This window comes from Streptomyces sp. NPDC002057 (assembly GCF_040296665.1).
In the GTDB taxonomy this organism is placed as follows: domain Bacteria; phylum Actinomycetota; class Actinomycetes; order Streptomycetales; family Streptomycetaceae; genus Streptomyces.
In genome coordinates this window covers 1-57,121 of sequence record NZ_JBEOXR010000053.1, presented here as the reverse complement: position 1 = coordinate 57,121, position 57,121 = coordinate 1, and the positions used below count along the sequence as shown (strand labels likewise).

Here is a 57,121-nt window from a genome sequence, read left to right as displayed (position 1 = left end):
GGCCCTCGCTGTCCAGGATGAGCGCGCCACTGGCGCAGCCGCCCTGGCGCGGGACGAGGTGCCGTCAGTCAGCTTGGCGGGTTTGACTGTGCCGGCTTCCGGGGCGGCCGGGCCGTGGGATTGTACGAGGTCGGCGATCAACCCGCCCAGATCGCCTCGCTCAATCTGCCGTCGCGCCGCCCTCTCCAGATACGCGGACACGCCTCGCTTGCGGCACGGGGCCCTGGATGCCGTCCCGCCGTGCCTCAGGCATCGCCCGTCGCACCCGTCGCACCCGTTACGCACATTGATCTCGCGCCCGTTTTGCGTCTCGCGCACTCTTGACCTGTGGTTTTCTTTACCCTGCTTTGCCTAGGCCTGGTTCTTGTGACCCAGCATGTCGAGTGCGTCGCGATCCTTGAGCTTGCTGAGAAGGGCCGGAGTTCGACCAGGACTCGATCGGCTGCCTACGCCGTGCCCTGGCCGACGCCCGTACCGGCGGCACCGGACTCGTCCGGCTGGACCTGTCCGAAGTTGCCTTCGCGCACTCCTCCCTCCTCCACGCAACGCTCATGGCCCGCGCCGGCGCCGGACGCCTCGTCCTCGTCGGACGCCTGCCCCGCCAGATCCGCTCCCTCCTCGAACACACCGGCACGCGGGCCCTCTTTGACCGCACGCCCGACGCTTGCCCCGCAATGTGATCGTGGCCTGAGAGAGCCGGGTATCGGGGCGTGGACGAGACAGCTCCGGCGGGTGGCGTGCGTGCGGTGCGCGGAGGCTTGCCCTTCGAGTCGCGTCCGGGAGCGGCTGGGGAGGCCGGCGCTGCCCTGCTGGGCTTGTTCGGGTGTGTGTCAGCAGGTGTAGGTGATGCCGTCGCGGGCGGTGTTCCAGTTACAGGTGGTGATGCTGCCGGTGGCGGTGTTGTTGTCGCGGCTGCCGGGCCTCTTCAGGCGCAGGTCGGGGTTCTTGGCGGTGCTGGTGTTGAGCAGGACGTGGCGGGCGTAGCCGCGGTAGATGTGGTGGGCGCCGGTGCGGTCGCGGTAGTGGCGGCCGCTGCCGGTGTGGACGTATGCCTTGGCTCCGGCCGGCAGGTTGTAGGAGGTCAGGGCGCGTCCGTAGGTGTTCGTGGTGATGCTGGGGATGAAGCCGCCCAGGTTGACGGTCCGGCGGGTGAGGTTCTTGATGATGAAGTACTTGCCGTTGACGTTCAGCTGTGTCCCACTGCGGGTGTCGTCTCCGGCGGCGTTCGGCCGCACGTGCGTGATCATCAGAGCACCGGTGGTGGAAGCGGCCTGGCTCGGAGTGGCCATAGCCATGAGAGCGAGTACGACGGACGAGAGAGTGGTGGTGCGTACGGTACGGCTCGCAGAAGGGGCCCTTTCGGGTAGCGGGTCATGCGGGAACGGTCTAGACGGCCGCGGTCTGTGTAGTGGGCAGGGCTGGGAAGCGCGATCGCACAGGCCGCCACTCGTGAGATCACCCCATGGCTCCGTCGCCGGGACCGGGCTGGGCGCGTCGCACGGGATGATGCGCACACTCCAGGGGACGAGGCTGCCCGCGATCCCGGTTCGCCCGCGGCCGATGTACCGCCCATACGAGTGAGCGGCCGGGCATCCTGCGCAGACTGCCGCGGCGCCGTGGCGTTGCCCGGCTCCGACTGGGCTCACTTCTGCCCTGTCGGCTCATCAGAAACCGCTCGGGAGCGCAGCCGGCCCGTACGGTCGTTACGGACACCTCACAGGACGGGTGCCACTCGGCGGTGTGCTGGTCCCGTCACTTCCCGAGGGCGACAGGACCAGCGCACCCTGGGCCATTCGGTCCAGGTCCCTGGCGGCTCACGGGTCACGCGGACCGGGGCTCCGTTGCCGCCGTCCCGTCGCGCTGGCGTCTGGCGGCGTCCAGGAGCTGTCCCCACGACCGGACAGTGGGCCGGCGCTTTAACAGCGCGAGGCGCTCGCGTTCGGTCATCCCGCCCCACACGCCGTACTCGACCCGCCCGTCCAACGCGTACGCCAGAGACTCGGCCTTCACCGGACAACCGCCACACAGCGTCTTCGCCCGGTTCTGCGCCGCGCCCTCGACGAACAGATCATTCGCGTCCACCGCCCGGCACAGCGCCGACCCCATCCAGCGATCGTCCAAGCTTTCCAGTGCGTCCCATGCGCGCACCGCCCCCGAATCCGGCAGCCCTGACCGTGCAGGGACGTTATGGCGGCATGTGCCACGGGTCTACAGCGCGTACCGCTCTTGGTTCTGACCGCGCTTCCGTGATGGCTACGCCTGGAGGGGGACGGAGGCCGTCGAGACTTCTACGGACATCCCAAAGCCGATGCCACCCAGCCTTCGGAGGGCGCTGCATCTTGGGCTGTGCCGTTCACCAGCCACGAACCGTTCCACTCGACGTTCCACACCTGGCCAGAGGCGTTCTCGAACTCAACGAAGCTTCCCGGTGCGCCTTCGAGGAGCCTGAGTTCCCGCAGCAGCACGTCGTGTGTGGTGAACCCACGCGACGGGCCCACGCTGCCTCCCTCGGTCCGCGTGTTCTCGTAACGCATCCGCAAGTACGGAACCGGGGACCGGGAGATGATCGTCGGCCGCAGCATCCGCTTGAACCGCAGAAGGGCCTCATCCGGGCTTTCGTCCCCGCGGAACTCGCACTGGCACGCCGGGAAGACCGCTGAAACGACCTCGTTCAGGGCCTCGTTCCGCCCACGGTGGTAGCCGTGCACGGATGGTGCAGCCGCTGCCACCGCGTCGAACCGGTAGGTCCCAAAGGAGAAGCCAGCGGCAATCGTGAAAGGTCGGGAGTCCGGTCCGCGCCCGAGCCGATGCTGCCTCGCAAATTCAAGAACAGCCTTGGTCAGCCCCTCGTCGTGGACGTCCAGCGAGTTCATCTGGTAGGCCCACCGCCCGTCAGTGTCCATGGCGAGGGAGAACATGAAACGCGACATGGGCGACCATCGCCAGGCCATGGGCAGGCCAGGCACCTCCTCGGCACTCCCGAGTTCCGTGAAAGCCTGTTCGATGTTCATGCCCGTCATCTTCCCCTCCCGGCCAGGTGCATGACCGGGCGGGGAGGAGCATGCCGGCTGCTGCCGCTGTTTGGCGACGCCTATGGCCATGACTCAAGAAGAATGCGGGCTCCGAGCAGGGCGAACGAACCACGACCGTACATCTGCCGCTTGATCGTTTTGATTCTGTCGACGTGTCCCTCCACGATGCCTGAGCTGTAGGGTAGGGCGAGGCTGGCGGTGACGGCGTGAAGGTCTTGTTTGGGTGAACATCCGCGTAGACGAGGACTTGTACGTCCCCCTCGCCGGGAGTGCGGCGGAGTCGGCATGGGCCGGTGGTCGGGAACAGGCCGGAGATGCGGTGGGCGGCTTCGAGTGCGGCCCTCTCGTGGCCTCGGATCTCGATCGTGACCGTGCTCTCGTTGCTCATGAACGGGCAACCCCTGCGCCGTATGACTGGTTCCGCGCACGGCACAGGTCCACCCCATTGAGTGCCCGTCGCCGACAGGCTCGCAGTTTCGCCACGAGCATCCCGAAACACGCCACCCCTGCGCCCGCTGCGCCACGAATGCGTCGGCGCCATGCTTCCGAAGCCGACGGGCCCCAGCACTGCACCCGGGACCACGGCCCGTGCCCCCGACAGCGCGAAGTACGCGGAGACGGGCCGGCGGTCGGGACTTGCAAATCAGGGGCTACGAGGTCTTCCGCTTCGGCCGCGACGAACTAAAGAACGCGACCGCGGCCCGGGTGCTCCTGAAGCAGTTCCTGCCGGCCCCGTTCCAACGCTTCAACGGCAGCGCCGGAACAGACTGACCCTTGCTCCTCGCCCCGCCGGGCACTCACGGGCGTGTGCGCTGCGAGCCTGCTCGTGATGTCGGATGACGCCCGCCCCGTACGGGCCGGCCACCGCCCTGGGTTCGTCGAGGATGCCTCCTCCGACGCACAGCCGACCAGACGTGGACCGTGTGGACAGAAGGCATCAGGGGCCGTGCTCGCCGCTGCACTCCTGCGGCCATCTCGGCAGGCCTGAGATGCGTGGCCGGGGGCTGTTTCGGCGAGGGGCCGGCTGTCCTCTCGTGCTCTCCCTCATCGTACCCCGTGGCCGGCAAGTGGTCCACCGCCGCCGTGCGTGACCGATGGTGGCGATGGTTCAGACGGTGGCTGGTCGTGTCGGGCGACATGGGAATGTCAGTGCTCGGCGACATCTGGCGTGTCAGCGTGAGCCGAGGCTTTGGGCATGGGCCCAGGTTCCCGATGATCTCCTGGATATTGCGAAGATTGACGCTATGACCATCCCGCTCTCCGTCGACCGGATTTTCGGCGACCGTTCCTTCGCCGAGATCGGTGACCCTGTACTGGCCACCGCCGACAAGCGGCGTGGCCTGCTAGCCGTGGCGGGCAGGTACGAGTTCGGCGGCACCGCAGCCGTCGGTGTGTACGGCACGAGTGACCTGGCCTGCTACGCCCTCGTCCGCTCGCCTTACCCAGTGCACGCTATGGCTTTCCACCCCACGCTTCCGCTGCTCGCGGTCGGCACCGGCCGCTACGACGGCGGCTATTTCTTCGAAGGCCAGCTGCTCCTGTTGCACCTGGAGACGGGCACGGCCACATCGCTCATCGAGCACGCGCTGGGTCGCCAGGTCCTGGAGTTGGAATGGCTCGACGAACAGGCATTGCGGGTGGTGATGGCGCCGCCTGACGACTGGGAGGATGAGACCGCACGCGTCGAGGGTCATGTCGCCGTGGTACGCAGACCGGACTGGACCGCTGTGCCTGCCAAGTCTCTCACCGGTCGTGACCTGGCCGGCCCGAGAGTGCCGGCGCCGCGTCCTGATGGCAGCGGAGTTGCCCATCAAATGGTCGCGGAGCTGAGCGCTGGCTGGGAATCGCGCCGCAATGTTCGCGCGGTCGAGGCACTTTCGGACGGCCGGATCCTGGCCACGCTCGACGGGGTGCAGCTGGAATCTTGGCTGCCCTCGGGAGAGCGAGCCTGGATGGTTCCGGACGAGGAGGGTGGGCGCGAGATCGTTGTCGCTACGGACGAAGGATCCGCGTGGGTCGGGCTCATACGTCGCCCCGGCATGCGCGAATCCGTTCCGCAGTCCGTCGTCCGGCTCTCCCTCGCTGACGGGAAACAACTCGACAGCATCGTCCCGTCGTCGTTCGTCTCGCTGGTGCGCTGTGCAAACGGTCGGTCGGCCTTGTCACCGGACGGACGCAACGGTGCTCGCAGCCGATTTCCCATACGGGGTGGAAGCCGCATCTACTTCCAGTCGACCCTCCAGCCTCCGGGCGCACGGAACCCCCACAAGGGAGAGCGCTGGCTCATGGCCATGGACCTGCAAGGGCCCGAGACCGCACGACCGGTCGAACCTCTCGAACCCTCCGCCCAGTGGATGTTCCCGTACTCCTGGGAGCCCCGCGAGACACACTTGGGTGGTCCCGGCATCGAGGCCGCGGACGGAACCCTGGTCCACGCCGGGACCGTGTACCACGGCCAAGGGCTTCAGCCCGGCGGGTCGTTCGTCGTCCGGCGAGAGACGACCGATGGGCGTCCGCGGTGGGTGTTCCGTACCGACCGGAAAGCCACCGCACTGGATGCCGACGCGGCTACCGTCTACGTCGGGTACGACGATGGAGAGGTGGTCGCACTAGACCTGGACGACGGCGCCGTGCGCTGGCGGCAGTACCTCACCGTGGGCGCGGTCTCCGCCGTACCGACCGCCCTCACCGTCACAGCCAACTGCCGGTTGCTCATCGGCACCAGCGACGGCCGCATCCTCGAATGCTCGGCCGCGTAGCGACCTACGTCCACAACGCAGCTGGCGTCGAACTGGCGAAGCGATCACGCCTGTACCAACCCCCGCCTCGGCGGACCGTACGCCCTGCGCCGGATCGCCCCTGCGCACTGCACCCTCGCCCCACGCATGGATGTCCTCACCTACGACCAGATGAACGCGATCCACCCCGGCAACCGCACCGCGACCTGGCGGAACCAAGACGGATCGCACCGCCGGCCCCTCCACCTGATGTCCTCAGCGACCTCGACGCGAAGATCCTCTACGAGCCCTGGCACGACGGCCCCGTTACCTCCAGGGGACTGCCGTCTCGCGCTCTCCCTCACCGTCCCCCTGGGGCCGGGAAGTGGTCCACCGCCGCCGACGTGTGCGGCAGGAAGGAACGGTGCTGGTGCCGGTTCAGGCGGGGGTGGTCGTCGCTTCTTTGTGGGGTGTGTGGGTGTCTGGGACAGGCAGGGTGGGGTGTGGTGGTGTCGGTTCGGGGGGTGTGGTGCGGGTCAACAGAAACGGGGCCGTGCGCGTGCCCGTGTGCCCGGCCATGCCCGTGGGACTGTCTGCCGTGGGCCACTGTCCGGTGTCGCCGCGACTGTTTCCCCGGCCCACGGGCGCACCGCTTCAGCAAACGAAATTGGCAGCCAGTTAGTACGTACTGGAACAGTACGGGCTGACTGAACCGCAGGACCCTACCGATACGACGGGCCCTTCGGGCGTTATCCAGGAGCAGTCATCCATGGGAATCGAGGACCCTTCCAGCGGCACCCGCCGACGTGAACGCCTCACCTCCGCACCACGCACACGACGGGTGAACCTGACGTTCAACGACGCGGAACTCAAGGCCGTCCAACTGGCAGCGGCACGCCCCGGGAGCCAGCTGGTGAGCGCCGACGTGGTAGGCGCCGGGCGGCCCGGTTCGGGAGACTAGGTGGCAGGATGATGCGGTGTCCGACTCTCTGCATGAACTGTGGCTGCGTGGACTCACTTTCAATCCGGCGGCGCCCTCCGACGCACTGATACGCCTGATGGATCAAGCGGCCGGTGAGGCCGGCCCGCTGATGTGCGAGGGCCGCGACCTACCCGACGCCGTCATCGACGCGGCCCTGCGCCATCCGATCAAAGCCGTCCGCAGCGCGCTCGCCCGCAACCTGTACGTCGACCCGGCGCGGCTCGCCCCCCTGGCGACGGACCCGTCGGGACTCGTCCGCGCTTGGCTCGCCGACGGCCCCCGGTCCCGGCCCCGATGGGTCCGGCCGCTGCCGGACGACATTCTCGTGACTCTGCTGACCGCGCAGGATGGGGGAGAGGACGGCAGACTCACCGCAGGTGAGATCATCGAGGTGCTCGAATCGTCCCGGCAGATCCCGCTGTCCTTCCGCCATTCCCTGGCCGACCGCGAGCACCCCGAACTCCGTATACGGGCCCACCTGGAGTTGGGGGTCGCTCACCCCGGCACAGCGGGCGGCGCTGCTCGACGATCCAGACCCCGCAGTCCGTGAAGCGGCGAAAGACCACAGCTGGGTGCTGGATCCGGAACAAGTGGAGGCCCGACCGCCGTCCTACGAGCCGCGCGGCAAGCCCTTCGTGTCCGGCATGTGCGCCCTGTCCCCCGCGCTCGTCGAGCAGTGCTTCGCTGAGGGCACGGTGCGCCCCCTCGCCCGAAACCGACACGCCCCGGCCTACGCCGTCGCCCGGCTCGCCCGCCATCCCGAGGCGGGGGTCCGCGCGCTGGTCACCCCCCGGCCCGACCTGGGGCCGGACCTGGTCGCGGAGCTGAGGGAAGACCCTGACGAGAACGTGCGGGGGCGGGCACGCCTCCACCCCTTCTCCCGCACTTGGGTCGAGTACGACATGATCCACAGGATCATCGCCCACGGCCCGGACTGCACCTGCCCGATCACCGAGCCCGCCCTGCGGCCGTCACCCGGCTGGTTCGCTGCCTGCGCGGCGTCCGAGGAACCGGTGCTCCGCCGGGCTGCGGCGAGCTGGCCCGGCCTGCCCGCAGAACTCGTCGCGACACTCGCGCAGGACGACGACGAGGACGTACGGATCCGGTTGGCCTGCCACCACCCCCTGGCCCCACCACACCTTCTCCTGGACGTCTTCGTCACCCGCCCGGCCCACCGCCCACACCTACTGACCCTGCCTGCGTTCCCCCGCACCGGCATGACCCACCTCATCGGCCACCCGGATCCGCAGGTACGCGCCCTGGCCGCAGCCGATCCCGCGCTGCCCAACCCGCCGGTGGAAGACCCCGACAATTCGGTGCGTCGGGCAGCCGCAGCCAACCCGAGCCTGTCACCGCAGGCACTGGAGGCCCTCCTCGCCGACCCCCGCACCGCAGAGGGCGCCGCAGCCAACCCATCCCTGCCGGTCGCCCGCACGCACGCACTCAGGTGAGGCGACCACGATCGGTGTCGGCGCGGTCGTGGACGGAGCGGGCGACCCGGGCGCCCTGGAGAACGGGCGCGTCGAGTACGCCTACGGGGACCAGACCGCCACGGACGCGGTCACCGACTGGCTTCCGGCACGGATGTAGCGGTTGCACGGGACCTGGCGGGTCGTCGTGCCCGGCGACGCCCCCCGCGGGCACGTTTGTCCACCTGCGCGTCACGCTCACCGACGGCAGGCCGCGTCGGTCGGCCAGACGATGGTCCACGCCCAAGAAGTGCGCTGAGAAACGTTGTGGGGCCGCCCCTTTCGGGACGGCCCCACGGCGTGCGGGCAGCGGATCAGGCGCCGACGGGCACCCGCTCCGATGCGGCGGCCGGCTGTTCTGCCAAGACGCGCTGCTGGTGATACGTACGCAGCCGCAGCGTGCACCAGATGCCGACAGCGGAAATCACCATCAGCGCGGCGGCAGGCGGCCAGTACGCGCCACCCGCAAGCGACGACAGCCACACGGCGGTGACCGGGGCGAAGCCCGCGAAGACGAGGTTGCAGACCTGGTACGACAGCGAGATGCCGGTGTAGCGGACGTGAGGGGCGAATCCGTCGGCGAGGATCGCCGCCATCGGCCCGTAGAGCGCGGACATCACGAACCGCATGGCGAGCATCGTCAGATAGATCAGCACCACGCTGCCGGTGTCCATGACCATGAACTGCGGTATCGACAGGAGCACCACGCCCATGAGGCCGCCGACGACGACCTTGTGCGCGCCGATCCGGTCGCCGAGCAGGGCCAGGAACGGGGTGACGAGGAGTTCCAGGAACGCGGCGAGGGTGAGGCCGTTGAGCAGCATCGACTCGGACAGGTGCTGGTCGTCGGTGCCGTACGCGAGCAGGTAGCTGGTCACGACGTAGTAGCCGCCGGTCGCGGTGGCGAGTGCGAAGACACCGACCAGGACGGTCTTCCAGTCCTTGCGCAGCACCTCCGCGACGGGGAGCTTGCTGACCGCACCCTTCTTCCCCTGCCCGCCCTTCTGCTGCTCGTTCTTCATCTGTTCGGCGTGGATCTCGGCCATCACCGGAGAGTCCTCCAGCTTGGCGCGGACCACCAGGCCGATCACGACGAGGACGGCGGAGGCGAGGAACGGCACGCGCCAGCCCCAGCTGTCGAACGCCTCGTCGCCGAACAGGTTCATCAGGCTGAACATGCCGGTCGACAGGAGCGCGCCGACGGACGAACCGAGCTGGGCGAAGGAGCCGAAGAAGGTGGCCTTGCCCTTGGGAGCGTTCTCGACGGCGATGAGCACGGCGCCGCCCCACTCGCCGCCGATCGCGATGCCCTGGATCAAACGCAGCACGATCAGCAGGATGGGGGAGAGGACCCCGACCTGCTCGTACGTGGGCAGCAGACCGATCGCGAACGAGGCGACTCCCATCATCAACAGGGTGATGACGAGGGTCTTCTTTCGGCCGACCCGGTCACCGATGTGACCGAAGACGATGCCGCCGAGCGGGCGCAGCAGGAAGCCGACGGCGAAGGTGGCGAAGGCCGAGATGGTCCGCAGCGACGCCGGCATGTCGGCGGGAAAGAAGACGTCGTCGAACACGATGGCCGCCGCGGTGGCGAAGGCGTAGAAGTCGTACCACTCGATGGACGTTCCGGACAGTGCGGCGAGGGCCGTTCTGTACGGACTCTGCGGTGAGCGCGGGGTGGTGCGGTCCGACACGGGGACCTCCGGCGGATGAGTGCGGTCGGGGACGGTGACTGCTGCGGTGGGGGAGAGGGAACCGGGTGGCTCCCGGGCCCGGCGGCCGGGCCTCGGACGGGTTCGTCCGGCCGCCGGGGCGGTGGTTCAGCGACCGGCGGCGGCCCAGGCGCGGGTTCCGCCCACCCAGGTCTCGCGCACGCGGATACCGGTGAGCCTGTCGGCAGGCACGGTCAGCGGGTCGACATCCAGGACACAGAAGTCGGCGAGCATACCGGGTGCGAGGGCGCCGACCGCGTGCTCACGGTGCAGGGCGGCCGCCGCCGCACCGGTGTGGGCGTGCAGACCGGCCTCGACGGGCAGGCGCAGCGACTCGTCGCCGAGGACCGTGCCCAGCACGGTGCGGCGGGTCGCGGCGGCGGCCACGGCCTCCAGCGGGGCGGGCGGGGCAACCGGGGCGTCCGAGGAGAAGACGACCGGGACACCGGCCTGCGGGCAGCGGCCCGCGGGGTTGTAGCGGTTGCCCAACTCACCGATGGCGGTCAAGGTGCCGTCGCCGGTACGCAGGTGGTGCTGCGGCTGCATGACGGGGACGACGCCGAGCTCGCCCATGCGGTCGATCTGCTCGTCCGTCGGCAGACCGGAGTGTTCGATGCGGTGGCGCATGTCGTCGCGCGGCCGGTCGGCCTGGGCCTTCTCGATCGCGTCGAGCACCATGCCGATGGCGTACGGGGACTGGGCGTGCGTCGCGGTCTGGAGACCTGCGGCGTGGGTGCGACGGACGATCTCCGAGTACTCCTCGACCGAGTGGTAGAGCTGACCGTGGTGGCAGCAGTCGGCGGCGTACCCCTCGGGGAAGTACGCGGTCCAGCCGCCGAGGGTGCCGTCGGCGTAGAACTTCACGCCCTGGATGCGGAACAGGTCGTCGCCGAAGCCGCGCACCGCACCCAGCTCGAGTGCGGTGTCGAGCAGCGCGGACGTCAGGTAGGCGGAGACACGTATGCGGAGGCTGCCGTCGTCGTGGGCGCGCAGATACGTCTCCATCTCGCGGCGCGAGACCTGGGCGTCGCCGATCGTGGTGACGCCGGCGGCGAGGAAGACCTCCTGGGCGCGCATCAGGTGGTCGGCCATGATGTCGTCGGGCTCGGAGAGGTGGAAGTTCGGTCCGTGGTTGCCGATCTTCACCCCTGCCGGACCGGTGAGCATGTCGCAGGCCGCGTCCCACAGCTGGCCGTCGGGCTCCCCGTTCTCGAAGTGGCCGATGCTGCCGCCCTCGGGAGAGGGGGTGCCGGCGGTGATGCCGCAGGTCCGCAGGGTGTGGGAGTTGACGACGCCGCCGTGGCCGGAGGCGTTCATGACGTAGACCTCGCGGTCGCCGGCGACGCGGTCCAGGTCGTGGCAGTTCGGGTGGCGACCCTCGGCCAGGCGCCGGTGCTCATACCCGAAACCACGGATCGGGACGCCGGACGGCAGGTCACGGGAGGCCTCCCGCAACACCTCGACCAGCGTGTCGATGTCGCCGACGCGCTCGGGTCGCACGTCGACCCAGGCAAGGGCCTGTCCGTACATCACCGGGTGGCAGTGCGCGTCGATGAAGCCGGGGTGGACCAGGCCGCCGTCCAGCACGAGTTCCGTATCGGCCCGGCCTCCAAGCGCCGCGCAGGCGTCCTCGGCGGTGCCGACGTGCACGATGCGGTCACCGCGAACGGCGAGAGCCTCGGCGCGGACCGTGGTGCCCGGGACGGCGACGGCGGCGCCGGTGACGAGCAGGGTGCGCTCGGGAGATGAGGACGGACGGGGCATGGCAGGCCTGCTTTCGACCGAGAGATACGGGGATGCGTCGACAGACGATTCGACTCGGTGAACCATAGATAGCGAACGCCTGGTTTGCCAGAGGGTCACGAGAGGAATTTTTGTAAAGTTGAATTGCCTGCCGACTTACGTATCGACTGTCTCGGTCCGGATTGGATGCCTGCGCGGGCGTTCAGGCCGTGCGCGGCCCCATGTTGTACTGCTCCTTCACCAGCTCCAGGTGCAGCCAGCTCTCCACCTCACGTACCTGTGACAGCTCCCGCATCTCCTCCAAGGTGGCGCGCACGGCGGCGAACGACTCCGCCGTGATCGTGCCGACCAGCTCCGCGCGACCCAGGCATGTCGACAGGAACGTCACCCGTGGGATCGCGGCCACCTGCTCGGCGACCCGGGCCGCCGTCCCTGTCACCCGCAGGCTGAACCCGCACAGATAGCCCATGCCCAGCACGTCGGGCCGCACCAGTGCGACCACCTTTGCCACGCCGCCCTCCAGGAGGCGCAGGGTGCGCGAGCGGGCCGCGCCGGCCGAGAGGCCGACCCGCCCCGCCAGCTCGGCGAACGGCAGCCGCCCGTCCTCCTCCAGCTCGGCCAGAATTCGTGCGTCCATCGCGTCCTGGAGTGCGACGGTCGGCTCCTCGGCCAGCAGGTAAGGATCCTTCACGTGTCGCGTCGCCACCAGCGGGTCCACCGTGCGCACGCCCTTCAGGGCCCTGATGCGCTCGATGGTCCGCTCCAGTTGTCCGAAGTCCGCCGTGCGCAGCTCCGCCATGACCGACCGCCGGCCGCTGGTCAATGTCACGAAGGGGGCCTCGGGGAGTTCGGCGATCTCGCGCGCCACCGGGGCGGCGGCGCCGTCGGTGTCGATCGACAGGTGTGCGGAAGCGGTGAGACGGTGCACTGCCGGATGTGCAATGGCCACGATGCGGACGGCCCCCGACTCCTGGAGCCGCTGTACCCGCATCCGGGTCGCCGGACGGGAGAGTCCCACCTGCTGGGCCAGCGTCTCGTACGTCAGCCGGCCGTCGCCCTGTAGTCCGCGCACGATCGCCAGGTCGGTCTCGTCGAGATCCACGGCAGGTCCCCTCGGTGGTGGGTGAGTCGGCCCGGCCGTCTGCCGGCCGGGGTCTGCGCTCATTGTCGGACAGGCCGCCGCGGGCCCGGACGGCGGCTTGGGTGGTGGGGTGGTTGGAGCTCTGGACAACCATCTCATCCGGGGTAGACAGCTTGTGCAACCGAAACGTAAGTTTCATGCCCATGTGGCAATCGAATCATTCATGGAGGTTGGGTGTGACACGACCCGTGGCCGTGATCACCGAGACGGAGGAGCTGGACCCCGAGCCGGGTCTGCGCCTCCTGTCCGAGGCCGGCTTCGACGCGCGTTTCGTCGGCAGTCGCGACCCGGACGCCATCTCCGCCGCCGCGCACGACGCGGACGCGCTGATCGTCGGATACGCGCGCGTCGACGCGGCCCTCCTCGACCGGCTCCCCGGGGTGCGCATGATCGCCACCATGTCCGCGGGCTACGACATGATCGACATCGCCGAAGCGGCCCGCCGGGGGCTGTGGGTGTCCAACCTGCCGGACTCGGCGACCGAGGACGTAGCGGTGCACGCCCTCGCCCAGACGCTCGCGCTCATCCGGCGCCTTCCGCAGGCCGACGCCGTGGTCCGGGGCGGGGGCTGGAGCAACGACTTCCCCGAACTCCCGCGCCGCGTGAGCGAGATGACCCTCGGCCTGGTGGGCCTCGGCCGCATCGCCCGCACACTTGCCCACATCGCCGCACCTCTCTTCGGCCGGGTGCTCGCCCACGACCCGCACGCCACCGGCCTGCCCGAGGGTGTCGAGCAGGCAGGCCTGGACGAGGTGCTCGCAGAGGCGGACGTCCTGTCCCTGCACACTCCGTCCACCCCGCAGACCAGAGGCATGGTCGACGGCCCGCTGCTGGCCCGCATGCGCCCCGGCAGCATCCTGGTGAACGCCTCCCGGGGTGACCTCATCGAGCCCGGCGCCGTACTCGCCGCCCTCGACAGCGGGCACCTCGCCGGCGCCGCCCTCGACGTCTTCCCCACTGAACCACCCGCCGCGGACGACCCGTTGCGCAGGCACCCGCGCCTGCTGCTCTCTCCGCACAGCGCGTTCCTCTCGGACGCCTCGCTGCGCGCCTATGTCACCGGGCCCGCGCACAACGTCATCGCCTGGTGGACCACCGGACAACCGAAGTCCCCGGTCGTCGTCCCGGAACAGGCCACCACACCCGCACCCCGCACCACCAGCCCGCAAGGAGCCCCCGCGTGACCGACCTTGTCACCACCCCCGTCACGACGGACGAAGCGGCCGCCGAGGAGCTGCGTCTGCGCCGTGAACTCGCCGCCGTCTACCGGCTGGTCGCGCACTTCCGGATGACCGACCTGATCTTCACGCACATCTCGCAGCGGCTGCCAGGCCCGGACCACCACTTCCTGATCAATCCGTACGGGCTGCTGTTCGAGGAGATCACCGCCTCCAACCTGGTCAAGATCGACCTCGACGGGAAGCCCGTCGAGCCGTCGCCGCACCCCGTCAACCCGGCCGGCTTCGTGATCCACAGCGCGATCCACCGGGCCCGCACCGACGCGCACTGTGTCCTGCACACGCATACGAAGGCGGGCTGCGCCGTCGCCGCGCAGCAGGACGGTCTGCTGCCGGTCAACCAGATGTCGATGGAGTTCCACAACCGCGTCGGCTACCACGACTACGAGGGCGTCGCCCTCAACCTGGACGAGCAGGAACGCCTCGTCGCCGACCTCGGTGGTCACCCCGCGCTCATCCTGCGCAACCACGGCCTGCTGACCGTGGGAGACAGCGCCAAGCAGGCGTTCCTGCGCATGTACTACCTGGAGAAGGCCTGCGAGATCCAGGTCACCGCCCAGGCTGGCGGCACCCCGCTGATCATGCCCGCGGACGAGGTCGCGGAGTACACCGCCCAGCAGCTCACCGGCGAGGGCGAGGCGTCCTCGGACTTCGAGGACCACGACGCCTACGACCTGGCCTGGGGGGCCCTGTTGCGCCTCGTGGAGCGGATCGCACCGGACTACGAGAACTGATCACGCGGTACGTCACCGGGCCGGGCTGCCGCACGACGGCCCGGCCCGTTCGTGTGCCGGCCGGGCCGCCGACGGAGGGGTGGCGGATCTACGACGCGTCGTCGAGTCGTCACCTTCTGGATGGTTGAAAGACCCTGAGCTGCGAGCATGCGTCGCGTCCTCGCTCCCTGAACCTTGGGGTTCTTTCCATACAGGTCAGGTCCATAGCCGCGGCCGCCGGCCTGGTCGCGGCGGCGCTCGTGCTCGTCAGCGACGCGCAGGCGGCCGGTCCGTTCGTCCCGGCCGCAGATGCCGGCGACCTTCACAGTGCCGCTGCCCACCGGCGGCACCGTCACGGTCGAACGCAAGGACACCGCCATCCGCTCGGCGACCGTCACACCGGCACCTGGCCGACCCGACGTCGCCTTCACGACCAGTTCCGTCGGCTCCGACGACATGAGCGTCGTTCCCGCAGACGCCGAGGCGATGCTCGCCGCTGGCCGGGTCGACCCTTCGCTCTTCGACGTCAAGGCGCTGCTGGAGACCGCGTACGGAACGAAGGGCAGCACCACCGACGCCACGGTCGGGTTGATCGTCCAGCACGCCAAGGGCTCCGGCGCCGCGGACAAGGCACGCCGGGCCGTCGGCGGCGCCTCCTCCCGTCCAGCGCACACCATCTCCCGGCTCGGCATGACCGCTTTCGACCTGCATGACGGCGTTGACGCAGCCACCACTTGGAAGCGCCTCACCGCCGGGACCGGACGGTCCCTCGCGGGCGGTGTGAACAAGCTGTGGCTGGACGGCAGGCTGCGTGTCGCCCTGGACAAGAGCGTTCCGCAGATCCACGGCCCCGAGGCCTGGGAGAGCGGGTACACGGGGAAGGGCGTCGCCGTCCTCGACAGCGGCTACGATTCCGACCACCCGGGCCTGGCGGGCCGGGTGACGGTCTCGTCCAACTTCCTCGGCGGCGCGAGTGCGGAGGACGGGCAATGGCCACGGCACGCACGTGGCCTCCACGAGCGCCGACGTCGACAGCACCTACCGGGGCGTCGCCCCCGACGATGCCCTCTCCGTGGGCCGCGGTGAATGCCGAGGACGAACTCGCCCCGTTCCCAGCCGCGGCCCGCGCCCCAGCGACAACGCGGTCAAGCCCGACATCACCGCCCCCGGCGTCGGCATTGTCGCCGCTAAGTTGGGCGGTGGCCACACCTCCAAGAGCGGTACGTCGATGGCGACGCCCCACGTGGCCGGTGCCTCCGCACTCATCGCCCGGGCGCACCCCGACTGGACAGGCGAAACCCCCTGGGCAGGGCCCAGGGGGTTCTCGGCGTAGTGTCCGGCGGTCAGCCGGCCCTGGTCAGGACAGGGTGTACGTGGTGGTCTGCTGGATGGCGTTGTTCAGCGACAGGACGCCGCCGCCCAGCTGGTTGGCCATCCGGTTGCGGCCGAAGTCGTCGGAGTTCAGCGACACCATGTCGTCGACACCGTCACCGTCGAGGTCGGCGGCGAGGTAGTTGCGGCCGCCCATCCGGGAGCCGGTTCCCAGACCGCTCTGGAACTGCCATCCCGTAGTCAGCACCGACGGGTCCCAGGCGCCGACGCCTCCCTCCAGGCCGCCGGCCAGCAGCCTGCGACCACTGGGTCCATTGACGAACTGGACGCCTCGCAGCGGGGCGATCACGGAGCTGGAGGTTTCCGCTCCGTCTGCGCCGAAGCCCCGGAACGTACCGTAGCTGAGCTGGTACAGCAGGTCGTTCTCACCGTCGACGAAGTAGTTGTCGTGCGACCACGGGCTGCCGCCCACGGCCTGGTGCAGCACTTCACCGGTACGTCCGTCACGGATCTCCATGACGACGCGGGGAGTGGCGGTGTCCAGCTCACCCGCGACCGTGGGGTCGCTGCGCGTGATCCAGGTGTAGACGACGGCGTGTCCGTCCGCGTACGGGATGTTCGGCGAGGCGAAGACAGCGTGGTCGAGGGCCGCGCCGAACAGCTTGCCTTCGAACGCCTGCCGTGGAGCCTTGGGGTTGGCGGTCCAGTTCACCGTGCCCTTCGCGCCGTCGAGCGCGACACCGTTCTGGACGGCGGATGTGCTGTTGATCGCGCCGAGGCTGGAGTACTGCGTGTACACCTGGCCGTCGGCGACGGTCGTGTCGGAGAAGACCACGTCACCAGCGCTCGCGGGAGCCGCGTACGCCCACAGCTGCGTGCCGCGGGCGTTGTAGACGCGCAGGGCGTCGGTCGGGACGAGGATCTCGTCCTTGCCGTCGCCGTTGACGTCGGCGGCGGTCACCGAGCGCACGTACTGGCCGGCGCCGTCGATGGTGGTGAGGATGTTGCCCGTGGCACCGTCGAGGACGGTGGTCGCGCTGTCCGCGGCCACGACGATCTCCGGCTTGCCGTCACCGTTGACGTCACCGGTCGTGATGTTGTGGATCTCGCCGGCGACGGTGGCCCGCCAGAGCTGCTTCGGCTCGCCCTTGACCAGCGAGGGACCGGACCAGGCGAACACGCCGTTGGAGGCCCCGCCGGCGACGACGTCCTTCTTCTTGTCGCCGTTGAGGTCGACGGCCTGCGCGTAGTTCAGGGCGCCCTGGAGCGGCGTGATGCCCATCTGTACGCCGTTGCCCAGCTTGTACGTCCGGATGTTCTGGTTCTGGTCGATGACCCGGACGAAGTCCTTGCCGCCGGACTGGTAGACCTGCTGGAACATCGGAGACGCGTTCAGACGGTCCTGGCGCCAGGCGATCTTGCCCTTGGCGTTGAACACGGTCAGGGCGCCGTAGCGCAGGCCGCCGATGTTCTCCGCACCGCCCATGCCCGTGTCGTCCTGGCTGGAGACGACGAGCTTGCCGCCGACGGTGTCCATGTGCCAGGCGTTGGCTCCGTCGTGGTTGTTGGAGGCGTCGCGCTTGAACGTGTAGGCCCACTTGACGGTAGACGCGTCCTCGCCGTTCAGCACGCGGATCGTGCTCGAGTTCACGAACAGGTCAGGGTCGAACGTCGACTCGCTGACTGCGTACTCCGCACCGTTGCCCGAAGCCGCGTCGCCGATCGTCATGGCCGTGGCCATGGCGTTGACGCGGGTGCCCAGGGTGGTGCGTTCGCCGCTCTTGAGGTCGTACGAGGCGATCTCGTACTTGACGGCGTCGCTGACGTCCGACTGCTCCAGGGCGACCACGCGCCCGCGGGTGGCGTCCAGGTGGAGCTGGCGGCTGTACAGGTCACCGTCCGTCCGCCAGGACACGGAGCCGTCGATGGTGTCGAGGACGAGCGTCGTTCCGTGCGGGTCGACGTCCACGTTCTTGCGCAGGTTCCAGGAGACGGCGACCTTGCCGTCGCCCAGGCCCTCCAGGGCGCCCCAGCCGACGTTCCGTGTCTCCTCGGTGTCGTACGTCCACGTCGATGACGGGGTCAGGGCGCCGCCGGCGTACGCGAACCGGATGCCCGTGAGGGTGGCGGTCTCCGTCGCCGGAGCGCGGCTGTTCACCCGCGGCGAGTTCGCGATCAGCAGGGTGCCGTCCACGATCTTCACGTTGGAGATGTACGAGTAGAGCTTCGACCACAGCGTTTTGCCGGTCTTGCCGTCCAGGACCGTCACGAACGTGCCGGTCGACAGCGACGAGCCGGGCGATGTGAAGGCCCGGGGCGTGGGCGTGAAGCCGACGGCCGCCGAGAAGACGACGTCCGGGACACCGTCACCCGTCAGATCGCTGGTGTCGTAGCCCTGGTCGGAGTAGGGCGAGAACGGGCTGACGGCGTCGTAGCCCATCACGATGCGAGCCGGGTACGGCTCGACCCGCCAGGCCTGCAGCGGCTTGACCTGCCAGTCCGTGTACAGCGAGGCGTTGGTACGGGCCCATGCTGTGGAGCCGTCGGCGTTGTGTAGCTGGATGTTGCCCAGGCTGTGCACGGTGAAGTACTGGTCGCCCTTGGCGGGCACCGTGACGCCGAGGCCGCGCACGCCCTCCATCGTGGACTTGGCGGTGAAGGTGACCGGAGTGTTGGCCGCGGCCGTGCCGGAACCGGCGGCGTCGAGGTGCGAGCCGCCGCCGGTTGAGCTGTTGGAGGCACCGGAGGCGTCATCGGTGGATGCCTGGTCGTCGGTCGCGTCGCCGGAGGCTGTTCGGTCGCCGTAGACGTCGACACCCATGCGGTCGGTGAGCTTCTCCGCCTGGGCATCGGTCAGCTTCATGACCGAGTTGCCATCGGTGCCGGCGGCCAGCGCGTGCGGTGCCGAGGACAGGGCGAGGCCGGCGGCCACCAGGGCGGAGGCGAGCGTCAGCGCCCGCTTGGAGTGAGGGGATCGCATGATCAGGCTCCCTGCGCGATGCGGATCGCCGAACCGTCGGTCAGGACGGCCTGGTCGGAGGAGTACTGGAGGGCGTCGGTGCCCGCCTGGTTCTCGATGCCGACGGTGGCGGCGGAGCCGCTGCCGGGCACGGACTTGTACTGGAAGGTGATGTCACCGGTGGCCTCGTCGAAGACGGCCTCGAAGGTGACGCGAGTCTTGCCGTCGGAGACGAGCAGGGCCTGGTTCCAGACGACGGCGAACTGACGCTTGCCGTTCTTGCCCTTGAGAGCGGTCTGCACGCTCGACTTCCTGTCGAGGGTCAGGTCGTCCCAGAACGGGGCGACGATGCCGTTCGGCGGGGCGGCCGAGGGAAGCGCGGTGTTGGCGTAGTCGCCGAGACGCGGCTCCATGAAGTTGACCAGGCCGTTGGTGGTGATGGAGGCGCTGGAGTAGTCGACGCCGTACAGGTTCACCCAGAAGGGAAGCGCGACGGTCTTGGCGTCCTCGTCACCGGTCAGGGAGACCGTGTTGGAGCCCTTGATCCAGGAGTAAGTCGCCGGGGTGCAGCTGTTGCCGGAGTGGTCGGAGCGGGCCGGAAGGTGGACGGTGCGGGTCTCGACGCCGTCGACGGCCAGGCTCGCGGAGGAGATCCCGTTGCACAGGACCGGGGAGGCCGGCTTCACCGTCAGGGTGTAGTCGCCCTCGGCGACCGCGGGCAGGGTGAAGGTGCCGTCGGTGCCCGAGGTGACGGACGGGACGGGGGTGCCGGTGACCTCGACGGTCGCCTTGGCGAGAGGCTTGCCGGTGACGTCGAGGACGGTGCCGGTGACCGGGTGGGTCCTGACGGCTTCCATCGCGATGTTCTGGGCCAGTGACGTTCCGGTGGACAGCTGGATGCCGGAGACCGTCTTGTTCGCATAGCCGTATCCGCTGAGCGAGAAGGAGTACGAGCCCGGGGCGAGCGCCAGACGGTAGGAGCCGTCGGAGGCGGTGGTGACCGAGCGGGTGACGGAAGCGGTGTCCGTGGCCTCGACGAGGATGCCGGACAGAGCCTTGCCGGTGGCCTGGTCGGTGATCGTGCCGGTGACCGTCACCGCGGTGTGCGGGGCCTTGTCGATGGAGGCGAGGATGTCGAGCTTGCCCTCGCCCCAGACGTTGTTCATGCCGGCCGTACCACCGCAGTGGGTGTCGTCGACGTCACGGGCGCCCTCGTTGAGGAGCCTGCGGGTCTCGTCGATGTTGCCGATCAGGGACGGGGCCGCCGCCCACAGGAGCGCGACCGCACCGGCGACGTGCGGGGTCGCCATCGACGTCCCGTTGATGGTGTTGTACGAGGAACCGGGCCACGTCGAGCCTATGTTGACGCCGGGCGCCGAGATGTTCGGCTTCATCGAGCCGTCGACCAGCGAGGGGCCGAAGCCGGAGAAGCCGGCGATCTTGCCGTTCACGTCGTACGCGCCCACGCCGTAGGACGAGACCTGCGCCCCCGGCGGGTGCGTGGTGGAGCAGGTGACGCCGTTGCCGTCGTTGCCTGCCGCGAAGGCCTCGAAGATGCCCGCGGAGTTCCAGGCCTCGACGATGTCCTTGTAGAAGGTGTTGTCGTCACCGCCCCACGAGTTGTTGACGATGTTCGGGGCGAGGTCCGGGCGCGGGTTCCGCCCGTTGTGGTCCGTCGGCGCCAGAATCCACTGACCGGCCTTGAGCAGGTACGCGTCCGTGCACTGCTCGGCCTCGCAGCCCTTGGCAGCGATCCATTTCGCGTTCGGCGCGACGCCGATGCCCTTCTTGCCGACCATCGTGCCCATGGTGTGAGTGCCGTGGCCGTTGTTGTCGCACGGGACGGCGCTGTCGGGGCAGGCACCGGTCGGGTCGTACCAGTTGTAGTCGTGCGAGAACGAGCCGTCGCTGTTGTTCCCGCGGTACTGGGCGACCAGGTCCGGGTGGTCGTACTGCACACCCGAGTCGACGTTGGCGATGACGATGCCCTCGCCGCGCGTCTCGTACTGGTTCCAGACATCGTCTGCGTTGATGTCGGCGATGCCCCACTCCGGGGCGTCGTCGCCACCGACGGCGGAGTCCGTCTTCCCGGAGGCCGGGCGTGCCTTGGTGACCTTGGCGTCGGAGGTCTCGATGTCGTCGAGCTTGTAGTGCCGCTCCTTGACGATCGAGGCGACGTCCGAGCGCTTCGCGAGCTCGTTCACGAGCTGCTGGTCGCCGGTGACTTTGATGGCGTTGGCGATCCAGTAGTCCTCGTGGCCGACCTTCTTCATGTCGAGGAAGGTGCTCAGCGACTTCTGGCTGCTCGTCGCGTGGGCGCGGAGTTCGCTGTAGGCGGACTTCGCTTTCGCGGAGTGGGACTTCTTCTTGGCGGCGGACAGGTCCGCCTGGTCCTTGAGGACGACGAAGAAGGATGCCTTGCCTCCGCTGGCAACGGCGTTCAGCAGCGCGGAGTCGACCTTGGGAGACGGCGTCGTGGCGGCGTCGGCTGCCGTCGCGGGCAGCGGCGCGGTCAGCAGGGCGGCTGCGGTGAAGGCGGCCGCTGCCCAGGCGGCGCGGCCACGCCGCAGCGGTTGGGGCAGGTGCATCGGGGGAGCTCCTCCAGGAACGGAACGGGGGAGTTCGGACACTAGACAGACGCCGTTACTCGGGCATTACAGTGCGCGTGGCCTGCTGGTGCCAGGACGTGGCGACGCGTCGAACGCCCTCGACGGAGCCTGAGGACGCGCGGTTCTCAGCGGCGCTTCTCGGCGCGGAGACGGATGCGTGCCCATGCCGCCCGGCTGGTTCCGGCCGGATAGGGAAGAAGCTCGGCCAGTGATTCGGCCCGTGCCAGCTCCCGCTCACCCTCGTCGTCCCGGGAGAGCATCACCAAGCAAGCCCCGAGCGCGACCCGGGCTTCCACTTCGGCAATGTGCTCCCCGGTACGTTCCGCCCGTGCCACCTCGGCCAGAGCACGGCGGCGCGCGGACTCTTTCCGGCCGGAGAGGAGCTCGCCCCAGGCCGCCAGGACCGGCGCCTCGTCGGCGAAACCGTCCAACACCCGCGACAAGGTCTCCGGGTGACCCAGGCGCAGGGCGAGTTCCGCACGCGCGGCCCGTACTTCATGGCTCGCCCGCTGGTCCCCGAGCGTGGTGACGACCGACTCGGCGCGGTCCAGGAGGATCTCGGCGCCTGACGTCTCGTCGATGGCCCACCGGGCGCGGGCCAGCGCCGTCAGTGCGTACGGAAGACACCAGGCCTCGGCCGGTTCGGCGCCCGCGACCGCCTCCTCGGCGAGAGCCCGCGCCTGCTCGGGCTCCTCCAGGAGCAGCCACAGTTCCGCGAGGTTCGCCCGCTCGAAGGCGGCTGCTGCCGGACCTCCGGACCGTTCGGCGAGGCCGAGGGCGCGCTCCCCGATGTCGATGGCCTCGCGCAGCCGGCCTGCGCGGCGCGCGTTCTCCCGCAGCATCGACAGGACGGAGCCCAGCAGCGTCGGATCACCGAAGGCCTCGGCCGGTGCCAACGCTCGGTCGCCCGCGGCACGGGCCAGGTCGAAGTCGCCCGAGAGCCCCAGGTCGCTCGCCTGCAGGACGAAGGCGCGGGCCTTCAGTCCGTGGCCGGCGTGTCCCAGCACCCCCTCGGCCGCCGCGAGGGCGCGCCCGGCGGCGTCGCACCCGTCGTCGTAGCGACCTTGGGTGCTGAGAATGACGGACAGTGTCAGGAAGTGTCCCGCCGTCGGCTCGGGTGCGGTTTCCTCCGTCACGGGATGGCGCCGGAGGATGGCAAGGCCGGAAGCTGGGGACCCGGTCCTGACCAGCATCTCCGCCAGCAGCGCCGCCGCGAGGACGCGATTGTCGTGGTCGTGCAGACGTTCGAACTCCGCCAGGGCCGGGCGCAGCACGCCGACCGCCTGCTCGAAGTGGCCCATGTTCCGCAGCACCTGGGCGTGCGCGAGGCGCGCGCGACCGGCGTCCACGTCGAGCCGGGCTATCAGGTCCCGGTAGTAGCGGTCGGCCGTGTCGTTGGCGTACAGGGCCGCAGCCCGTTCGGCCGCCAGGCGCAGGTACTCGGCCGCGCGGGGGTCGTCGGCGCGCGCGAAGTGCGAGGCGAGCGTGTCGACTGCATCGGGGCGGCGACGGCGCACCGCCTGCGCGAAGGCGCCGTGCAGGTGCCTGCGGCGGACGGCGGACAACCGCTCGTAGCAGGTGAGGCGGACCAACGGGTGCCGGAAGGCGATGCCGGTCTCGTGCTTTCCCGCTACGACGACGGTCCGCTCCTCGATGAGAGCGGCACCGATGGCCTCGTCCAGCGCGGTGATGGCTGCCGCCCCTGAAAGAGGCGGGTGCAGGCCGTCGGCGGCCACGTCGAGCAGCTCGGACAGCGCGGTCTCCGCGCCGCCGACGGACAGCGCCTCCACCACGCGCCGCGTGCTCTCGTCGAGACGTGCGAGCTTCTCCGCCACCAACTGCCGCACTCCGTCGGGCGCCAGACTTTCGGGGCCGTCGACACCCATGTTACGAGCCAGTTCGATGGCGAACAGCGGATTGCCCAGCGAGAGGTCCCACACACGGCCGAGCTGTCCGGCACTGTCCGGCGCAGCTCCGACGCGTGGCGCGCCACCCACCTCACGTGTCACATCGCTCACGACCGCGAGACACGCTGCCCGATCCAAGCGGTGAACGATCTCCTGCACGACCTGCGGTTGACGCAGAAGGGCTGCGAGATCCGCCCTCCGCGGGCCGGACTCGGCGAGCTCCTCGGCGCGGTATGTCACCAGGACACGCAACGCGAACCCGGGGCGGGAAGCATGCCGCGCGAGGTGGCTGAGGAGTTGACAGGAACCCGAGTCCACAGCGTGCAGATCGTCCAGTACCAGCAACACCGGCTGCACGGACATCAGTTCACCGAGAAGCCCCGCCGTGGCGCGGAACAGCCGGTCCCGCTCGTCCTCGGGGCTGCGGTCACCGAGGATCCCCACCCGACCCAATGACGGCAGGAAGGCTGCCAGCTCCGGGTACTCCGAGCCCACCCGGGCCCGTTCGGCCACGTCCTGCTCGGCCAGCCAACCGTCGAGCGCCTCGGCGAAGGCTCCGTAGGGAGTGTGCCCCTCCGCATCGTGACCGGCGCCCCACAGCACGGCGGATCCGGCCGCGGCAGCGAGCCGCGCGGCTTCGGCAACCAACCGGGTCTTGCCCACGCCGGCCTCACCGGTCAGGATCCGCACCGGCGGACCGTCGACGGTGAGCAGCCGGTGCAGCAGCTCTTCCCGGCCGCGCAACGGCGCTACGTCCAGGCTCTGGAGTGGTGCGGGCAGGGCCGCCGGGGCCGGGCCAGGCCTGCGCGTGGTGGCCAGGGCGGCCCGGTGCAGTCGCTCCGTCTCCGGACTCGGCTGGACGCCCAGCCCGGCCGCGAGCGCCTCACGACACAGGTGGTATTGCCCGACCGCGCGCCTCCGCAGCCCCTGGCGTATGTAGGCGTCGATGAGGATCCGGTGGGCCGCTTCCTCCGCCGGGCTAGCCTCCAGGACGAGCTCGGCCAAGGCCGTCGCCTCCCGCAGGGCGCCTGCCTCCAGGTGGGCCAAGGCCAGCCCCGTGCGCATCTCGCCCTTCAGAGACGCGAGCCGGGCCCGCTGCGGCTCGGTCCACGAGAGGTAACGGTCCTCCGGCAGCAGCTCGCCGGTGAACCGGCCCAGCGCGTCCACCAACGCCTCGGGGTCACAGGACGCCAGTGCGGCCCGGGCCTTCTCCTCGGCATCGTCTATGTCGACCCACACGGTGGCGGGGTCGAGAGAGAGCATCGGCCCTTCCGAGACGAGGTACGACGATGCGGCGCGCGGAGCGAGTTCGGGTTCCAGCGCGCGCCTCGCGGCGTGCAGCGCGACGCGGAGATTTCCGGCTGCCGCGTGCGGATCGGTGTCCGGCCAGCACAGATCCATGATCTGCTCACGGTGCAGTCGATGGCCAGGCGTGAGAGCGAGGAGCTTTACCAGTGCCTGAGCAGTCAGCCTCGGCCATCGCCCGGCGGGTTCGGGGCAATCGTCACGCAATGCCCGGAAACGGCCGAAGAGGTGCAGGCGCAGCAAAGGGGGCGCGGGATGGCCGGTGTTGAAGGGGCGCGCCTGCGTGTTCATGGGGGCGCCACTGTAGTCGAGCACCCTGAGCTCCGAAGGCCCGGGGCGTCGAGGAGGTCCATAGCCACTACGGGCCGACGTCAGCCGATGGCCGAGTTCCGCAGGGTGCAGATGTCGGTCTCCGCTGGGCACCAGTGCGTACAGCCACCTACCCGATGAAGTTCGAGATCCGCGTCCCGCATGCCTTGCGGTCGAGTGCGGCGCCCAGCGCGGTGGACGCCCGCTGGGGCGGCAGCCCGAGCACGCCCATGATGCGGCCAGGTCTTCGGCGACGAGGTCCTCATCCTCGACCGCCTTCGCCATTACTGCGCAGTGATCTCCATGAATGGCCCCAGCTACCGGCTCAAGAACCGCCTCAAGGAGACCGAGCGGGACAGCGACGTGGCCTGACGACCCACGTGGATTCGGCGGCCGAGCACTTGATCAGTTGTTGATAGCCCGCTGAAAGATCTCGGAGAACTCGCCGTTCTCGATCAGTCCGGCGATTACGTGTGTCATGTTGTCGATGCCGGGATCCCTGACGATCAGGCCGTCCGAGACCCAGAAGTACCGGCCGCCGAGGGCCTCGTCAGTCCCTGCCCAGAGTTTCATCAGGCGCTCGACTTCCGCGACGGTGAACACGGTCGCGGTCCAACGGGATCCATCCTTCAGAGTCACGAAGACATCGACGTTGCAGACCTCGCCCAAGTCCTCGCCCGCGCTGGGCAGGAACGCCACCTGGAAGTCCTCCATGCGGACCCGATACCAGGGCTCGTCCCACCCTCGCTCGATCGGTTCACACGATGTGTTGTGGTTCATCGTGCGACTGTCCCCGGTCGGGGCATCGATCGCAACCGAGATCCTCTGCCGTGCTGCTGCCCGCGGTCAGAGCCGGGGACGTTCGTCCGTACGCAACTGGGGGTCCGTAAGCCGACAGTAGGGGAGTTGGCGCGCGGGCGGGTGGGAGATAGCCCGCTCCGTCTGGCATAGGCGGCAGTCAGAGTCCCCCATCTGATTTGCGCGGATGGCTCGAAACACGCCGGAGCGACGTCCTCCTGTCCCTGATGGTTGCGGCCTACTGACCCTCCGGAATCGGCTCGCGTGACGACGCTTGGACGTGCGTAGGAACCTGTGCCAGAGGAGTGGGAAGCCGCTCAGCTAGGCGTTTCAACGGCCCATCTCGTCCAGGCGAACCCGTCCGGCATGAGCTGGACCGTGTTGTGACCCTAACGACCATCGAGAAGTCGCGCTCCCGCTCCATTCGCCACCCCGAGGCAGAAGAAGATGACCGAGTTGTCTGGGACGGGTGAACGCAACCACTTGGTGCCTGTGAACGGTTCGCCGGTGTGCCGCACGAGCTGCACGGTTCCGGATTGCGTGTTCCCGTCGAGGTAGCGGTCTTCGTTCATCGCCTCAAGGGCGTCGAAGAAGTTCGTGAGATCCAGATCTTGCAGGTTGAGGAAGGTGAACTGACCGGCACTCGGAGAGCTCATCTCCCATCGCGTTCCGGGCTCATCCCTGTTCGCCAGGCGTGTCGTACCGGATTCGTGGTTCGCTGATGCGGGGGAATGCGTGTCGTCCGGACTTGGTTCACGCTTCGTCGCGGTGGGTGAGGTGGCCGTCTGTGAGCCGCCAGTAGTGCTGGTGAGGGGTCAGTTGCCAGGTCTCGTCGGCAGCGATCGCCTGCGTGATCCATTCGTGGAGTTGTGGGAGGGCATGCGCTCGTAGAACAGCGCGGATCGCAGCACGTTCAGTGGCGTCGACCGGGTGGACGCCTATGCGGAAGCCGACCATGTCCGGGTGGATGCCGCGGCCGTAGTTGCGGGGGTTCGGAGCGACCCATGCAGCTCCCAGGACGATGGTCCCACTGTCGTGGCCGGTGAGGAATTCCAGGTCCGTGACGCGGGTCATGTGAGGGCCGAGGCACTCGTTGATGTCGCTGGTGGTCAGGGGCCAGGCGCGGTGCCGGGGCAGTCTTCGATTTCGTGCGGACATGGCAAGCAGAATGGCAGAAGGTCGCTGCGCCCCCCGAGGCGTTCTGTTCGGCAGCCGCTTCCAGGAGCTGGCGGGCGGATTCCCCCTAGGGGGCGGGGTGCATGCCGGGGCCGTCGGGCGGCCCGGCCAAGGGGGTGGGGGAGAGGTCGGATGCTTCCTCTCCGGGTTCGAGGAGGGTGTCGGCGCCGCCGACGATGAGGGAGTCGGGCTGACCAACCACGTCCTCATCCTTGCGGTCGTAGTCGATCCGCCACAGCAGGCTCCGCATCGCCTCCAGCCGCCCGCGCCGCTTGTCGTTGCTCTTGACGACCGTCCACGGCGCACGGTCGGTGTCGGTTGCACGGAACATCTCGACCTTCGCCGTCGTGTACGCGTCCCACAGGTCCAGGGAGGCCAGGTCGGTGGGCGACAGCTTCCACTGCCGCACCGGATCGACCTGCCGGATCGCGAAACGGGTGCGCTGCTCGGCACGGGAGACCGAGAACCAGAACTTCACCAGCAGGATCCCGTCCTCCACCAGCATCGCCTCGAAGCCCGGGCACTGCCGCAAGAACTGCTCGCACTGCTCAGGAGCGCAGAATCCCATGACCTTCTCGACGCCGGCCCGGTTGTACCAGGACCGGTCGAAGAAGACGATCTCGCCGGCGGCCGGCAGATGGGGGACGTACCGCTGGAAATACCACTGGCTCTCCTCCCGCTCGGTCGGCCTGTCCAAGGCGACGATCCGCGCCCCGCGGGGGTTGAGCCGCTCGGTGAACCGCTGGATCGTTCCGCCCTTGCCCGCCGCGTCCCGGCCCTCGCAGATCACCACGAGCCGTGCACCTGTGCCCTGCACCCAGTGCTGCAGCTTCAGCAGCTCGATCTGCAGGAGCCGCTTGGTCCGCTCGTACTCCCGCCGCCGGATCTTGCGGTCGTACGGATAGTTCTCCCGCCAGGTACGAATCGGAGCCCCGGACGCGTCCAGCAGCACAGGCTGCTCCGGCCTGCTGTCGTCCACACTCAGGCCCGAGAGCAGATCCTCGCTTTCCTTCGCCCGCGGTTCCGGATCACTCACGCCACGCACCTACCCGGATGCCATCAAACTATGAGGAAACAAACTATTCGTGTCATTCTCTTGCTGGGTAGGCGGCGGATGCCAGCGCGACCGGGCGTGCGGAACCCTCCGACCGTCCGGCGCCCATCGGCGGGGCGGGACAGGATGGCTTCGCACGGATCCGCCGACCGCTGAGGCCGGCGAATACAACCCGGCGGCCAGGCTTCGACGGCCAGAACCGGGCGATCATGCTGGCCCTCACCCCGGCCCAGCTGTGCGCACCGCCGTGAGCGGAGGCCTGCGCGCGGGCCGTGTCGTGGAGCTTCAGTTTCAGGTACCGGGTAGGGGCCTGTCCTTCACCTGGCATGGTCGCGTCCGACCTGGTGGAGTCGACCACGGCGCGAGTAGTCGGCGTCGCACCCCTGACCGCACCCCGTTGACCAGCAGCGGGCCATGCTGCGCGTGGCCCGGGGAGCGTCGCCGTTCACTGTCCGCCGATGCTGGGCTACCGCGGAGTGCCGTGACGGGCGGGGCTTCGATACGGTCCCTATCTGGGGAACCTCCGCGGGGATCCACGCCGTTGGCCCGGCATGAACTCCGTACGGCAAACCCCCGACGTCCTGCGATACACCGCCTTCTCCAAAGACCCCGAGGGAGGCAATCCCGCCGGAATCGTTCTCGACGCCACGGGCCTCAGCTACGAGGAGATGCTGGCAATCGCCGCCGAAGTCGGCTACAGCGAGAGCGCGTTCCTGACAGCGCCGCCCGAGGGAGCGGGCTCCGGCGCGTCGGACGCCGGGCGCGCGTACACCATCCGCTACTTCAGCCCGAAGGCGGAAGTCTCCTTCTGCGGTCACGCCACCGTCGCGACGGCCGTGGCCCTCGGCGAGCGAGTCGGCCCCGGCGACCTGGTATTCACCACGCAGGCCGGGACCGTGCCGGTCACCGTGACACGCGAGGGCGGGGCGCTGCGGGCCACGCTCACGAGCGTCGTGCCGCACGTCGAGGATGTCGAGGCCGATGACCTGACAGAGGCACTCGCCGCGCTCGACTGGCCGGCCGGCGACCTCGATCCCGCCATGCCTGCCCGCATCGCCTTCGCGGGCGCCCGCCATCTGGTCCTCGCCGCCGCGAGCCGCGAGCGCCTGGCCCACCTGGCGTACGACTTCGCCCGCCTGGAAGCCCTCATGCACCGGCTCGACCTGACGACCCTGCAGTTGGTCTGGCGCGCCTCTGCGGAGGTCTTCCACGTCCGCGCCCCGTTCCCGGTGGGCGGTGTGGTCGAGGACCCGGCGACGGGAGCGGCGGCCGCCGCCTTCGGCGCGTATGCCCGTGAGCTCGGACTCGTGCCCGAGGCGACGGTCCTCACCCTCCGCCAAGGGGAGGACATGGGACGCCCCGGCGTCCTCACGGTGGAATTGCGGGCGGGCGACCGGCGGATCAGGGTCGGCGGCGCAGGGATCCGCATCCCGACCTGATCCAAACGGCACGCGCTGCCGGCCAGGCGTACAGCAGCGGACCCATGCGCGAGTACCTGCGGCGGTGGGGGCATCTACGACACGATCCCTCAGATGAGTGACAGCCAGGCCGCTCGCCTGCGCAAAGGCTCACGGGGCGGACAGCCAGCCGGCTTTGACGAGGACCGTTCCCTGTGGAAGAAGGAGCCGCCGAGTTCGGACAGGAACGCCGGCCGAGTGGTGCGCTTCGGGGGTCGGCTGCCCGGTAGGGGACACCGGTGCGGTCACAAGGGGAAAGTCCCCGCGATGCGACAGGCCACCATGCTGCTCACCACACTGCGTAGCACTGCTGGATAGTGTGCGGTCCTGCAGATTGGTGTATGCGGGTCTTGGGCCCGCTTCCCTTCTTCAAAGGAAAGTTGGGCCTTCGTGCTGCCGAGGGCCGGGCTTCTCCCGCGAAGAGGCGGAAGCCGGGCCCGGTGCATGTCCGGTACGCAGGGCCCCGCCCCGAAGATGTCCAGTCCTGGCGGCGGGACCCGGACCCAAGGGGCCACCTTGAACGTACCGACTGCCGTCAGCGGTCTCACCTCGACCGAGGCGCAGGGCGCGGGTATGCCAGCCGTGACGCTCGACCTGTGGCCGCCAACGACCTCCACCAGACATCCAAATGTGCCCCGTGCCGTGGTGCCGAACAATCCGTTCTGAACTGAACTCATACGTATCCACGGCAGAGGCGATTGTCCCCTTGTTGGAACTGCCGATCATGAGGCTCAAGGCTGCGGGGCCCCTCCTGCCCCAGAAGCTGTCCCGTCGACGATCCAAGCCGCCGCGGGACTGGCCGGCGCGCGGCCCGCTTGCCCATTCGGCAGGCGCAAGGCTGTGCATCCGGACGACGCCGGGCATCGCGTGAGAGACACGTACCCGGCGGCCGCGCCTCGCGGCGCCCTTGCAGAGGGGCCCCAAGACGTGGGGGCGGGTGTTGTCCACGAAGAGGACGGTCAGGGGCTGGGGGCGCCGGCCGGTGTTCCAGGAGACGGTCCCGCTTCACAATCCGGCATCGCACCGACGCGGCATCCGCCATCGGCGTGTGCCTGTACGCACCGGTCCCGGGTGTATCAGCGCGATGCGACACGCGCACGCCACACGGTGAGAGTGAAAGAGCGGCCGGCAAAGAGGCCCAAGGCTGGAGGCGAAGAGCTCAGACGAACAACCGTCGGGCCGCCCCGGGAGTCATGTCGGCGTGGCGATCAAGCCACACCCACATCTCTGGGAAGAAGCGCACCTAGTCCGGAGCACACATATCCCGGTACCGGCTCGTCACCGCGGTCGCCGTCGCACTCGTCGTCACTGCGGGCGCGGCAGCAGCGTAGGTGCCGGCGGCCATGGCGATGACGGCCGCCCCGCCGTCGACGCAGCAGAGCGTCCTGCCCTACCGGGACGGGGTGTTCATCGTCGGCGCGAGCCGGGCGGGCTTCCTCACGGCCGGAGCGTCGGCGGCGCGACCGTGTAGGAGTGGACGTGGTACGCGGATGGCTCCGTCATCTGCAGGAGCGGGCAGGTGTCCTGCCCCGTCCGGACTCGGACAACCGTTCGTGATCGCCTGCGTAGGGCGGTGTGGTGCCTTTACGCTCGGTCTGAAAGAGACATGCAGTCGGCGGGGACGGGGTGGGATGCGTGGAGATCGGCTTGGCGGACGCGGTGGCGGCGGTACGGGACGAGCTGCTGGATGCCGCGGCGCGCGCTGTGGGACACGAGATCTCATTCGTGGTCGGGCCCGTGGAGATGGAGTTCGAAGTCGAGCTGCGCGCCGATGCGCGGGCCAAGGCGGGCTTCCGGGTGTGGGCTGTGACGGCAGACGCAGAAGTCGGGGTGGCCCGCGGGCGGACGCACCGGGTGTCGTTCACTCTCACCCCAAGGGATACCGCCGGCGGCGATCTGCTGGTCAGCGGGGGTGCGGATCGGCCGGCCGGTCCCGGCGACGTGAGCGGGCGGATCCAGGACTGACCGGGCGTCGGCGTACGAAACGGGGGATGCGATGAGGCGGGATCGTCTGGTCGCGGTCGGAGGAACGGGCGGGCCTGGATCGGGGTACGTGATCGGTCCCCGACTGGTGCTCACCTCGGCACACGTGGCCGGTCGGCGCGGCTCGCCGGTGCAGGTGTTCCGGCCGGGCGGTGACGCGGTGTACGGCGGTGCCGTGGTGTGGTGCGGCACGCCCGGCGGGCGCGACGATGCTGCCTTGGTGGAAGTGGACGACGCCAGGTGGCGGCCACCGGTGGGCGCGGAGGTTCGCTGGGGCCGCCTGGTGACCGAGCAACCCGGGCAGCCCTGTGCGACATGGGGCGTACCGGACGTAGTACAGCAGCCGGGAGCGGCGGTGGAGGCCGCGCAGCTGGCGGGGACGGTGAATCCGGGCAGCGGCTTCGTGGCCAACCGACACCTGATGGACATCGGTTCGTTTCCACCGGTCTGGCCGGCCGACGGGTCGTCGCCCTGGGGCGGGATGTCAGGTGCCGCCATGTTCTGCGGCCGCCTGCTGACCGGGGTGGTCGTGGCCGACGCGGGCCGCTCCGGGCATGCAGCGCTCTCGGTGGTGCCAGCGTACGTACTGCATCACGACGCGCAGTTCCGGGCCGTGCTGGCCGAGCACTGCGCCGGTGCGATGATGCTCGAAGCAGTCGAATTCCAGGACGTGGCCGAGGCCGACCTGGTGGCGCCGGCCGGCGGTCTGGGCTCGGCGGCGGCGCTGCTGCAGGCGGGTCGGCAGATTGTGGCGTTCCACGGCCGGGAGGAACTGCTGGACCGGCTGACTCGCTGGTGCTGGCAGGAGGGGTTCGGCAGCTGGCTGTTGCACGGCCCGGCCGGGCAGGGCAAGACCCGGCTGGCCCATCAGCTCGCCGGCACTATGGCTCCGGACGGCTGGGCGGTGCTCTGGCCGCGCGCCACCGCCGCTCCAGCAGAGCTTCGGGCGGTGGGCCGGGCCGCCAAACCGCTGTTGGTAGTGCTGGATTACGCGGAGACCCGCGCGGCACAGCTCGCCGCGCTCCTAGAGGCCGCCGCCGAGCACGGGGGCGCCACGCCGTTCAAGGTCCTCCTGCTAGCCCGGACGTCCGGGGACTGGTGGACCAGCACACAGGCCATGAGCCGTACCGCCGAAGAGCTGCTCGACGGCACGCCGGTGGTCGCGCTGCCGGCGCTGGAGAGCGACATGGCCGCGCGTCCGCAGGCATACCGGCGGGCAGCGAAGGCCTTCGCGGCTGCGCTGCCCGACGTTCGGGGCCAGGAGGGACCCGACTGGCCGGTACTGGCCGCCGCTCTTCCCTTCCCCTACGTGGGCCGGGCCGGTATGGACAATGCGCTGACCCTGCACATGACCGCGCTGGCCGACCTGTTGGACGCCGCCAACACCGGTGCGGCCGAGGACACGGTGGGACCGGCCACCGGCGTCGAGGACCGCCTGCTCCTGCACGAGCGCCGCTACTGGGAGCAGAGCGCGACAGCCTCCGGTCTCAGCCCGGCGCTGAGCACGGCCACCCTCGATGCCGCGCTCGCCGCCGCCCTACTGCTGGGGGCTGCCGATCGAGATCAGGCCGCCGAGGTCCTGCGCAAGGTCAGCGGGCTGGCCGACCAGCCGCGCGACCGCCGCGATGCCGTCCTGGCCTGGATCGCCGCCCTCTATCCGCCGGCCGATGCGGGTCCCTGGGGCAGCCTGCAGCCCGACCGACTGACGGAGCGTCTGATCGGCCGCCGCCTGGAAGCACATCCCGGGCTCGCCGACGACCTCGTACCGGGCATCACCGAGGAGCAGGCGGGCCGGCTGCTGACCCTTTACAGCCGCGCGTCCGCGCACGCCGTCTTCGAGGGACAGCTCGACGACCGGCTCACCGCACTGTGCGTCCGCCACCGCACCGTCCTGGCGCCCATGGTGATGGCCGCCGCCACCCAAGTGGAGCGCCCCGGCCCGCTCGTGGCCGGCCTGCAGCAGATCGCCGCGGATCCCCGGACCCCGCAAGACACCCTCAGGCAGCTCGACGACCGGCTCCCGCGCAGCCAGCGCCTGGCCGTCTGGGCCTGCGACCTGGCCCAGCACCTGGTCGACCGCCAGCGCGATCTCCCTCACACCCCCGACCTGGTGTGGAGCCTGCATTCCCTCTCCTCGCGGCTTGCGGCCCTGGACCGGCGGGAGGAGGCCCTGGCCCCCGCCGAGGAAGCAGTCACCGTCGCGCGCTCCTTGACCGACACGATCCCCCTGATCGCGAGCCTGAACACGTACGCCGACCGGCTGCGTGACCTGGGACGCCGCGAGGAGGCCCTGGCCACGATCACAGAGGCCGTGGCACTCTCCCGCGGCTTGGGCGATGGCCGTACCCCCGACCTCGTCGAAAGCCTGAACACGCTCGCCTCCCTGCTGGGCGATCTCGGGCGGCGGGAGACGGCGCTGGCCTCCTCCGAGGAAGCGGTGCGCCTGCGCCGCGATGCCGGAGCAGGCTCGCCCGACGCCCGTCAGCTCGCCCGGAGCCTGAACACCCACTCCGAACGCCTGTGGGACCTAGGCCGGAAGGAGGAGGCTATGGAAGTGCTCATCGAAGCCGCCCGCCTGCACGAGGGCATGTCCGGTGCAGGCTCTGCGTACTCCCCCGCTCACGTCGCGACGCTGAACGAGATGGCGGTCAAAGGTGCGGAGATGGGCTGGCTGAAAGGCGCCCTGTCGGTGGCCGAGCGTGTGGTGCATGTCAGCCGAGCCATGGCCAGGACACGTCCCGACGCCTACCTGCCCCAGCTGGCCCAGAGCCTGGGCCAGCTGGCCTGGGCCCTGGAGGACTCGGGCCGGCAGGAAGAGGCCTTGGCCGCCGCCGAAGAGGCCTTGGCCATTCACCGGGACCTGGTCGCCATCCATCCCGACGCCCACCTGATGGCGCTCAACGCGAGCCTGAGCACGGCCGCGGCGCTCTACGCGGCCCTGGGCCGGCCCGACCAGGCTCTCGCCGCCACCGAGGAGTGTGTGCGAATCCTTCGCAGCCTGGCGCGCGCCTACCCTGACGCCCACCTGCCCCACCTGCCCGTGCAACTCCACACCCTCGGCACCCGGCTGGCGGCTGTGGGCCGCACAGAGCAGGCCCTGGCGGCCGTCGAGGAAGCCCTAGGCATCCGCCGCACCCTCGCCTCCCGCGCCCCGGGCACCTACCTGCCCGGCCTGGCGAGCAGCCTGATCGCCGTGACGGTACGACGGGAGCAGTCCGGCATGCCGGAGGAGGCTCTCGCCGCCGTCGAAGAAGCCGTCGCCATCTACCGCACCCTGGCCGCCACCCGTCCCGCCCACGTCCCCGACCTTGCCAAAGCCCTGTACGCGCTCTCCCGCAGGCTGGAGGGGCAGCGCCGGTGGGACGAAGCGCTTGTCGCGGCCCGTGAGGCGTTCCGACTCCTGCCCGAACTGGCGCTGTACGAGCGACGCTGATCCAGATGCGTGCGGTTCACTGGGCTGCCGCCATGCCACCGGAACTGCTTCACCGGCGTCGGACTACGCCAGCTCCCGGCCGCCATCCCTGGCGCCGTGTCGGGTCACGCTCGCCGTATTCGCGCTGACGTCCACATCGACGCCGAGAACCCAGACGCGGCCTCCCATGCCTCCGAGCAAGCGCGCGGAAGAGCTCAGACGCGGTCTGTGACGCGCCCAGCGCCTGGGACCCACAATCACCTGGACTCCCAACGAAAGGATTGGCAAGGACAGTCCGTGCCCGCACGCAGCCCGAGCGGCGGCCCGATAAGCACTCTGACCACAGAGCCTGTGGTCGTGGCCCTTCCGGAAAGCTCCAGCCCGAGCCGGCCCCCGCACCTGACGCTCGTGGTGCACCGTCGGCACCACCAGGGTGAAAGCCGCCGAAGCGGGGATGCCCGGCCACTCGCGCAGCACCTCTGTCACGAGGACGAACTTCCGTGCCGGTCCGGGTACTTCTGTGGTCCTGCCGCACGAGTACGGCCGTCCCACCCACACAGCCATCCTGAGCCCGGCATGCTGGGCTGCACGTACAAGGAGCACCCATGACCGTGCTGGACACACACCCCGCCGCTGCTTCGCTCGATTTCCTCTCGCTGGAACTCACCGCCCGCTGTCAGTTCACCTGCCCCGGCCAGTGCTATGCCGAGGCCGGCCCGGCCCAGGGCCACGGCACCATGACCGTCGAGGACTGGCATCGGCTCGTCGACGAGGCCGTCGTCCTTGGGGCGGGCACCGTGCAGTTAATCGGAGGTGAGCCCACCCTGCACCCGGCGTTCACCGAGCTTGTCGAGCACACGCTGCGGGTCGGCCTTGCGGTCCGGGTCCACTCCAACCTGTACAGGGTCCGCGCCGAGCACTGGAGGCTCTTCGAGGACTCGCGGGTGAACGTCGCCACCTCGTACTACAGCGACATCGCAGCCGAACACGACGCGATCACCGGCCGGGCCGGGTCGCACACGGCGACCCGCGCCGCCATCGTCGAGGCCGCATGCCGCGGCGTGAACCTGCGGGTCGCCATCGTCGACCACGGCAACGGCCAGAGGGCGGAGCAGGCCCGCGCCGAGATGGAAGTCCTCGGAGTCACCGCCACCGTCGACCGGGTCCGCGCGGTCGGTCGTGCCGCCGGCGGTCTTGTGCCGTCCACGTCGTCGCTGTGCGGGCGGTGCGCCCACGGCAAGGCCGCCGTACTGCCGGACGGACGGGTGGCTCCTTGCGAGATCGGCCGGTTCCTGGCTACGGGCAACGTCCGACAGACGCCGCTCGCGACGGTCCTGGCCAGCTCCGAATGGGAGCGGGCGCGCGCGAGCGTCCCGGCCCGGGTGTCGGCGGACCCGTGCGCGCCGGACTGCGCACCGTCCGGCGACACCTGCGGTCCTTCCAAGGGCGACCCCTGCGGACCGATGGATGACTGATCGAACAGGGCACGGCAAGAGACGATGAGGGTGGGCATGGACTGGCAGGATCATGCGAAACGACTGGCCGACGAGGTCGCCCCGGCGGATCCGCTCTGGTGGAAGGCGGTTGCCGAAACGCCTCGGCATGAGTTCGTACCCCGCTGGTGGGAGTGGGACCGGGAAGCCGACGGCAGGGTGGTTCGTGACGGTGCGGCGAACGTCGACCAGTGGTTCGCCACCGCGTACAGCGACTCGACGATCCTGACAAGGATCGGCCCTCTGCACGCGGATCACGTCAAGCCCGGAGACATCGCCACCGGAGCACCGACCGCGTCCTCGACGCTGCCGACCCTGGTCCTCGACATGTACGAGCACGCCAGGATCACCGACGGCTGCCGCACACTGGTGACCACCGGGACCGGCTACGGCACCGCCCTGGCCTGCCACCGCCTCGGCCCCGACCTGGTGACCAGCGTCGACATCGACCCCTACCTCGTCGACTCCGCCACCGACCGCCTCGCCTCCATCGGGCTTCGACCCCAGACCGCGGTCTGCGACCTGACCCAGGGCCCGCTCCCCGGCGAGTACGACCGGATCGTGTCCACCGTATCCATGCCGACCATCCCCGCCGCCTGGCTCAAGGCCCTGCGCCCCGGCGGCCGGCTGGTCACCACGATCACCGGCACCAGCCTGATCCTCTACGCCGACAAGACCCCAGACGGCGGCGCCAGGGGCCAGACCTCCTACGAACCCGCCTCCTTCATGGGACCCCGCCAGGGCGACGACTATGAGAAGACGGTCCCGGACTCCGTCTGGGAAGAGGCGGAGTCCGGCGACGGCGAGGCGAGTGTCAGCCGCCACCTGCTCCTGTTCGTTCCGGAGGCGTGGAGCGTCCGCTCCATGCTCCAGCTCCAGACCCCCGGCATCGAGCACCGCCACCACTGGGATCCGGACCGCAGTCACACCGTATGGATGGCCCATCCTGACGGTTCATGGGTCCGCGCCCACGCCACCGGCCCCCGGGAAGCCCCCACCGTGCACCAGGGCGGCCCCCGCCGCCTTTGGGACCCCCTGGAGGCGATTCTCGACCGCCTCAACTGGATGGGAGAGCTGCCCGTGTACGGCGCCCGGGTCACCATCACACCGCAGGGAGAGACCACCCTCACCCGCGGCCGCTGGACGGCCACCCTGTAATCCGCATTCGACACCGGCTTGCGCGCCATCGCCCGCGCCTGTCCCGACACCCTCACCGGCGCCAGGGACAAACCCCTGGCCCTCACTGGCTTCCGGTACGCCTCCCGCTCCCAGGACCGGCCGGACTTAACATCGGTGACGTCGCCCTGCGCCCGCGTGGCCTGCTCGCCGCCCGGCTCAGCGGCAAGACCAAGCACAGCGTCCGCCACGTCAAGATCCGATACGCCGGCGATCCCGGGACCTGCCCGGTCCGCGCCTACACCGCTTACCGCGCCTGCCTGGTCGCCGAGAACGGTGAGCGGTGGGCCGGCCCGTCGACACCTGTCTTCGTTGACGTCGACCGCTGGGGCCACGTCACCGGTGGCATGGGCGCGGACTCCGTTACCCGCGCCGTCAAGTGGATCTCCGCCCGGGCCGAGGTGGCGATCGCCTGGACAGGGCACTTCCTGCGCATCGGCCTGGCCTCTGTCGCCCGCCGCGCGGTCCGCGACTTCATCGCCATCGCCGACCAGGACGGCTGGGCCCGGCATTCCCGCTCGATGCTCGGTTACATGCAACGCGAGGATGGCTGGGAGGGGAATCGCCGTTGGCGCCTCACCTGACTGTCCCTGTCCAGGCGCGGTCAGAAACGGCGGTGGGTACGGCTGAAGGGCCGATACGCAGCTGCGTACCGACGACTGTCCGCGTCCGCAGCGAGGCAGCCGACGTCGTGGGGCCTGTGATCCACATGGGCGTGCCGTTGTGGGAGGCTGCCCAGAGCACGAGTACCTGGGGGGATACCAATGGGTGACAAGAACATGCAGAAAATGCTGCGATTGATGGCGAGCGGGGAGCCGGTCACGCTCATCCTGTCCACGTCGATGAAGAAGCTCACCCGATTTGCCTTCATCGCGCAGCAGTTCGGGTACGAGTACGCGGACCTGAAGACGGGCAGCGGCGGTTGGTGCACGATGTGGCTCGTGCCGGACCCCAGCCCGCAGGCCCGGGCGCTCGCTGCGGAGAACCGGGCCCGGTATCCGCACGCGGGCGACGGCGGCGCGTTGCCGCCGTTCGCGCCCGACGCGCTTGAGCTTCTCAAGGCCCGCATGGTCCTGGACCTCAACCGTGAGCACTCCATCAGGCAACGGCTGGTGCTCATGACCGGTCTCCTCACCCTGGCTGCTGTGGGGCTCGGCTCCGATCTCGGCGATGGCGCTATCGGCGCCCTCACGATCGGCGGAGTGTTCTTTGTCGTGATCGCAGCCCTGTTGCCTGTCGGGTTCGCCATCAGCCGGCGCTACGTCGTCCGGTACACCGCCCAGGTGGAGGCGGCCGGGTTCACACCGGTGACCGACCGTAACGGGCGGCTGCGATACCTGCCTCCGGGCGGGCAGCTTCCCGAGCACGGTAGTCCGTTCCCGAGCTGAAACAGCTCATCATCGGGGTGCCGTGACCGTGCAGGGACGTGCGGGATCGCGGATTCCGTACGCGTGCCACTCCGGATCGCGCGGCAGACTGGAGCCGGCCAGCGGGCTGCCCACGGGCAGGTATGCATCGCTCTCCCGCTCGCCGAGTCGTGCTATCACGGGCCGGGTCTGCCTAGCCTGGTGGCACGCCCAAGGGGGGCCGCGAGGAGTGCGCATGCCCCGTCCCCTGTGGTCCGGCGCTATCTCGTTCGGCCTGGTCACCGTTCCGTGCCAGCTGGTGAATGCCACCGAGCGGCACGACGTGTCCCTCCGGCAGGTGCACACGGAGGACGGCGGCCGTATCCGGTACCGCAAGACGTGCGAGATCGACGGCCAGGAGCTGACCGACGATGAGATCGGGAAGGGCTACGAGGACCGGAAGGACCACATCATCCCCATCACGGACGAGGACCTCGCCGGAATGCCGCTGCCCACGGCGAAAGCCATCGAGATCGTCGCGTTCGTGGACCGCTCCACCGTCGACCCGGTCCAGTTCGGCGCCGGGTCGTACTGTGTTAACTGCACTATCGCCTCTGATCGCAGAGGGAGATGATCTACGTCTCTGAGGAAGTGTGTGTTGCAGGACCTGCATCGCTTATTGATCGAGGGACGGGTGGATGTGCCCCGTGTCGGCTCGGTCGTTCAGATGGACTCAATTCCCCGGTACGCCGTTGTCGCCCCTGATGGGGCCGTCGTCGAGCCTGTCGTTCCGTACCTTCGAGGCCTGACTTTGGACGACAACCGGCCGCTGACCGTTCGGAGCTACGCCTACGACCTCCAGCGCTGGTTCCGGCTGCTGTGGTTTCTCGGCGTCGAGTGGGACAGGGCGACCGAAGCGGAAGCATCCGCGCTGGTGGGATGGCTCCGCACCGCTCCCAACCCGCAGCGGCGGCGCCGGAACCCGAACGCCCCGCAGGCCGGCTCGGTGAATATCCGCACGGGCAAGCGCTACCTCGGGCCGGGATACGCGCCGACGACGATCAACCACTGTCTGACGGTGGTCTCAAGTTTCTACGCCTACCACCTGCATTACAGCCGGGGTCCGCTGGTTAATCCGGTTCCGGAGGCGGTGGCCCAGCGCCGGGCCCTCGCGCACAGGGCTCCCGACGGCCAGGCCCCGCTGTTCAGGCGGGCCCGGTTGCGCCAGCGTGTCCGGCAGACCGACCCGCGGTCCATTCCTGACGCGATGTGGGGTGAGCTCTTCGCGGCCATGACCTGCGACCGGGACACGGCGGCCATTCTGCTCTACGTCTCCAGCGGGTCGAGGGCGAGCGAGCTCCTGGGCGTCACCCCGGGCGACATCGACTGGGCCAGGCAGCTGTTCTACGTGGTGAGCAAAGGCACCGACGAACGCGAGGCCGTTCCCGCGAGCCCTCAGGCCCTGACGGTCCTGGCCGCCTACCTAGACCGGATCGGCCTGCCTGCGGCTCACGAGCCGGTCTTCCGGACCTTGCGCGGACCGGACCGGCCGCTGACCTACTTCGCGATGCGGCGGGTCCTGCAGCGGGTCAACGACAGGCTCGGCACGAACTGGACCCTGCACGACCTGCGGCACACGGCCGCGAACCGTATGGCGAACGACCCCAACCTCACGCTTGCCCAGGTCCGGGCGATCCTGCGGCACACTGATCTGGCGACCACCGGCCGCTACCTGAACGCCAGGGTCGAGGACCTCTTCGACGCCCTTCAGGCCCACTACACCCGGCCCAGGGTTCAGCGGACCTTCTCCGCTGCCTACGATCCTGCCGACGTCAAGGCGGTGTTCGGTGGTTAGCCGCACGCCCGCCGACACCTACACGCTCCGCAACCGCCGCCCGAACTATGACGAGACACCTCGGCTGAGGCCGTCGACGCCGTTCTCTCGCGCTGAGGTGAAGGCGGCACCGGCTCCGCGGCCGGAGAATCCTCCGGCGCCGTTTGGTGACCTGTCGAGAGCCAGCATCGCCGAGCTGGGCGAGCTGGCCCGGAACGTCTGGACGCACCTGGCGAAGTCCGATGGTTACAAGCGCCGGGCCGGCGTCCGCAGGCTCTTCGGTCATCTGGAGACGCTGCCCGGCGAGACCTGGCAGGAGAGATGGGAGGCCAGCGGGTTCAACCGTGAGGAGGCGCCGGGGGTCAGCATCCTGGGCCGTCCGGGGTCTCGCATCGACCCAAGCGATCTGGCCTCCGCGCTGAGAATGGCGTTCGCCGCACGGATCATCCAGCCCTCGCTCTCCGGGTTTCGGGCGAACAAGTTCTCCAGATATCCCGAGTCGTTCCGGCTGCTTCAGAAGGACCCCGGCCTGGACGCCTTCTTCGAGGTGGTCGACGCTTCGCACCATCTGACCGCGATCCACCGAGCCCGGGCGAAGTTCGACCTGGCCTGCGTTCTGACCACCCAGGGCATCGCGATGGAGCATCTGACTCCGCCGGCTCTGCTGCACTACTCGCTGGAAAGCAAGCGCCTGGGGCTCACCCACGGAGCGAACAAGGACACGACCCGGTTCGCGGCCTTGGGCGCCTGGGAGGTCCTGCACAAGATGGGCCACTTCCCGCCCGGGTCGCCGCCGACGCTGAGGACGTTCGTTTATGACGGTCAGCGCAGCATCGAGGAACTCGTCGACCGTTACGGCGTCAAGAACGCCGCGGTCCGGCAGCTGCTGATCGACTACCTGACGCGCCGCAAGGCGGAGACGGACTACAACACCCTCGAATCGCTGGCCCGTCACCTGGCCGGCCATTTCTGGGCCCTGATCGAGGAGCTCAATCCCGGTCAGCGGGACCTGAACCTGAGCCAGGAGCTCTATGACCAGTGGCGGGCCGAGATCCAGTACTGGCGGAAGGACGGGAAGGCTGACCGGACCAAGATCCGCAAGGACCTCCCGGCCGTTCTCCTGTCCGTCCGCAGCCTCTACATCGACCTTCACAGCTGGGCCATCGTGGAACCGGAACGGTGGGCCCAGTGGGTGACGCCTTGCCCGATCATGCCGCGGGACCTGAAGGGGTTCAGCAAACGGCTACGCGACATCAACCGGCGGATGGCCGACCGCACTCGCGCCCGCCAGCCGCTGCTGCCACTCCTCGTCCGGCACATCGAGGACCGCTACGAGCGCCTGTCCGGCCTCCTGGAGCTCGCCCGGTCGGTCCCGCTGGGAGCATCCTTCGAGCACGAGGGCCGCCGCTACAGCCGCACCGATTCCTGTGAGGACAGACGCCAGGAGAAGCTCGCGGCCGAGCCGACCGTCAGGGTCACCGAGCACGGCACCGGCGAGCTGATCCACGTGACGATCGCCGAGGACACGGCGTTCTGGGAGTGGGCGTCCGTCGAGATCCTGCGGCACAGCGGCATCCGCGTCGAGGAACTCGTCGAACTCACCCATCTCAGCATCCGCCAATACGAGCGTTCCAACGGCGAGGTCATCGCCCTCTTGGTCGTCGCCCCCTCGAAGACCGAACGCGAGCGCGTCATCCCGATGTCCGCCGAGCTCTTCCACGCCATCGCTCAGATCGTCCGCCGCCAGACCCGCGACGGCCGGTCCATTCCACTTCTGACCCGCTACGACCCTCACGAGAGGATCTGGCTGGACCCCATGCCGTTCCTGTTCCAGCGTCACCGGGGCAGCGTCCGCGCGGTCATGTCACCTGGCACCGTGCTCGAAATGCTCGGCCGCAGCTGCGACGAGCTTGCGAAGACGAACCCTGCCTTCGCCGGGACCAGGTTCACCCCGCACGACTTCCGTCGGCTCTTCGCCACCGAGATCGTCAACGGCGGTCTGCCGATTCACATCGGCGCGGCCTTGCTCGGACACCTGAACCTGCGGACCACGCAGGGCTACGTCGCCGTCTTCGCCGAGGACATCGTCAAGCACTACCAGGAGTTCCTGAACCACCGCCGGACCCTGCGGCCCGATGACGAATACACCGACGTCACCGCCCAGGAGTGGGCCGAGTTCGAGGAGCACTTCGACAAGCGCAAGGTCGAGCTCGGGAACTGTGCTCGACCTTATGGATCACCCTGTCAGCACGAGCACGCCTGCATCCGATGCCCGGTGCTGCAGGTCAACCCCAAGATGCTGCCCAGGCTGGCGGAGATCGAGAAGGACCTGGTCCTCCGCCGAAGACGAGCCGAGGAGGAACAGTGGCTCGGTGAGGTCGACGGCATCGATCTGACCTTGGCCTTCGTCCGCACCAAGCAGGCCGACGCCGCACGACTCGCCCAGCGGTCACCCGTCCCGGTCGGCATCCCGACCACCCGCCGCCCGTCCCAGTGAGCCCTCCCGCTCGGAGGTCCTGACGAATCCTGACCGAGGACCCGGTGCCTTCCTGACCTGTCGGGCAGGCACGGACTGCGGGCAGGATTCCGGGCATGACCACGGACCACACCCTCGTCCCGATCGGCGCGAAGCGCTCGGCCCCCGTTGTTTTCGGCGCCGGCGCCGCGATCGGCGTGCTGGGCGGGATGATCGGGCTGGGCGGCGCGGAGTTCCGCCTGCCGCTGCTGATCGGCCTCTTCGGATTCGCCGCCCTCTCGGCGGTCATCCTGAACAAGGCGATGAGCCTGGTCGTGGTCCTGGTCGCGCTGCCCGCCCGCTTCGCTGCCGTTCCGGCCGCCGAGGTCGCCGCCCGCTGGCCTGTCGCCGTTAACCTGCTGGCCGGCAGCCTGCTCGGCGCCTGGGCCGGGGCGTCCTGGGCGGTCCGCATGCGGTCAGCGACTCTCTACAAGGTCCTCGCCGGGCTCATGGTCCTCATGGCGGCCGCTCTTGTCGTCACCCACACCACCACCCTGGACACCCTCGCGCTGCCGCTCTGGGCCCAGATCCCCGCCGGGGTCGCGGCCGGGTTCGGCATCGGCGTCGCCGCGATCATGGGCGTCGCCGGCGGCGAGCTGCTGATCCCCACGATCGTGTTGCTCTTCGGCGAGGACATCAAGACCGCCGGAAGCCTGTCCCTGCTGGTCTCACTGCCCACCATGCTCGTCGCCTTCGCCCGCTACAGCTGTGACGGAAGCTTCGCCGTCCTCGGCGCCAACCTCCGCTTCACCGCCATCATGGCCGCCGGCTCCGTCTTCGGCGCCATCCTCGGTGGACTCCTCCTCGGCGTCTTCCCCGACACCGTCCTCATCCCCGCCCTCGCCGTCATCCTGCTCGTCTCCTCGGTCAAACTCGCCCGCCACGACTAACTGCAGACCGCTCGGCTTGACTTAGTGCAGAGAAATTTCGTCACCCCCGCCGGCGCGGTAGCGGCCAAACCGTATGCGAGACGTGGCGCGCGGCATGCGAGGCCATCGCTCCCGGCCTGGCCGCGTACCAGCGCGACGCCATCGAGGCCTACGCCGCCACCCGGCTGAACTGAGACACGACGCAACCGCTATCGGGGGAAGAGCCGCGATGGCGGTTGCGTCGCGTCATGACGCCGGCAACGTTCGATCCCGAGTACCGGCCGCGGCCGCCCTCAACACGGTGCCGCCCCATCTCGTGAACAACGACTTCCCTCACGAAAGACCGCCTCCCAACGCGCTGAACAATCGCTGCCGGAAGTCGTGAACAAAGCCAGACTGACCGTCACCCCGGGCGCGGCCGGAGTGCTGAGGCTGTCACCGGGCCGCTGTCGACCGGGTCAGGTTCGGCATCGGCAGGCGGGTCCGGACGCGGGTCGCTAGGGTCGCTGTCAGCCCGTGCCGATATGGCGTGCATGGGTGAGGCCCGGCACCCAGAGGCGCTCTGGGGGGAGTACTGCCGGGCCGTCCCAACCTTCGAAGCCGCAGTGGCCTCCCGGGCGGGAACTGCGCCGGTGCCGTTGTCCGTTGCGTCCTCAAGGACGCAACGGACAACCCCTGTCAGTGGTCCGGCGACGCGGGGAGGGTGGAGCCATGCAGACCACATTCCTGGACTGGCTGAGTCCCGTCACCGCTGTCATCCGTTCGATCGGCGCCCGTCACGACGGCGCTCACGAGCTCGTCACCGGCGGGCGGTATCTCGATCTCCGCCGCGCGCTGCTCTACCCGGCCGACAACCCCGCGATGCGCTACCGCACCGGCCTGGACGCCGACGTCTACGCCCACGTCCTGGACACCCCCGGCGCCCGCGAGCTGATCGCCCGCACCGCCGTCCAGCTCCGCGCCCTGGCCGACGAAGTGCCGGCGGGCCGCCTGGTCCGCCTCACGGTCGCCTGCCAGGGGCCGTCGAGCAGGGCCTGAAACCGATGTCGATCGTGGTGACGGCAGGGCAGCGCGGAGACTCGCCGCAGTTCGAACCGGTGCTGGAGAAAGTCCGCGTGCCCCGCATCGGGCCGGGCCGACCGCGGGTCCGGCCCGATCGAGTGCGGGCCGACAAGGCGTATGCGTATGCCTCCCGGAGGAATCGCGCCTATCTACGCCGCCGGGGGATTCGCTGCACCATCCCGGACAAGGCTGATCAGACGCGCAACCGCCGGCAGCTCGGTTCGCGTGGTGGTCGGCCGCCACGCTTCGATCCGGCTGACTACCGCGAGCGTCACGCGGTCGAGTGCGGGATCAACCGTCTCAAGAGGCACCGTGCGGTTACCACGCGCTACGACAAGCTTGCGGTTCGGTACGAGGCGACCGTCCTCATCGCTGCTATCAATGAGTGGCTGTGATCAGCACCTGCCGTTAGAGCTGCGGCGACTAGAAGAATCTCATGTCCCAGTCGCCCGAGATCAGGGCCCGCACGGCTTCCTCGAAGCCGTGCGCGACCCGCTGAACTCCGGCGTCGCCACCGAGGACGATGTCACCGTTCTCCGCGAGGAGAACCATCTCCTCGGTCTCGAGGGCGAGGCCCACCGGCAGGGCGGACATGCCGAGACGCTTCTCGAAGTACCGCACGTACGGCGCGAACGCCTCCGCGGCCTCCTCCACCGAGATCGTCAGCGAGGTCTCGTCCCCGGTGACGTGCGACGGCCAGAAGACCGTCGTCTCGCCGTACCTCCCGAGGAACGTCACGAGCTCGTCGGTGACGTCGAAACCCGCCTCCTGGTAGGCCAGGCGGGCCGCCTCGATTATCACGGGACCGCACTCGACGCGCGAGGCACTGGTGAACGCCCTGCCAAGGGATTCCTCCCTCGCCCTGCTCTGCTCGTCACTCATCCGGTGTGCGCCTTTCTGATCATGCCGGGCACCCATGTCTCGCAGTTCTTGCACATAGGGAATCTATGCGGAACGGATGGGGCAAGACGTCCAGCACCTGCCGCCGAGGCCAGACGGATGGTTGCCCCGCCCCGGCACCCTTCGGCAACAACGGTTCCAGCATCGCCCGCTGCTCGTCCGTGAGATCTCCCCGACCCATGACCTGTGATCATTCACAGCCCAAGATCCACTTTCGATACACGGCCTAGCGGTACCGCGCCCACATGGAGGCGGCGTATACCACCGCTCCCGTGAAGCAGAGACTGCTGAGGACGCTTGCGACAAGCACTCGTGGGGGAACCCACTCGGCTGCCGACTCATCCTTCCGGACGATGCGTGTATTACTCACGGAGGCCTGTAGCTCGATCTCGGGGAGAGTACCGTTGACGATCATGCGATAGGTCATCGCCTGCTTCTTATGGAGAGGCGATGCCGTGTTGAGGATGAGCTTGTGACGCGTGTGATCCTCGGTAGCTCCGAAGGATCGCAACTGGGCTGGGACCGACCGCGGATCCAGCGTGGCAACGATGGTCGCCGAGCACGTCAACTCAACCGGAAGGCCATTGAAGTGTGCAACGTCCAGGTCTTTGTTGCCAACGTTGTGCAGTACGACCTCTATCAGGTGGGGCTCGTTCAGCTCTGCTCCGCTGTGCGTCACGGCGACGCCCCCGTGGTCCATCTCGCGGGTCTTCAGGCTCGTCACCTTGACAGACCAGCGCAGGATCCGCCTGGGCCAAATGGCCCTGTAAGCAAGCCAGGCGACGAACAAGGCTGTCGGAATCGCAAGCACGGCTGCCGTGGCAGCGACAATGGCCCACGGGTCGACGCCCGCCTCCTCGGCGGCGAGAATATGCATGACATCGTCTTATACCGCCAAGTCGCGCGGAGTTGTACATTCCGCGTAGATACCTGGGCCCTGCTCCGCGTGAGGCCGTGCCCTGGCCCCCTTTCACCTCTCCTCCGCCGGGAGTCGTAGAGCGAGGTCGCGCGCCAGTGTGCCCGCGGCACGGCCTTCCTCCGTCGACTCGTCCTGGTAGTGCAGCAGCAGCGCGATGGCCTGACGGGCTTCCTCAAGCGTGACCAGCGGCAGGCGGGGCTCGGCGTAGTCGTCCATGCCTGGATCCGCAAGTGGGTGGGCTTCCGCGCCTGGAAGATCAGCCTGGAGGACCTCGGGTACTGCCTGCACGAGGTGTTCCTCAACGCCGCCTTCGCCGGGCAGGCCGGACCGGCCGCCGACCAGTGGCGTGACCGGTGGTTCTGCCTGTTCCACCCGAAGGGGACCCGCTGCCCGGACATCGAGCGGTGGACGTCGCCGCGGGCCGTCTGCGCCGACTGTGGTCCGGTCGACGCCCGGCAGACGTGGAAGAACGGCAACACCGCCGGGAAGTACGGCAGGCAGTACATCTACACCTGCCCGCGCTGCCGGGTCGAGGTGAAGCCTCCCGTGGGTGCCGCCTCGAACATCATCGACTGGTCGATCGAGGCACCGCGGATCGGTGACCGAGCTCGGCCGCTCGCGGAGAAGACGATGGCCCGGATCCGGTCGGGCCTGGAGAAGTACGGCGCAGCCCTCGTCCCGGTGGAGGGGCGTGAGGGGAAGGAGCCGTTCTCGGTTGACCGGCCGATGCGTACCTGTACCGGCAGGAACGAGACGGGGCTCCTGGTCCCGGCCGGCGGCACGTGGAACGACAGCGCCTACCTGCCGTCCGGGCCGATGCGTACGGTGACGACCCGGGAGACGACCGCGGTGGTCACTCCCCCGTTCATCGCCGAGCTCCGGGGCGGCGGATCGAAGCACCGGCCTACGTCGGAGCCCCTCGCCACGGTGTGCGCGTCGGGCAACCACCACGGCCTGGTCCTCCCGTACTACCGGACCGGGGTGGCGAGGCCGGCCTCGGAGCCTCTGCCGACGGTGACGACGGTCGATGGCGCCGCCCTTGTCGAGCATGCGCTGTCGGTGGAGGACTGCGGCTTCCGGATGCTTCAGGCCGAGGAGTACGCCGCCGCGATGGCGTTCCCGGGGTCGTACCGGTGGCGGGGGTCGAAGCGTGACCGGGTCCGGATGGCCGGGAACGCGGTGCCCTGCAACATGGCTCGCGATCTGGTCGCCTGCGGCGTCGAATCGATCTCGTAGGCCCCGCCCGGAAGGGCGATGCCGCCCTAGTCTCGCGTCGAGTATCGCCAGGTGCTCAGCCACCAGCCCGCGGGGCAGTCTGCGCGTGAGGTCACGTTCCAGGCTCGCCAGGGCCCGACCGTCCCGAATTTGCGCGGCCCGCCGTTGGAACAGGTGATGGATACCCGGTGCTCTCCACCGGTCCACGGGTCTTCACACAGGCTGTACGCCCAAGTCGAGTAGTTGGAAGCCGAGCAGCCGGACGGAAACGCCGATGCCGACTGCGGAGCTGCCACCGCCAGAGCAGCCAGGGCTCCGAGCGTTCCGGCTAATGCGGTGATCCTTCGTTGCACGTCATACCTCCTGAAGGTGCGAGATCCACTGGCCGCACGGCTGATACGTGCAGGGCCCAAACCGTAGATACGGAACACGGGATACAGCAGTGGCCTATCAGCCAAAGCAAGACACGGAGAGCTTCATGGCGGACAAGCCTCACGTCTTCGGCCTCTGGGACAAGATCCGGCACCGCTGGTTCTACGTCGCCGCCTGCCACCGATGCGACTGGGCCTACGGGTTCAACCAGGACATCGGGTGGTCGATGGCGATGACCATGGCCGAGGCCCACGCCTACCTCGAAGGACGGAAGTCATGACTCGGTTGAACCCATCCGAAGGGGCCTTCGTGACCCGCCGCATGCAAGCCAACAACGAGTACTCCTCGTTCAACTCCCATGGCAGGGAGCACAACGAGGCCGCCGGCTGTTCCGCTGGCACTCCCTGCCAGCCCGTCGCCCCCACCGTCAGCGTCGATGTCCCCGACACCGGCCCCGTCCTCGTCATCGACGGGGAAGTGGTCCGGCCAGACGAGATGAAGATCTCGGGGGCGCTAATCTCGGGACAGTCGCGCTACACGTTCTGGGTGACGTCGAAGCCGACGTTCTTCGAGACCGGGAAGACGTACCGGTCGAACCTCGGCACCGTCTTCGAGTGTGTCCGCGTCGACACCAACGACAGCGACGAAAACAGCAAGGTCGCCTACGGAAAATCCACCTTCTCAGGAAGCGGCAATTCCACCTGGGTGTCGAGGACGATGTGGGACGGCTACGACTGGCAGGAGGTGCGGTGATGACCCGCCGCATGCAGGCCAACCTCGGCCGCGTCAACAGCTACCACCGCGAAGAGCACGACGAGGGCGACATGTGCCAGTGCCACCCGCCCTGCCGTCCCGTCGAGAGGAAGCCCGTGACCAACCTCGCCGAAGCCGTCAACGCCGTCCCTCGGATCACCGGCCACCCCTACATGGACATCGTCCGCAAGGCCTATGTCCTCGACGCACTCAAGGGCACCGTCGCCGTCCCCGACACCGGCACCTACGTCGTCGCCGACGGCGTCGTACACAAGGCCGATAACTGGGGGAAGGCGCCGCTGCGTGGGGGCGGCACCTGCTGGACGGTCAGCGTGCTGCCACCGAAGCCGACGTTCTTCGAGGAGGGGAAGACCTACTCCCGGAAGGTGAGCTGGAGTATCCGCGCCCAGATGGCGGACGTCACCGAGCGAGTGATCGTGAAGCGGGTGGAGAAGAACGGCAACGGCGCCCCGGTCGCGTTCGTCAGGGTCTTCGCCGGCGCGGAGAACGCCGACCCCACCGTGGATGAGTGGACCACCCTCCGCCAGTACGACTGGGACAACGGCGGCTGGGAGGAGTGGCCATCGTGAGCCATGTGCCTCTCAGCGCTTCCCGAGGTACTGGACGGCGAGGTCGAGGAAGTCGCTCCGCTCACCGTTCCTGGGCACCTCCACCAGCGCGATGGCTCCCTTGCCCGACTCGAAGCAGAATCGCATCCCCGCCTCCAGCTCATCGACGTTGAGCGCGGTGATGAAGCGGGTGACCGACTTGCACGTGGCGAGGGTGCCTGGCTCCTCCGGCTTGAGCGCGACGATCCGGGAGTCATTTTGCGCGATCACGTCGTCGCTCTCGCGATAGAAGTCCAGCACCGGCGAGCTGCGTTCGAGCGTAGGGTTCGGTCCCCGCAGGCGGAATCCGTAGTCCTCGCCCACAGGGAACGTGAGTACAGTCCCGTTGAACGCGGTGGGAGGCGAGGAGACCGGCGGCGGGCTGCTGGGGATCGCCGTGGGCGACTGCGTCGTTGGCGCGGCTGTCGGGGTCGCGGATGGCGTGGGGGTCACGGTGACGTACACCGTGTCTGGGCGTGCTGTGGGCGACTTGACGAGTGCCGGCAGGCCTAGGAAGCCGAGCGCTACACCGGCCACTGCCGCAACGGCAGAGATCAGAGCCGCCCACTCGCCTAAGCGCCCGGCGGGCCGCCGAGGGCGCTCCTGCGCTCCGTCCGTTGCCGCCGTGGGCGGTTGCTGCGGCGGCGCCGATGTCGCGGCCGGATTCGGCGTCCCAGCCGACGTGTCCCTGTTTTGTGGGCTGCTACTCATGCGTCTCGGCCTCCGCTGATGAATGCTCCACGTCGCTGCGCAAGAAGATTCATACAACCTGACGCACGGCAGGCTCCAGAGGTTTCACCGCTTCGTGATGCTCGGCCGGTGCCGAGCTAAGCCACCCCCATCCGCCACCACCGCCGGCGCTGCGGCGGCACCGTCGGGGCGACGTCGTCATCGGACCGGAGCATCTCGCGGGCAGCGCCAACGAGGGCCGCCATTAGTTCCTTGAGTTCGTTTTGGCGTTCTTCTCTCGCGCCGGAGAGGATTGGCAGGACAACGATACTCAACAACACAATCTCCGCATCCTCAGTAGTCAAACCCATTGCAGACCGCAGGGCCTGATGCGCTTCGCGGCGCTTACTGCTCGCATCCTCGGCGTTGGCCTCATGGGCGACGTGCCACTGGTCAACGGCCGATCGTGCCGCAACGGCAAGTGCGGAGGCAGCCGGGTCGTCTCTGCGGACCTGCCTATTGAGAGCGGCGGTCACGTATGCCTCAGGCCACAGGAAGTTGACCACATTCTCAAATGTGTCTAGCTTTTGAAACACAGCATCAGCTACTTCTGCAACAGAGCTGGGGGCGACCAGTTCGATCTCTGCCTGCTTCCGAAGCAGCGCATGCCGTACCTCATTCCGTTGATTGTTGACCGCAGGATCGAACGGGTTGTTCTTCCCAGAGAGCGAATCCAAGATGCCGCGCTCGAATTCGCGTGCACTCTGGATGAACTCGGCAACCTGGATCTGCCGTACAGTCCACAGCGCAGCCACCCGCTGAGCCTCTGCGGCGATCTGGGCCGCTTCCCGCGCCGCCGCGGCCTGATCCTGGCCGCTCTTTGCCTGGATCTTGGCGCCGATGACGCTGCCGAGGAGGCCGCCGAGGATGGCGATGGCGGCGACCAGGGCGGCGAAGATCTCGGGGTTGTCCTCGAAGTACTTCATCGGCACATCATGCCGAACTCTCGGCGGTCTCTGCCTGGTTCCGTCGATACCGCCGGCGCTGCCGAGGCAAGACCGGGGCAACGTCATCCCTGGCTCGCAGCATCACCCGAGTAGCCGCAACGAGGTGCCTCGCCGCCATGCGGAACTCATGCTTCGCACTGCTTCTCTCGTTCCTAATGTAGTCATCTTCCACGGCATCGTATGCAACCAGGTGCTCAATTAGTTCCCGGGAAATGTTAGGAAAGATATTGGTCAGCCATTGCACAGCGCGTTCGGGATCTCCCTCCCTGTGCAGCGACATCACCTCGGTCACCTCCGTAGCCAAATGATCGTCATTCCTGGTAAGCAGATATACGGCGGCCCTGGCTCGGGTGACCCCGGAGTGGAGGTCAGATATCTCCTCGTAGCGCAAGGCTGCGGTCACCAGCTGCTGCGCACATTCCACGACATCGTCTGTAGCGAGGAGTTCAACTTCAGCCAGCCTCAGGGCCAGTTCCTCGGACTGGGATTCGACTCTGAGCCGAGCCTCCACGTCATCCTCGTACCAGAGACGCTCGCAGAGTTGGAACAACCTACGAGCTCCACGCACCAGTTCAGCGACCTGGAGTTGCCGAACGGTCCACAGATCGGCCACTCGCTGGGCCTCAGCAGCGATCACCGCGGCCTCCCGCGCCGCTGCCGCCTGAGCCCTGCCACTGTTCGCCTGGATCTTCGCGCCAACCAGAGCACCGCCGATGGCGATGACCGCGGCAACTGCGGTGAGCAACTCGGGCTTGCCTTCGAAGTAGTTCCACACGTCCACCGGCACATCATGCCGAACCCGAAGGAGAGACGTGGCCGCAACCTCCTACCGGATCCTCGCCACCGGCAGCCGCGACTGGACCGACACCGACGCCGTCCGCGAAGCCCTCGACGACATCTACGTCCTCACCCCGCACAGCAGGCTCCTGGTCGTCGTCCACGGGGCGTGCCCCACCGGGGCCGACGCCATCGCCTCCGCCTGGGTCCGCGAGCAGCGGAGGCCGTGGTTCGTCACCGAAGAACCGCACCCGGCACGCGGGCACCCGACGCAGGACTTCGGCCCGTGGCCGGGGGCTGGGCCCCGCCGCAACGGCTTCATGGTCGGCATCGGCGCCGACGCCTGCCTCGCGTTCATCGGCCCCTGCACCAGCCCCCGCTGCCGCCGCACCGACCCCCACCCGTCCCACGGCGCCACCGGATGCGCCGACCTCGCCGAAGCCGCCGGCACGCCTACACAGAGGTACTACGCATGAGCCGTAACGACCGCGAGAACTCCGTCTTCCTACTGATCTCCGCTCTCCTCACCTGGGCGGTCATCATCGGGGGCCTCTACGGCATCTGCCACCTCCTGTGGGGAGCTCCCGGATGACCGACGACACCGCCCTCGGCGACCGCATGAAGCGGTACGAGGCGGCACAGCGCACCATCCTCCCCCGCCGCACCTACACCCTGCTCCGGGTCGACGGGCGAGCCTTCCACACCTACCTCCGCGACGCCCAACGCCCCTTCGACGAGGGGTTCATGGCCGACATGGACGCCGTCGCCGAAGCTCTCTGCGCCGAGATCAGCGGCAGCGTGTTCGCCTACACCCATCAGGCCGAGAAGAACCGCACCGCCCCCTGCTGCCAGGCCGGCGCCATCAGCCGCGCCGCCTTCGGGGTGGCGTGGCGAGACAGCGGCATCGCCACTGCCGCCGACTCTCAAGTCCTGGCGTTCGGCAAGGCCGGCCACTACATGCTCCGCTACGTCCAGCAGACGTCCGACGCCACATCCATCGAGTGGAACGACCGGCCGGAGAGGACAGCCAGCGACGTTGTCGCCGCCCTCCGCGGTGCCGCCGACGATGCCCGGGAAGCTGGCGAATGACCAAGGCCGTCGTCATCACCCCGATCCACCGCCTCGGCGTCCACTTCGCCCGGCAGCGCGACGCCACCGTCAACGACATCGACATCGTCACCACCCCGAATCAGCTCCGGGGCCGGGACCTCCGCGACGTCCCCGTCTACTTCGTCACCGTCGGCTGGGGCTTCCGCTCCAGCTCGGAGATGTGGGACGCCGCCATCGACCGTGGAGCCGAGCCGATCGAGGTCGACCTGTGACCAACCGAGAACGCCTGGCTGACCTGATCCGCTCGTTCGGCGTCATGTGCACCCGGGCCGAGGCCCTCGCCGAGGTCGAGCGCTTCGAGAAGCACATCGCCCACCAGCTGGCGGAGAAGATCCGGGCGACCTACACCGGACCCGACCTCGACCGGATAGTCCGCTACGCCGCCGACCTCATCGACCCGGCCGATGGCTAGCCCAACGACCCCGCCGGACGTGTGCGCCCTCTGCTTCGGCCCGTACGGCAGCGGCACCTTCGACGTCACCGACACCGAGCTTGTCCTCGTCAACGTCTGCGCCGGCTGCCGGATCGCGGAGACCCGGGCCTGGATCATGAAAGAGGAGACATGAGCGGCACGTTCAACGAAGGCGACGTCGTCTACTACGACGACAACCGCCTGAAGATCCTGGCCGGCCCGTTCCGTACGCCCGAGTACCCGGCCATTGACCAGTACCACGTGAGCGGCGTCGGCGGCTCCATCAGCACCGCCTGGGGGTCCGATCTGGCATCCGAGGACGACTACTGCGCCTTCGAAGCGGCGTGCCTGTTCGAGGAGCTGGAGGCCGGCGACTGGGAGGGCGGCGGCGAATGACGGACCGCTTCATAGAAGCCCTGCACCAGATGTAAACGCGCGTCTCGACGTGGACTGGTCGTTCGCCGTCTCGATCGCCGTCGCTCACACCTGACTGAAGGGCATCCAGTGAAGCCCGGCATCCGTCTCGTGACGAACACTACAAGCCAACCTGTCAAAAAGGCGGAGCATCTCCATGACCTGGTAGGACCGGCAACGCTAGGCTCGCGGCCATGGATCATGACCTGACTTTCGACGGCGACGCTCAAACTCCCGAAGACGTCGTATACGACAGCTTCTTCGTATCGTACAGAGAATTCTGGCTCGTCGCCGCAGGCGGCCCCGATCCTGACCTTACAGAGGCAATCCCGGAAGAGAATTCGATCGCAGGAGGAGGGGAATCGGTAGGAATTCCCACCTTGAGAGACGGAGTGGTGAGGGTGACCCTATCCTCTTGGGAGAATCCGGCACCTGACGCGCGAGGTACGTTTCTCGGCCAGAGCCTGATCACGGCGCCTGAGCGAGAAATCACTCTCAGGAACGTGGAGGGAAAGGAACCGGGATCCGTACTCGTACTGGAATCCGAGGGCGACTACCACGTAAAGGTTTGGCGATCCGGAGACGGGAGCGGCGACGATCTCGAAGAGTACGACATTCGAGTATGGCCGTACCCCGCCTCATAATAGACGGGGCACGGTGCGGGTCAGCCCTGCTTACTCTGGCTACTACTTCAGCCCGAGTTCACGATTTCTACGATGAAGCGATCCCAATGGATGACCCGGTCCCTCGCATAGAAGTTCGCGAGGCTACCCCCTGCCGACCGGTTCTGCTTCCAATCGAGATACCTCACCGAGAAGTTGGTGCCCGCAGCGGGACCCTCCCAGGTTGACCCGAATGGAAATTCGTCACAGTCCAGGCCTGTCGTATCGGCAGGCCTAATCGGGAGACAGGCCTTGTCCTTGGCGCGCACGTTATTGTTGCGCTGGTTGGCGGCAGGCTTGTCCCATGTCTCATACAAGCGCCTCAGAGGCCGCTCCATAGACTTCCCAGGAATGTTCTTGCCGGGAACGGATGGTGCAGTCGAGGCTGGGTCGTTGAATGCCGTCTGAATGTGAGCGGCGACAGCGCCATGGGACGGAGACGCCAGGTCGTACACCATCGTAGGAATGGCCCCGTCGAATATGCCACTGCTGCCAATAGCCCCTACGTAGCCAGCAGAGTCGAAGCGGATCGGAGTTTCCGCACTGCGCAGCTTGAAATCCTTCGGGTTGATCGTTGTCGAGATGTTGCAGCGCGACACAAAGTCCCGCCCGTACCCTTTTGACTTGTCCTGATCAAAAACGATCGAGGCCACTGCGGCACCCCTCGTTCGCCATTGCTCAAGAGTCGTCGGATTGTTGGCACTGTTGATTACGCCGCAAGCCGGATTCGAGCCGTCAGAACCGCTGTATCCCAGGGACTCGCCGACCACGGCGAAAGGTATGTCGCGGTAGTACCCCTCGAAATCGAAGTACCCGAGATTCACCATGTAGTAGATCTCGCGGCGGTCAGCGGGGGCCTGCCCGGCCGTGGTCTGTACGAAACTCGTCTTACCGGTGACTTCACCGGTGGACTTGACCACCCAGTAGAAAGTGAACTTCTTGACCGAGCAGTAGTCGTATCGGTTCAGGATACGCACGCCTTCTGCTCCGTTGAGGACGCCACGACACCTGTTGATCGGGTCCCACTCGTCGAAGGTTTCCCGCTCGGCTGGAACGCCTTCCTGATAGTCGTCCAGGTTGACCTTGTACGTGACCCCCGTGCGCTGCGCAATGACATCACCGTGCTCAGTGAGGGGCTTCCACGTCTGGTCCTTCGCCTGCTCTCCCTGGTTCCAGGGGAGATCCTCGGTCGGAACTCGGTCGCCAATCTTCAACTCGGAATGATCTGCATCGACGACAGTCAGAGGAACTATCTCCTCCTCGCTCCCGTCTGCGGTCGCTCCGGTTGCCGGCTGGCTCGACATAGCCATGACGACCGATAACAACAAAGCGCCGAGCGTCGCCGCTCTCCTTCTGAACAATTCAACCTCGCTTGTGATCGAGCAGCTGGACTACTTGCCCGAAACACCTAACCAGACTGCATCCGGCTAACACGCCGGAGATCTCGCAAATGAGCCAATCAGGCGACCTGATAGCGAGGTTGCACGCTGCACGAACCTACAAATACTGACCCAGAATCCATAGTTCCGGATTATCGGCTCGTCACCCCCGGCACCCTGCCGAACAGCTCCAGGGGTGGAGGGGGACTGCAGATCAAGTGCCGGGGCTAACGTTGCGTCCACCAGGTGAGGGCCGCGCCGCCGGCCGTCGTGAGCAGGCCGAGCAGCCATCCGGGGACTCGCTGGACAGTCAGATGCAGACCGCCGACACGCAGTTCGAGCTGCGGAACTTCGGATCGAGAAGGCATAGCGGGCTCCCTAACTCACTGTCGAATGCGGGCCGTTGGCGTTGTACCCAACCGGCGCGACGGATCATAACTATCCGTAGCGCCGCATCGATCGAGGGACGGCAGCACACCAGGGGCGCACGCGTGATCTTCGGTACACGCCACCACACCTGACCTGGGGAACTTCGGAGAGTCGCGTCGTGGCTCTGCGCTGGCAGGGGCAGCCGCAAA

At 68.5% G+C, this 57,121-nt stretch carries 52 protein-coding genes and 5 pseudogenes (1 of these 57 cut by a window edge); 34 read left to right on the top strand and 23 right to left on the bottom strand.

The genetic code is table 11. The features are described 5' to 3' along the window. The 5 genes and pseudogenes from ABT129_RS30825 to ABT129_RS30805 all read right to left on the bottom strand — a co-directional run. Positions 1-19, bottom strand: a pseudogene (locus ABT129_RS30825) (DNA-binding protein) (it extends 355 nt beyond the left edge of the window). A gap of 427 nt (positions 20-446) precedes the next feature. Next, complete coding sequence (locus ABT129_RS38125) at positions 447-626, bottom strand: hypothetical protein (RefSeq protein ID WP_502981965.1); 180 nt, start codon at positions 624-626, stop codon at positions 447-449. 204 nt (positions 627-830) lie between these two features. After that, positions 831-1,247, bottom strand: coding sequence for a lamin tail domain-containing protein (locus ABT129_RS30815; RefSeq protein ID WP_351908167.1), 417 nt, complete (start codon positions 1,245-1,247; stop codon positions 831-833). A 574-nt stretch (positions 1,248-1,821) separates the two neighbouring features. Beyond that, positions 1,822-2,106 carry a WhiB family transcriptional regulator gene (locus ABT129_RS30810; protein ID WP_351908165.1) on the bottom strand — a complete coding sequence of 95 codons (285 nt, stop codon included), beginning with the start codon at positions 2,104-2,106 and terminating at the stop codon, positions 1,822-1,824. A gap of 182 nt (positions 2,107-2,288) precedes the next feature. Further along, positions 2,289-3,011 (bottom strand): hypothetical protein, encoded by a 723-nt coding sequence (locus tag ABT129_RS30805; protein ID WP_351908163.1) that lies wholly within the window; start codon positions 3,009-3,011, stop codon positions 2,289-2,291. Between the two features lie 657 nt (positions 3,012-3,668). On the opposite strand from ABT129_RS30805, the gene ABT129_RS30800 reads away from it, so the two are divergent. From ABT129_RS30800 to ABT129_RS30785, 4 genes are all read left to right on the top strand, one after another. Then, positions 3,669-3,803: a hypothetical protein gene (locus tag ABT129_RS30800; RefSeq protein ID WP_351908161.1), complete on the top strand. Its 135-nt coding sequence runs from the start codon at positions 3,669-3,671 to the stop codon at positions 3,801-3,803. Between the two features lie 473 nt (positions 3,804-4,276). After that, the gene (locus tag ABT129_RS30795) at positions 4,277-5,791 is read left to right on the top strand and encodes an outer membrane protein assembly factor BamB family protein (protein WP_351908159.1); all 1,515 of its coding nucleotides are present in this window, start codon (positions 4,277-4,279) and stop codon (positions 5,789-5,791) included. Between the two features lie 1,016 nt (positions 5,792-6,807). Continuing rightward, positions 6,808-7,281: a hypothetical protein gene (locus ABT129_RS30790; protein WP_351908157.1), complete on the top strand. Its 474-nt coding sequence runs from the start codon at positions 6,808-6,810 to the stop codon at positions 7,279-7,281. 40 nt (positions 7,282-7,321) lie between these two features. Further along, positions 7,322-8,182 carry a hypothetical protein gene (locus ABT129_RS30785; RefSeq protein WP_351908155.1) on the top strand — a complete coding sequence of 287 codons (861 nt, stop codon included), beginning with the start codon at positions 7,322-7,324 and terminating at the stop codon, positions 8,180-8,182. A gap of 332 nt (positions 8,183-8,514) precedes the next feature. Here the strand turns inward: ABT129_RS30785 and ABT129_RS30780 are convergent, their stop codons facing one another. From ABT129_RS30780 to ABT129_RS30770, 3 genes are all read right to left on the bottom strand, one after another. After that, complete coding sequence (locus ABT129_RS30780) at positions 8,515-9,897, bottom strand: MFS transporter (protein ID WP_351908153.1); 1,383 nt, start codon at positions 9,895-9,897, stop codon at positions 8,515-8,517. A gap of 126 nt (positions 9,898-10,023) precedes the next feature. Further along, on the bottom strand, positions 10,024-11,679 hold the full coding sequence (locus ABT129_RS30775; RefSeq protein ID WP_351908151.1) for an amidohydrolase: 1,656 nt from the start codon (positions 11,677-11,679) through the stop codon (positions 10,024-10,026). Positions 11,680-11,860: 181 nt separating this feature from the next. Beyond that, complete coding sequence (locus tag ABT129_RS30770) at positions 11,861-12,760, bottom strand: Lrp/AsnC family transcriptional regulator (RefSeq protein WP_351908149.1); 900 nt, start codon at positions 12,758-12,760, stop codon at positions 11,861-11,863. Between the two features lie 215 nt (positions 12,761-12,975). Between ABT129_RS30770 and ABT129_RS30765 the strand changes: the two genes are divergently transcribed. The 4 genes from ABT129_RS30765 (at position 12,976) to ABT129_RS30750 (ending at position 16,083) form a co-directional block, all read left to right on the top strand. Further along, positions 12,976-13,983 (top strand): C-terminal binding protein, encoded by a 1,008-nt coding sequence (locus ABT129_RS30765; protein ID WP_351908147.1) that lies wholly within the window; start codon positions 12,976-12,978, stop codon positions 13,981-13,983. After that, positions 13,980-14,771: a class II aldolase/adducin family protein gene (locus ABT129_RS30760; protein ID WP_351908145.1), complete on the top strand. Its 792-nt coding sequence runs from the start codon at positions 13,980-13,982 to the stop codon at positions 14,769-14,771. Before ABT129_RS30765 ends, ABT129_RS30760 begins: the two co-directional genes overlap by 4 nt. Positions 14,772-15,059: 288 nt before the next feature. Further along, positions 15,060-15,836 (top strand): hypothetical protein, encoded by a 777-nt coding sequence (locus tag ABT129_RS30755; protein ID WP_351908144.1) that lies wholly within the window; start codon positions 15,060-15,062, stop codon positions 15,834-15,836. Continuing rightward, positions 15,724-16,083: a S8 family serine peptidase gene (locus tag ABT129_RS30750; RefSeq protein WP_351908142.1), complete on the top strand. Its 360-nt coding sequence runs from the start codon at positions 15,724-15,726 to the stop codon at positions 16,081-16,083. The genes ABT129_RS30755 and ABT129_RS30750 overlap by 113 nt, the downstream gene beginning before the upstream one ends. Positions 16,084-16,107: 24 nt before the next feature. Here ABT129_RS30750 and ABT129_RS30745 read toward each other — a convergent pair whose 3' ends face one another. From ABT129_RS30745 to ABT129_RS30735, 3 genes are all read right to left on the bottom strand, one after another. Continuing rightward, positions 16,108-19,062 (bottom strand): FG-GAP repeat domain-containing protein, encoded by a 2,955-nt coding sequence (locus ABT129_RS30745; RefSeq protein ID WP_351908140.1) that lies wholly within the window; start codon positions 19,060-19,062, stop codon positions 16,108-16,110. 2 nt (positions 19,063-19,064) lie between these two features. Beyond that, on the bottom strand, positions 19,065-21,629 hold the full coding sequence (locus ABT129_RS30740; RefSeq protein WP_351908138.1) for a S8 family serine peptidase: 2,565 nt from the start codon (positions 21,627-21,629) through the stop codon (positions 19,065-19,067). Between the two features lie 146 nt (positions 21,630-21,775). Then, positions 21,776-25,153, bottom strand: coding sequence for an ATP-binding protein (locus ABT129_RS30735; protein ID WP_351908136.1), 3,378 nt, complete (start codon positions 25,151-25,153; stop codon positions 21,776-21,778). A gap of 255 nt (positions 25,154-25,408) precedes the next feature. Between ABT129_RS30735 and ABT129_RS30730 the strand changes: the two are divergent. Beyond that, positions 25,409-25,543 (top strand): annotated as a pseudogene (locus ABT129_RS30730) (ATP-binding protein); the annotation flags it as partial. A gap of 33 nt (positions 25,544-25,576) precedes the next feature. On the opposite strand, the gene ABT129_RS30725 reads toward ABT129_RS30730, so the two are convergent. The 4 genes from ABT129_RS30725 to ppk2 form a co-directional block, all read right to left on the bottom strand. Then, a complete protein-coding gene (locus tag ABT129_RS30725) occupies positions 25,577-25,951 on the bottom strand; it encodes a hypothetical protein (protein WP_351908134.1) in 375 nt (124 codons plus the stop codon). A gap of 407 nt (positions 25,952-26,358) precedes the next feature. Beyond that, positions 26,359-26,625, bottom strand: a complete 267-nt coding sequence (locus ABT129_RS30720) for a hypothetical protein (protein ID WP_351908132.1) — start codon at positions 26,623-26,625, stop codon at positions 26,359-26,361. A gap of 97 nt (positions 26,626-26,722) precedes the next feature. Continuing rightward, entirely contained in the window at positions 26,723-27,127 is a 405-nt protein-coding gene (locus ABT129_RS30715) for a hypothetical protein (RefSeq protein WP_351908130.1), read from the bottom strand. An 85-nt stretch (positions 27,128-27,212) separates the two neighbouring features. Further along, complete coding sequence (gene ppk2, locus ABT129_RS30710; protein ID WP_351908128.1) at positions 27,213-28,181, bottom strand: polyphosphate kinase 2; 969 nt, start codon at positions 28,179-28,181, stop codon at positions 27,213-27,215. A gap of 569 nt (positions 28,182-28,750) precedes the next feature. Between ppk2 and ABT129_RS30705 the strand changes: the two genes are divergently transcribed. From ABT129_RS30705 to ABT129_RS30640, 14 genes and pseudogenes are all read left to right on the top strand, one after another. Further along, positions 28,751-29,638 (top strand): PhzF family phenazine biosynthesis protein, encoded by an 888-nt coding sequence (locus ABT129_RS30705; RefSeq protein ID WP_351908126.1) that lies wholly within the window; start codon positions 28,751-28,753, stop codon positions 29,636-29,638. A gap of 1,653 nt (positions 29,639-31,291) precedes the next feature. After that, positions 31,292-31,621: a trypco2 family protein gene (locus ABT129_RS30700; protein ID WP_351908124.1), complete on the top strand. Its 330-nt coding sequence runs from the start codon at positions 31,292-31,294 to the stop codon at positions 31,619-31,621. A gap of 88 nt (positions 31,622-31,709) precedes the next feature. Then, complete coding sequence (locus ABT129_RS30695; RefSeq protein ID WP_351908122.1) at positions 31,710-35,072, top strand: tetratricopeptide repeat protein; 3,363 nt, start codon at positions 31,710-31,712, stop codon at positions 35,070-35,072. Positions 35,073-35,656: 584 nt separating this feature from the next. Beyond that, positions 35,657-36,526, top strand: a complete 870-nt coding sequence (locus tag ABT129_RS30690; RefSeq protein WP_351908120.1) for a radical SAM/SPASM domain-containing protein — start codon at positions 35,657-35,659, stop codon at positions 36,524-36,526. A 36-nt stretch (positions 36,527-36,562) separates the two neighbouring features. Further along, the gene (locus tag ABT129_RS30685; protein WP_351908118.1) at positions 36,563-37,702 is read left to right on the top strand and encodes a methyltransferase domain-containing protein; all 1,140 of its coding nucleotides are present in this window, start codon (positions 36,563-36,565) and stop codon (positions 37,700-37,702) included. A 365-nt stretch (positions 37,703-38,067) separates the two neighbouring features. Then, positions 38,068-38,304 (top strand): site-specific integrase, encoded by a 237-nt coding sequence (locus ABT129_RS30680; protein WP_351908116.1) that lies wholly within the window; start codon positions 38,068-38,070, stop codon positions 38,302-38,304. A gap of 180 nt (positions 38,305-38,484) precedes the next feature. Then, positions 38,485-39,108 (top strand): hypothetical protein, encoded by a 624-nt coding sequence (locus tag ABT129_RS30675; RefSeq protein ID WP_351908114.1) that lies wholly within the window; start codon positions 38,485-38,487, stop codon positions 39,106-39,108. Between the two features lie 214 nt (positions 39,109-39,322). Next, positions 39,323-39,658: pseudogene (locus ABT129_RS30670) on the top strand (Ku protein); the annotation flags it as partial. Between the two features lie 63 nt (positions 39,659-39,721). After that, entirely contained in the window at positions 39,722-40,921 is a 1,200-nt protein-coding gene (locus ABT129_RS30665; RefSeq protein WP_351908110.1) for a tyrosine-type recombinase/integrase, read from the top strand. Next, positions 40,914-43,397, top strand: coding sequence for a tyrosine-type recombinase/integrase (locus ABT129_RS30660; protein WP_351908108.1), 2,484 nt, complete (start codon positions 40,914-40,916; stop codon positions 43,395-43,397). Before ABT129_RS30665 ends, ABT129_RS30660 begins: the two co-directional genes overlap by 8 nt. Before the next feature lie 95 nt (positions 43,398-43,492). Beyond that, the gene (locus ABT129_RS30655) at positions 43,493-44,305 is read left to right on the top strand and encodes a sulfite exporter TauE/SafE family protein (RefSeq protein ID WP_351908106.1); all 813 of its coding nucleotides are present in this window, start codon (positions 43,493-43,495) and stop codon (positions 44,303-44,305) included. 77 nt (positions 44,306-44,382) lie between these two features. After that, positions 44,383-44,478: pseudogene (locus ABT129_RS30650) on the top strand (MerR family transcriptional regulator); the annotation flags it as partial. Between the two features lie 517 nt (positions 44,479-44,995). Next, complete coding sequence (locus ABT129_RS30645) at positions 44,996-45,322, top strand: hypothetical protein (protein ID WP_351908104.1); 327 nt, start codon at positions 44,996-44,998, stop codon at positions 45,320-45,322. Then, positions 45,304-45,741: pseudogene (locus ABT129_RS30640) on the top strand (transposase); the annotation flags it as partial. The gene ABT129_RS30645 and the pseudogene ABT129_RS30640, both read left to right, overlap by 19 nt. Before the next feature lie 28 nt (positions 45,742-45,769). On the opposite strand, the gene ABT129_RS30635 reads toward ABT129_RS30640, so the two are convergent. The 3 genes from ABT129_RS30635 to ABT129_RS30625 all read right to left on the bottom strand — a co-directional run bounded on the left by ABT129_RS30635 (position 45,770) and on the right by ABT129_RS30625 (position 47,381). Then, the gene (locus tag ABT129_RS30635; protein WP_351908100.1) at positions 45,770-46,228 is read right to left on the bottom strand and encodes an SUKH-3 domain-containing protein; all 459 of its coding nucleotides are present in this window, start codon (positions 46,226-46,228) and stop codon (positions 45,770-45,772) included. 244 nt (positions 46,229-46,472) lie between these two features. Further along, entirely contained in the window at positions 46,473-47,123 is a 651-nt protein-coding gene (locus ABT129_RS30630; RefSeq protein WP_351908098.1) for a hypothetical protein, read from the bottom strand. Positions 47,124-47,216: 93 nt separating this feature from the next. Beyond that, complete coding sequence (locus ABT129_RS30625; RefSeq protein WP_351908096.1) at positions 47,217-47,381, bottom strand: hypothetical protein; 165 nt, start codon at positions 47,379-47,381, stop codon at positions 47,217-47,219. 18 nt (positions 47,382-47,399) lie between these two features. Here ABT129_RS30625 and ABT129_RS30620 point away from each other — a divergent pair, with 18 nt between their 5' ends. The 4 genes from ABT129_RS30620 (at position 47,400) to ABT129_RS30605 (ending at position 50,095) form a co-directional block, all read left to right on the top strand. Beyond that, positions 47,400-48,401, top strand: a complete 1,002-nt coding sequence (locus ABT129_RS30620; RefSeq protein ID WP_351908094.1) for a hypothetical protein — start codon at positions 47,400-47,402, stop codon at positions 48,399-48,401. Positions 48,402-48,858: 457 nt separating this feature from the next. Next, entirely contained in the window at positions 48,859-49,032 is a 174-nt protein-coding gene (locus tag ABT129_RS30615; RefSeq protein ID WP_351908092.1) for a hypothetical protein, read from the top strand. A 29-nt stretch (positions 49,033-49,061) separates the two neighbouring features. Next, positions 49,062-49,505 carry a hypothetical protein gene (locus ABT129_RS30610; protein WP_351908090.1) on the top strand — a complete coding sequence of 148 codons (444 nt, stop codon included), beginning with the start codon at positions 49,062-49,064 and terminating at the stop codon, positions 49,503-49,505. Continuing rightward, positions 49,505-50,095, top strand: coding sequence for a hypothetical protein (locus ABT129_RS30605; protein ID WP_351908088.1), 591 nt, complete (start codon positions 49,505-49,507; stop codon positions 50,093-50,095). The genes ABT129_RS30610 and ABT129_RS30605 overlap by 1 nt, the downstream gene beginning before the upstream one ends. A gap of 12 nt (positions 50,096-50,107) precedes the next feature. Here the strand turns inward: ABT129_RS30605 and ABT129_RS30600 are convergent, their stop codons facing one another. The 3 genes from ABT129_RS30600 to ABT129_RS30590 form a co-directional block, all read right to left on the bottom strand. Further along, positions 50,108-50,437, bottom strand: coding sequence for a hypothetical protein (locus ABT129_RS30600; protein WP_351908086.1), 330 nt, complete (start codon positions 50,435-50,437; stop codon positions 50,108-50,110). 503 nt (positions 50,438-50,940) lie between these two features. Continuing rightward, positions 50,941-51,768, bottom strand: a complete 828-nt coding sequence (locus tag ABT129_RS30595) for a PIN domain-containing protein (RefSeq protein ID WP_351908084.1) — start codon at positions 51,766-51,768, stop codon at positions 50,941-50,943. 7 nt (positions 51,769-51,775) lie between these two features. Further along, positions 51,776-52,570, bottom strand: a complete 795-nt coding sequence (locus ABT129_RS30590) for a hypothetical protein (RefSeq protein WP_351908082.1) — start codon at positions 52,568-52,570, stop codon at positions 51,776-51,778. A gap of 31 nt (positions 52,571-52,601) precedes the next feature. Between ABT129_RS30590 and ABT129_RS30585 the strand changes: the two genes are divergently transcribed. From ABT129_RS30585 to ABT129_RS30555, 7 genes are all read left to right on the top strand, one after another. Next, positions 52,602-53,042: an SLOG family protein gene (locus ABT129_RS30585; protein WP_351908080.1), complete on the top strand. Its 441-nt coding sequence runs from the start codon at positions 52,602-52,604 to the stop codon at positions 53,040-53,042. A gap of 112 nt (positions 53,043-53,154) precedes the next feature. After that, positions 53,155-53,655 (top strand): DUF6197 family protein, encoded by a 501-nt coding sequence (locus ABT129_RS30580; RefSeq protein ID WP_351908078.1) that lies wholly within the window; start codon positions 53,155-53,157, stop codon positions 53,653-53,655. Further along, complete coding sequence (locus ABT129_RS30575; protein WP_351908076.1) at positions 53,652-53,888, top strand: hypothetical protein; 237 nt, start codon at positions 53,652-53,654, stop codon at positions 53,886-53,888. Before ABT129_RS30580 ends, ABT129_RS30575 begins: the two co-directional genes overlap by 4 nt. Continuing rightward, positions 53,885-54,088, top strand: coding sequence for a hypothetical protein (locus tag ABT129_RS30570; protein ID WP_351908074.1), 204 nt, complete (start codon positions 53,885-53,887; stop codon positions 54,086-54,088). The genes ABT129_RS30575 and ABT129_RS30570 overlap by 4 nt, the downstream gene beginning before the upstream one ends. Further along, positions 54,081-54,242 carry a hypothetical protein gene (locus ABT129_RS30565; RefSeq protein WP_351908072.1) on the top strand — a complete coding sequence of 54 codons (162 nt, stop codon included), beginning with the start codon at positions 54,081-54,083 and terminating at the stop codon, positions 54,240-54,242. Before ABT129_RS30570 ends, ABT129_RS30565 begins: the two co-directional genes overlap by 8 nt. After that, the gene (locus ABT129_RS30560) at positions 54,239-54,484 is read left to right on the top strand and encodes a hypothetical protein (protein ID WP_351908070.1); all 246 of its coding nucleotides are present in this window, start codon (positions 54,239-54,241) and stop codon (positions 54,482-54,484) included. Before ABT129_RS30565 ends, ABT129_RS30560 begins: the two co-directional genes overlap by 4 nt. A 212-nt stretch (positions 54,485-54,696) precedes the next feature. Continuing rightward, positions 54,697-55,146 carry a hypothetical protein gene (locus ABT129_RS30555; RefSeq protein ID WP_351908068.1) on the top strand — a complete coding sequence of 150 codons (450 nt, stop codon included), beginning with the start codon at positions 54,697-54,699 and terminating at the stop codon, positions 55,144-55,146. 47 nt (positions 55,147-55,193) lie between these two features. Here ABT129_RS30555 and ABT129_RS30550 read toward each other — a convergent pair whose 3' ends face one another. Together ABT129_RS30550 and ABT129_RS30545 are read right to left on the bottom strand one after the other, a co-directional pair. Then, positions 55,194-56,378 carry a NucA/NucB deoxyribonuclease domain-containing protein gene (locus ABT129_RS30550; RefSeq protein WP_351908066.1) on the bottom strand — a complete coding sequence of 395 codons (1,185 nt, stop codon included), beginning with the start codon at positions 56,376-56,378 and terminating at the stop codon, positions 55,194-55,196. 392 nt (positions 56,379-56,770) lie between these two features. Further along, positions 56,771-56,911 (bottom strand): hypothetical protein, encoded by a 141-nt coding sequence (locus ABT129_RS30545; RefSeq protein ID WP_351908064.1) that lies wholly within the window; start codon positions 56,909-56,911, stop codon positions 56,771-56,773. Positions 56,912-57,121: the final 210 nt, after the last annotated feature.

Coding starts and splice junctions, on each gene's coding strand:
- ABT129_RS30625 (WP_351908096.1), bottom strand. CDS start 47,381: ATGGACGACTACGCCGAGCCCCGCCTGCCGCTGGTCACGCTTGAGGAA.
- ABT129_RS30805 (WP_351908163.1), bottom strand. CDS start 3,011: ATGAACATCGAACAGGCTTTCACGGAACTCGGGAGTGCCGAGGAGGTG.
- ABT129_RS30675 (WP_351908114.1), top strand. CDS start 38,485: ATGGGTGACAAGAACATGCAGAAAATGCTGCGATTGATGGCGAGCGGG.
- ABT129_RS30630 (WP_351908098.1), bottom strand. CDS start 47,123: ATGCATATTCTCGCCGCCGAGGAGGCGGGCGTCGACCCGTGGGCCATT.
- ABT129_RS30735 (WP_351908136.1), bottom strand. CDS start 25,153: ATGAACACGCAGGCGCGCCCCTTCAACACCGGCCATCCCGCGCCCCCT.
- ABT129_RS30745 (WP_351908140.1), bottom strand. CDS start 19,062: ATGCGATCCCCTCACTCCAAGCGGGCGCTGACGCTCGCCTCCGCCCTG.
- ABT129_RS30645 (WP_351908104.1), top strand. CDS start 44,996: ATGCAGACCACATTCCTGGACTGGCTGAGTCCCGTCACCGCTGTCATC.
- ABT129_RS30545 (WP_351908064.1), bottom strand. CDS start 56,911: ATGCCTTCTCGATCCGAAGTTCCGCAGCTCGAACTGCGTGTCGGCGGT.
- ABT129_RS30690 (WP_351908120.1), top strand. CDS start 35,657: ATGACCGTGCTGGACACACACCCCGCCGCTGCTTCGCTCGATTTCCTC.
- ABT129_RS30705 (WP_351908126.1), top strand. CDS start 28,751: ATGAACTCCGTACGGCAAACCCCCGACGTCCTGCGATACACCGCCTTC.
- ABT129_RS30725 (WP_351908134.1), bottom strand. CDS start 25,951: ATGAACCACAACACATCGTGTGAACCGATCGAGCGAGGGTGGGACGAG.
- ABT129_RS30715 (WP_351908130.1), bottom strand. CDS start 27,127: ATGTCCGCACGAAATCGAAGACTGCCCCGGCACCGCGCCTGGCCCCTG.
- ABT129_RS30775 (WP_351908151.1), bottom strand. CDS start 11,679: ATGCCCCGTCCGTCCTCATCTCCCGAGCGCACCCTGCTCGTCACCGGC.
- ABT129_RS30755 (WP_351908144.1), top strand. CDS start 15,060: ATGCCGGCGACCTTCACAGTGCCGCTGCCCACCGGCGGCACCGTCACG.
- ABT129_RS30580 (WP_351908078.1), top strand. CDS start 53,155: ATGACCGACGACACCGCCCTCGGCGACCGCATGAAGCGGTACGAGGCG.
- ABT129_RS30615 (WP_351908092.1), top strand. CDS start 48,859: ATGGCGGACAAGCCTCACGTCTTCGGCCTCTGGGACAAGATCCGGCAC.
- ABT129_RS30605 (WP_351908088.1), top strand. CDS start 49,505: ATGACCCGCCGCATGCAGGCCAACCTCGGCCGCGTCAACAGCTACCAC.
- ABT129_RS30810 (WP_351908165.1), bottom strand. CDS start 2,106: ATGGGGTCGGCGCTGTGCCGGGCGGTGGACGCGAATGATCTGTTCGTC.
- ABT129_RS30560 (WP_351908070.1), top strand. CDS start 54,239: ATGAGCGGCACGTTCAACGAAGGCGACGTCGTCTACTACGACGACAAC.
- ABT129_RS30790 (WP_351908157.1), top strand. CDS start 6,808: ATGGATCAAGCGGCCGGTGAGGCCGGCCCGCTGATGTGCGAGGGCCGC.
- ABT129_RS30720 (WP_351908132.1), bottom strand. CDS start 26,625: ATGAGCTCTCCGAGTGCCGGTCAGTTCACCTTCCTCAACCTGCAAGAT.
- ABT129_RS30795 (WP_351908159.1), top strand. CDS start 4,277: ATGACCATCCCGCTCTCCGTCGACCGGATTTTCGGCGACCGTTCCTTC.
- ABT129_RS30575 (WP_351908076.1), top strand. CDS start 53,652: ATGACCAAGGCCGTCGTCATCACCCCGATCCACCGCCTCGGCGTCCAC.
- ABT129_RS30635 (WP_351908100.1), bottom strand. CDS start 46,228: ATGAGTGACGAGCAGAGCAGGGCGAGGGAGGAATCCCTTGGCAGGGCG.
- ABT129_RS30565 (WP_351908072.1), top strand. CDS start 54,081: ATGGCTAGCCCAACGACCCCGCCGGACGTGTGCGCCCTCTGCTTCGGC.
- ABT129_RS30680 (WP_351908116.1), top strand. CDS start 38,068: ATGGGCGCGGACTCCGTTACCCGCGCCGTCAAGTGGATCTCCGCCCGG.
- ABT129_RS30815 (WP_351908167.1), bottom strand. CDS start 1,247: ATGATCACGCACGTGCGGCCGAACGCCGCCGGAGACGACACCCGCAGT.
- ABT129_RS30555 (WP_351908068.1), top strand. CDS start 54,697: ATGGATCATGACCTGACTTTCGACGGCGACGCTCAAACTCCCGAAGAC.
- ABT129_RS30740 (WP_351908138.1), bottom strand. CDS start 21,629: ATGCACCTGCCCCAACCGCTGCGGCGTGGCCGCGCCGCCTGGGCAGCG.
- ABT129_RS30655 (WP_351908106.1), top strand. CDS start 43,493: ATGACCACGGACCACACCCTCGTCCCGATCGGCGCGAAGCGCTCGGCC.
- ABT129_RS30595 (WP_351908084.1), bottom strand. CDS start 51,768: ATGAAGTACTTCGAGGACAACCCCGAGATCTTCGCCGCCCTGGTCGCC.
- ABT129_RS30685 (WP_351908118.1), top strand. CDS start 36,563: ATGGACTGGCAGGATCATGCGAAACGACTGGCCGACGAGGTCGCCCCG.